This is a genomic window from Streptomyces sp. MRC013, from assembly GCF_023614235.1.
In the GTDB taxonomy this organism is placed as follows: domain Bacteria; phylum Actinomycetota; class Actinomycetes; order Streptomycetales; family Streptomycetaceae; genus Streptomyces.
In genome coordinates, this window is sequence record NZ_CP094264.1 from 3,137,180 (window position 1) to 3,194,850 (window position 57,671).

At 75.0% G+C, this 57,671-nt stretch carries 43 protein-coding genes, 1 tRNA gene and 5 pseudogenes (1 of these 49 cut by a window edge); 23 read left to right on the plus strand and 26 right to left on the minus strand.

Going from position 1 to position 57,671, the window contains the following annotated elements:
* Positions 1-184: 184 nt before the first annotated feature.
* Entirely contained in the window at positions 185-766 is a 582-nt protein-coding gene (locus LUW75_RS14455; RefSeq protein ID WP_250335979.1) for a hypothetical protein, read from the plus strand.
* A 127-nt stretch (positions 767-893) separates the two neighbouring features.
* Here the strand turns inward: LUW75_RS14455 and LUW75_RS14460 are convergent, their stop codons facing one another.
* A complete protein-coding gene (locus tag LUW75_RS14460) occupies positions 894-1,121 on the minus strand; it encodes a sigma-like protein (protein ID WP_250335980.1) in 228 nt (75 codons plus the stop codon).
* 199 nt (positions 1,122-1,320) lie between these two features.
* A pseudogene (locus tag LUW75_RS14465) lies at positions 1,321-4,347 on the minus strand (AfsR/SARP family transcriptional regulator).
* A 645-nt stretch (positions 4,348-4,992) separates the two neighbouring features.
* Here LUW75_RS14465 and LUW75_RS14470 point away from each other — a divergent pair.
* Together LUW75_RS14470 and LUW75_RS14475 are read left to right on the plus strand one after the other, a co-directional pair.
* Positions 4,993-6,246: a sensor histidine kinase gene (locus LUW75_RS14470; RefSeq protein WP_250335981.1), complete on the plus strand. Its 1,254-nt coding sequence runs from the start codon at positions 4,993-4,995 to the stop codon at positions 6,244-6,246.
* A 65-nt stretch (positions 6,247-6,311) separates the two neighbouring features.
* Positions 6,312-6,956 carry a response regulator gene (locus LUW75_RS14475; protein WP_250337673.1) on the plus strand — a complete coding sequence of 215 codons (645 nt, stop codon included), beginning with the start codon at positions 6,312-6,314 and terminating at the stop codon, positions 6,954-6,956.
* 7 nt (positions 6,957-6,963) lie between these two features.
* Here LUW75_RS14475 and LUW75_RS14480 read toward each other — a convergent pair whose 3' ends face one another.
* Complete coding sequence (locus tag LUW75_RS14480) at positions 6,964-7,845, minus strand: hypothetical protein (RefSeq protein ID WP_250335982.1); 882 nt, start codon at positions 7,843-7,845, stop codon at positions 6,964-6,966.
* Between the two features lie 279 nt (positions 7,846-8,124).
* Between LUW75_RS14480 and LUW75_RS14485 the strand changes: the two genes are divergently transcribed.
* From LUW75_RS14485 to LUW75_RS14505, 5 genes are all read left to right on the plus strand, one after another.
* Complete coding sequence (locus LUW75_RS14485) at positions 8,125-8,943, plus strand: 2OG-Fe(II) oxygenase family protein (RefSeq protein ID WP_250335983.1); 819 nt, start codon at positions 8,125-8,127, stop codon at positions 8,941-8,943.
* A 1-nt stretch (position 8,944) separates the two neighbouring features.
* Complete coding sequence (locus LUW75_RS14490; RefSeq protein WP_250335984.1) at positions 8,945-9,877, plus strand: serine/threonine dehydratase; 933 nt, start codon at positions 8,945-8,947, stop codon at positions 9,875-9,877.
* Between the two features lie 82 nt (positions 9,878-9,959).
* Positions 9,960-10,277 carry a cupin domain-containing protein gene (locus LUW75_RS14495; protein ID WP_250335985.1) on the plus strand — a complete coding sequence of 106 codons (318 nt, stop codon included), beginning with the start codon at positions 9,960-9,962 and terminating at the stop codon, positions 10,275-10,277.
* A 55-nt stretch (positions 10,278-10,332) separates the two neighbouring features.
* A complete protein-coding gene (locus tag LUW75_RS14500; protein WP_250335986.1) occupies positions 10,333-10,836 on the plus strand; it encodes a DinB family protein in 504 nt (167 codons plus the stop codon).
* A 150-nt stretch (positions 10,837-10,986) separates the two neighbouring features.
* Positions 10,987-13,572 carry a bifunctional FO biosynthesis protein CofGH gene (locus LUW75_RS14505; RefSeq protein ID WP_250335987.1) on the plus strand — a complete coding sequence of 862 codons (2,586 nt, stop codon included), beginning with the start codon at positions 10,987-10,989 and terminating at the stop codon, positions 13,570-13,572.
* A 54-nt stretch (positions 13,573-13,626) separates the two neighbouring features.
* Here the strand turns inward: LUW75_RS14505 and LUW75_RS14510 are convergent, their stop codons facing one another.
* The 4 genes and pseudogenes from LUW75_RS14510 to LUW75_RS14525 all read right to left on the minus strand — a co-directional run bounded on the left by LUW75_RS14510 (position 13,627) and on the right by LUW75_RS14525 (position 16,397).
* Positions 13,627-14,220: a sigma-70 family RNA polymerase sigma factor gene (locus LUW75_RS14510; RefSeq protein ID WP_250335988.1), complete on the minus strand. Its 594-nt coding sequence runs from the start codon at positions 14,218-14,220 to the stop codon at positions 13,627-13,629.
* A gap of 273 nt (positions 14,221-14,493) precedes the next feature.
* Complete coding sequence (locus LUW75_RS14515; RefSeq protein ID WP_250335989.1) at positions 14,494-15,213, minus strand: hypothetical protein; 720 nt, start codon at positions 15,211-15,213, stop codon at positions 14,494-14,496.
* A gap of 128 nt (positions 15,214-15,341) precedes the next feature.
* Positions 15,342-16,055 carry a permease prefix domain 1-containing protein gene (locus tag LUW75_RS14520; RefSeq protein ID WP_250335990.1) on the minus strand — a complete coding sequence of 238 codons (714 nt, stop codon included), beginning with the start codon at positions 16,053-16,055 and terminating at the stop codon, positions 15,342-15,344.
* Positions 16,052-16,397 (minus strand): annotated as a pseudogene (locus LUW75_RS14525) (PadR family transcriptional regulator). The gene LUW75_RS14520 and the pseudogene LUW75_RS14525 overlap by 4 nt, the downstream one beginning before the upstream one ends.
* Positions 16,398-16,489: 92 nt before the next feature.
* On the opposite strand from LUW75_RS14525, the pseudogene LUW75_RS14530 reads away from it, so the two are divergent.
* From LUW75_RS14530 to LUW75_RS14555, 6 genes and pseudogenes are all read left to right on the plus strand, one after another.
* A pseudogene (locus tag LUW75_RS14530) lies at positions 16,490-16,976 on the plus strand (hypothetical protein).
* 5 nt (positions 16,977-16,981) lie between these two features.
* The gene (locus LUW75_RS14535; RefSeq protein WP_250337674.1) at positions 16,982-17,290 is read left to right on the plus strand and encodes a hypothetical protein; all 309 of its coding nucleotides are present in this window, start codon (positions 16,982-16,984) and stop codon (positions 17,288-17,290) included.
* The gene (locus LUW75_RS14540) at positions 17,283-18,311 is read left to right on the plus strand and encodes an ATP-binding cassette domain-containing protein (RefSeq protein WP_250335991.1); all 1,029 of its coding nucleotides are present in this window, start codon (positions 17,283-17,285) and stop codon (positions 18,309-18,311) included. The genes LUW75_RS14535 and LUW75_RS14540 overlap by 8 nt, the downstream gene beginning before the upstream one ends.
* Positions 18,308-19,162, plus strand: coding sequence for an ABC transporter permease (locus tag LUW75_RS14545; protein ID WP_250335992.1), 855 nt, complete (start codon positions 18,308-18,310; stop codon positions 19,160-19,162). Before LUW75_RS14540 ends, LUW75_RS14545 begins: the two co-directional genes overlap by 4 nt.
* 1,260 nt (positions 19,163-20,422) lie before the next feature.
* Positions 20,423-21,722 (plus strand): annotated as a pseudogene (locus LUW75_RS14550) (cytochrome P450 family protein).
* 571 nt (positions 21,723-22,293) lie between these two features.
* A complete protein-coding gene (locus tag LUW75_RS14555; protein ID WP_349816469.1) occupies positions 22,294-23,214 on the plus strand; it encodes an isocyanide synthase family protein in 921 nt (306 codons plus the stop codon).
* A 312-nt stretch (positions 23,215-23,526) separates the two neighbouring features.
* Here the strand turns inward: LUW75_RS14555 and LUW75_RS14560 are convergent, their stop codons facing one another.
* The 3 genes from LUW75_RS14560 to LUW75_RS14570 are packed head-to-tail and all read right to left on the minus strand — an operon-like array spanning position 23,527 to position 26,611.
* Positions 23,527-24,027: a copper chaperone PCu(A)C gene (locus tag LUW75_RS14560; protein WP_250335994.1), complete on the minus strand. Its 501-nt coding sequence runs from the start codon at positions 24,025-24,027 to the stop codon at positions 23,527-23,529.
* Positions 24,024-26,357: a heavy metal translocating P-type ATPase gene (locus LUW75_RS14565; RefSeq protein ID WP_250335995.1), complete on the minus strand. Its 2,334-nt coding sequence runs from the start codon at positions 26,355-26,357 to the stop codon at positions 24,024-24,026. Before LUW75_RS14565 ends, LUW75_RS14560 begins: the two co-directional genes overlap by 4 nt.
* A complete protein-coding gene (locus LUW75_RS14570; protein WP_250335996.1) occupies positions 26,354-26,611 on the minus strand; it encodes a hypothetical protein in 258 nt (85 codons plus the stop codon). The genes LUW75_RS14565 and LUW75_RS14570 overlap by 4 nt, the downstream gene beginning before the upstream one ends.
* Before the next feature lie 387 nt (positions 26,612-26,998).
* On the opposite strand from LUW75_RS14570, the gene LUW75_RS14575 reads away from it, so the two are divergent.
* Positions 26,999-28,441, plus strand: a complete 1,443-nt coding sequence (locus tag LUW75_RS14575) for an MFS transporter (protein WP_250335997.1) — start codon at positions 26,999-27,001, stop codon at positions 28,439-28,441.
* A gap of 78 nt (positions 28,442-28,519) precedes the next feature.
* On the opposite strand, the gene LUW75_RS14580 is transcribed toward LUW75_RS14575, so the two are convergent.
* The 5 genes from LUW75_RS14580 to LUW75_RS14600 all read right to left on the minus strand — a co-directional run bounded on the left by LUW75_RS14580 (position 28,520) and on the right by LUW75_RS14600 (position 33,564).
* Entirely contained in the window at positions 28,520-29,059 is a 540-nt protein-coding gene (locus LUW75_RS14580; RefSeq protein ID WP_250335998.1) for an isocyanide synthase family protein, read from the minus strand.
* A 271-nt stretch (positions 29,060-29,330) separates the two neighbouring features.
* A complete protein-coding gene (locus LUW75_RS14585; protein WP_250335999.1) occupies positions 29,331-30,002 on the minus strand; it encodes an HAD family hydrolase in 672 nt (223 codons plus the stop codon).
* 576 nt (positions 30,003-30,578) lie between these two features.
* Positions 30,579-31,385, minus strand: a complete 807-nt coding sequence (locus LUW75_RS14590; RefSeq protein ID WP_250336000.1) for an ABC transporter ATP-binding protein — start codon at positions 31,383-31,385, stop codon at positions 30,579-30,581.
* Entirely contained in the window at positions 31,382-32,407 is a 1,026-nt protein-coding gene (locus LUW75_RS14595) for a FecCD family ABC transporter permease (protein ID WP_250336001.1), read from the minus strand. The genes LUW75_RS14590 and LUW75_RS14595 overlap by 4 nt, the downstream gene beginning before the upstream one ends.
* A gap of 74 nt (positions 32,408-32,481) precedes the next feature.
* Positions 32,482-33,564: an ABC transporter substrate-binding protein gene (locus tag LUW75_RS14600; RefSeq protein WP_250336002.1), complete on the minus strand. Its 1,083-nt coding sequence runs from the start codon at positions 33,562-33,564 to the stop codon at positions 32,482-32,484.
* A 181-nt stretch (positions 33,565-33,745) separates the two neighbouring features.
* On the opposite strand from LUW75_RS14600, the gene LUW75_RS14605 reads away from it, so the two are divergent.
* The gene (locus tag LUW75_RS14605; protein ID WP_250336003.1) at positions 33,746-34,867 is read left to right on the plus strand and encodes an ADP-ribosylglycohydrolase family protein; all 1,122 of its coding nucleotides are present in this window, start codon (positions 33,746-33,748) and stop codon (positions 34,865-34,867) included.
* Positions 34,868-35,091: 224 nt separating this feature from the next.
* Here the strand turns inward: LUW75_RS14605 and LUW75_RS14610 are convergent, their stop codons facing one another.
* The 3 genes from LUW75_RS14610 to LUW75_RS14620 form a co-directional block, all read right to left on the minus strand.
* Entirely contained in the window at positions 35,092-35,292 is a 201-nt protein-coding gene (locus tag LUW75_RS14610) for a DUF397 domain-containing protein (protein ID WP_250336004.1), read from the minus strand.
* Positions 35,293-35,487: 195 nt separating this feature from the next.
* Complete coding sequence (locus LUW75_RS14615) at positions 35,488-36,381, minus strand: helix-turn-helix domain-containing protein (protein ID WP_250336005.1); 894 nt, start codon at positions 36,379-36,381, stop codon at positions 35,488-35,490.
* A 287-nt stretch (positions 36,382-36,668) separates the two neighbouring features.
* Positions 36,669-37,409, minus strand: a complete 741-nt coding sequence (locus LUW75_RS14620) for a GOLPH3/VPS74 family protein (RefSeq protein ID WP_250336006.1) — start codon at positions 37,407-37,409, stop codon at positions 36,669-36,671.
* 1,490 nt (positions 37,410-38,899) lie between these two features.
* Between LUW75_RS14620 and LUW75_RS14625 the strand changes: the two genes are divergently transcribed.
* Positions 38,900-40,612: a D-alanyl-D-alanine carboxypeptidase family protein gene (locus LUW75_RS14625; RefSeq protein WP_250336007.1), complete on the plus strand. Its 1,713-nt coding sequence runs from the start codon at positions 38,900-38,902 to the stop codon at positions 40,610-40,612.
* A 250-nt stretch (positions 40,613-40,862) separates the two neighbouring features.
* Positions 40,863-42,480, plus strand: a pseudogene (locus tag LUW75_RS14630) (MFS transporter).
* Between the two features lie 142 nt (positions 42,481-42,622).
* Here LUW75_RS14630 and LUW75_RS14635 read toward each other — a convergent pair.
* The 6 genes from LUW75_RS14635 to LUW75_RS14660 all read right to left on the minus strand — a co-directional run bounded on the left by LUW75_RS14635 (position 42,623) and on the right by LUW75_RS14660 (position 48,149).
* The gene (locus LUW75_RS14635) at positions 42,623-43,189 is read right to left on the minus strand and encodes a methylated-DNA--[protein]-cysteine S-methyltransferase (RefSeq protein WP_250336008.1); all 567 of its coding nucleotides are present in this window, start codon (positions 43,187-43,189) and stop codon (positions 42,623-42,625) included.
* A 36-nt stretch (positions 43,190-43,225) separates the two neighbouring features.
* A complete protein-coding gene (locus LUW75_RS14640) occupies positions 43,226-44,044 on the minus strand; it encodes an MGMT family protein (RefSeq protein ID WP_250336009.1) in 819 nt (272 codons plus the stop codon).
* Positions 44,041-44,634, minus strand: a complete 594-nt coding sequence (locus tag LUW75_RS14645; protein ID WP_250336010.1) for an RNA polymerase sigma factor — start codon at positions 44,632-44,634, stop codon at positions 44,041-44,043. Before LUW75_RS14645 ends, LUW75_RS14640 begins: the two co-directional genes overlap by 4 nt.
* Before the next feature lie 968 nt (positions 44,635-45,602).
* Complete coding sequence (locus LUW75_RS14650; protein WP_250336011.1) at positions 45,603-45,863, minus strand: hypothetical protein; 261 nt, start codon at positions 45,861-45,863, stop codon at positions 45,603-45,605.
* The gene (locus tag LUW75_RS14655; protein WP_250336012.1) at positions 45,860-47,239 is read right to left on the minus strand and encodes a type I restriction-modification system subunit M/S; all 1,380 of its coding nucleotides are present in this window, start codon (positions 47,237-47,239) and stop codon (positions 45,860-45,862) included. Before LUW75_RS14655 ends, LUW75_RS14650 begins: the two co-directional genes overlap by 4 nt.
* On the minus strand, positions 47,145-48,149 hold the full coding sequence (locus LUW75_RS14660; RefSeq protein ID WP_250336013.1) for an N-6 DNA methylase: 1,005 nt from the start codon (positions 48,147-48,149) through the stop codon (positions 47,145-47,147). The genes LUW75_RS14655 and LUW75_RS14660 overlap by 95 nt, the downstream gene beginning before the upstream one ends.
* 1,107 nt (positions 48,150-49,256) lie before the next feature.
* Here LUW75_RS14660 and LUW75_RS14665 point away from each other — a divergent pair.
* The gene (locus LUW75_RS14665) at positions 49,257-49,526 is read left to right on the plus strand and encodes a type II toxin-antitoxin system Phd/YefM family antitoxin (RefSeq protein WP_250336014.1); all 270 of its coding nucleotides are present in this window, start codon (positions 49,257-49,259) and stop codon (positions 49,524-49,526) included.
* The gene (locus LUW75_RS14670) at positions 49,516-49,983 is read left to right on the plus strand and encodes a type II toxin-antitoxin system VapC family toxin (protein WP_250336015.1); all 468 of its coding nucleotides are present in this window, start codon (positions 49,516-49,518) and stop codon (positions 49,981-49,983) included. The genes LUW75_RS14665 and LUW75_RS14670 overlap by 11 nt, the downstream gene beginning before the upstream one ends.
* Positions 49,984-50,102: 119 nt before the next feature.
* Here the strand turns inward: LUW75_RS14670 and LUW75_RS14675 are convergent.
* Both LUW75_RS14675 and LUW75_RS14680 read right to left on the minus strand, forming a co-directional pair.
* Positions 50,103-50,175: transfer RNA gene (locus LUW75_RS14675), tRNA-Arg, on the minus strand.
* Between the two features lie 188 nt (positions 50,176-50,363).
* Entirely contained in the window at positions 50,364-50,735 is a 372-nt protein-coding gene (locus tag LUW75_RS14680; RefSeq protein ID WP_250336016.1) for a hypothetical protein, read from the minus strand.
* A 1,041-nt stretch (positions 50,736-51,776) separates the two neighbouring features.
* Between LUW75_RS14680 and LUW75_RS14690 the strand changes: the two genes are divergently transcribed.
* The 3 genes from LUW75_RS14690 to LUW75_RS14700 form a co-directional block, all read left to right on the plus strand.
* Complete coding sequence (locus LUW75_RS14690; protein WP_250336017.1) at positions 51,777-55,223, plus strand: AAA family ATPase; 3,447 nt, start codon at positions 51,777-51,779, stop codon at positions 55,221-55,223.
* A gap of 1,344 nt (positions 55,224-56,567) precedes the next feature.
* Complete coding sequence (locus tag LUW75_RS14695; protein ID WP_250336018.1) at positions 56,568-57,026, plus strand: hypothetical protein; 459 nt, start codon at positions 56,568-56,570, stop codon at positions 57,024-57,026.
* Between the two features lie 7 nt (positions 57,027-57,033).
* Positions 57,034-57,671: the start of a hypothetical protein gene (locus LUW75_RS14700; RefSeq protein WP_250336019.1), read on the plus strand. The gene runs 700 nt beyond the window's last position; only the first 638 of its 1,338 coding nucleotides appear in the window; the start codon lies at positions 57,034-57,036; its stop codon lies beyond the right edge, outside the window.

The window sequence follows — 57,671 nt, forward strand, 5'->3', positions numbered from 1 at the left end:
GGGTCCACGGGGCGGACCGAATCGTCATCGGCGCCGACGAGGGCTGGCCGCGGACCGGGCGCCCGCCTCCGCGCGGGAGGCCGCTGCGGGGGCGGCCGGGGGTCCGGCCACTGCTAGGGTGACGTGTGCTCGTCAGAAGCGAGCCATCTATCATTCCACTTTCAACGGGGGTTGAAACATGAGAATGCGTCATGTTCGCGCGGTCGCCGTCTTCGGTGTCGTCCTGATCGCCCTGACCGGCGCGCGAGGCTCGGGCGGTGGCAGCTGCGGCGGCTCCAGCTCCGGTTCGGGCTCCGGCTCCAGCTCCGGCTCCGGCGGCGGTTCCGGCAGCGGCGGCTACGGCGACACGGACGGCAGCGGCGGCTACAGCTCCGGTGGCAGCGGTTACAGCTCCGGTGGCTCCGGCTCCAGCTCCGGCGGCGGTTCCGGCAGCGGCGGCTCCGTGCCGAGCGGCTCGGGCTCCAACTCCTCGGCGATGCGCGACATCCGCATCGACGAGTGCAAGCTCGACGCGTCCGGCAGGAACCTCGTCGCGCGTCTGACGGTCACCAACAGCGGCTCGCTCGACTACGAGTACGAGGCGACGATCCAGTTCAAGGGCGCCACCGGTGCGAGCGCCCCGTACGCCGCCGCCCGGGTGGACGACCTGCTCGTCCCGGCGAACGGCTCGAGGACCACCGAGGCCACCACGGTCTACACGGGCACGCAGAACGGCTCCGAGTACACCCAGTGCGTCGTCACCCGGGCCCACCGCACGATGAGCTGACGCGGCGCCCGCGGCCGTGGGGCCGGCGTCCACGGCCGCGTCCACTTCCGGCCCGCGGCCCCGGACGTGCAGCGGCCGCGGCGGCCTCCCCTCCGCGCCGCCGCGGCCGCACCCCGTTCGGGCGGGTCTACCTGACCGGCGGCGCCGGTGCGTGACTGTCCATGGCGGCGATGTCCGGTCCCAGGGCCGGCGGCGCGGGCGCGTGGCTGTCCATGGTGGTGACCTCGGGGCCGCCGGCCGGCTGCACGTCTGCGTGGCTGTCCTGCGCAGTGAGGTCGAAACCCCTGCCCGTCGGCGGCGCAGGGGCGTGGCTGTCCATGGTGGTGATTTCTTCGTTCTTCAGGATGTCGCTCATGACAGGCTCCCCCTTGGCGGACGTGTTGTCTGGCAATGCCCGTTCGGCAACTCCCCCGAGGGTCGCCGAACGGGCATTCCGATGGACGCTCACCTTAGTGGTGAGGACCTGTCGACTCACCTGCCCCCCGACGTGACGAGTCGATGTCGTCGAGGATGGCAGCCGCTCATAAACGTTCGATGAACGCACTCGGCGACAGTCAGGCCGCGCGGAGCGGCAACAGGAGCTGCCGTACCTCCACTGCCTCGGGGGCCCCGGATTCCTCGTAGATGGACAGGGCCTCCCGCCAGCAGACCTGTGCCCGGTCGATCTGGCCGAGCTGTTGCAGGGCCTTGCCCAGGAGGGTCTGCGCATGGGCCTGCATCCACGCACCGCCGATGCAACCGAGTGCGAGTGCCTGTTCGGCGTGCCGGGCGGCGTTGGCGGGGCGGGCGGAGGACAGATGGACCTGGGCGATGCGGAAGTGCGTGGTGCCCTCCCAGAGTCGCTGCCGGCTCTCCCTGAAGATGGACAGCGCGCCGGACAGCTCGTCCAGCGCCTCCGGCAGCCGCCCGGCCTGCGTGAGGACGGTCCCCAGCGCGTACCGGGCGTTGGCGAGCCGCAGGGTGAATCCGAGTTCGTCGTAGACGGCCACGCCCTGCCGGGCCAGTTCGACGGCCTCGTCGGTACGGCCGGCGGAGGCGACGACGCGGGACAGATTGCATAGGGCGCTGGCCTCACCCGCCCGGTTGGAGTCCGCACGGAACGCCTCGACGGCGCGGAGCAGATGGGCCTCGCCCTCCGCGTGCTCGTTGGTGCAGATCGCGATGATGCCCAGTTCGTTGGGCGCGTTGCCGCAGGTCCACGGGTCGTCCGTGGCCTCACCCAGCTCGACGGCCCGCGACGCCTCCCTGGCGGCCTGCTCGAAGCGTCCCGCCGTGCTGTGCACCTGCGCCAGCGTGACGCGGGCGCGCGCCTCGGCGTGGACGTCGGCGGTTGCGGTGGCGGCCTCCCCGGCGGCGGTGGTCGCCGCCTCGTACCGCAGGGCGCTGGCGCCCGACTCCCGCAGGTCCTTGGAGCACAGCAGCAGGTCGAGGGCGCGGCGCAGCGTCGACGGCCCGAGCGACTGCTGCACGCAGGCCAGGATGCAGCCGGCTTCCGTGTGGAGCCAGTCCTGCGCCTCGTGGCGGTCGGTGAAGGCCAGGCCCTCGTACGCGGTCGGCTCCAGGTGGTCGACGAGGCGGTCGCCGGGGCGCTCGATGGCGTACACGCGGGCCGCCGTCGCCAGGTAGAAGTCCAGGAGGCGGGAGATCGCCGCCTCGCGCTGCGTCCGGACCCGCTCGTCGCGTTCGGCGCACGCACGCGCGTAGAGGCGGACCAGGTCGTGGAAGCGGTAGCGTCCCGGGGCGGCGGACTCCAGGAGGGACGCGTCGACCAGGCTCTCCAGGAGGTCCTCGGCCTCCCGCGGCGGCAGGCCCAGGACGGCCGCGGCGGCCGCCAGGGAGATGTCCGGGCCGTCGGCGAGGCCCAGCAGGCAGAACGCCCGGGCCTGCGCGGGCTCCAGCTGCCCGTAGCCCAGTTCGAACGTGGCCTTCACCGCGAGGTCGCCCGCCTGGAGCTCGTCCAGCCGGCGCCGTTCGTCGGCGAGCTTGGCCGCCAGCACGGACACCGTCCAGGTGCGCCGGGCGGCCAGCCGGGACGCGGCGATGCGGATGGCCAGCGGCAGGAACCCGCAGGCCTCGACCACGTCCAGCGCCGCCTCCCGCTCCGCCCGCACCCGCTCGGCGCCCACGATCCGGGTGAACAGCTGCAGCGCCTCGTCCGGGGACATCACGTCCAGGTCGACGAGGTGCGCGCCCGCCAGGTCGAGCATCCGGATGCGGCTAGTGATCAGCGCCGCGCAGCCCTCCGTGCCCGGCAGCAGCGGCCGGACCTGGGCGGCGTCGCGGGCGTTGTCCAGCAGGACCAGGACGCGCCGGCCGGCGAGCGCCGACCGGTACAGCGCGGCCCGTTCGTCGAGGGTCTCGGGGATCTGCGCGTCCGGGGTGCCGAGGGCGCGCAGGAAGGAGCCGAGGACGGTCTCCGGCTCGGCGGCCCGCTGGCCGGTGCCCATCAGGTCCACGTACAGCTGGCCGTCCGGGAAGTGCGGCCGGACCTGGTGCGCCACGTGGACGGCGAGGGTCGTCTTGCCGACGCCGCCGATGCCGGCGAGCGCCGACACGGCCATGACGGAGCCCTCGGTCGTCACGAGGAGGCCGCCCAGCTCCCGTACGAAGGAGGTGCGGCCGGTGAAGTCGGGGACCGTGGCGGGGAGCTGGGCGGGCCGGGCGACGGGCGCGCCGCAGGGAGCGGGAGCCTCGACGGGCCGGGCCAGTTCGCTGTCGGCCCGGAGGATGCGCTGCTGGAGCCGGGAGAGTTCGGGGCGCGGGTCCACGCCGAGCTCGTCGGCGAGGAGGCGGCGGGTGTCGGCGTACACGGCGAGGGCCTCGGCCTGGCGGCCGCCGCGGTACAGGGCGAGCATCAGCAGCTCCCGCAGCCGCTCGCGCAGCGGGTGGGCGGCGGTCAGCGCGGTCAGCTCCGACACGGCCTCCGCGTGGTGGCCGCACTCCAGGTCCAGGTCGAGGCGGGTCTCGACGAGCTGGAGCCGCCACTCCTCCAGCCGGGCGCGCTGCGTCTCCGCGTACGGCCCCGGCACGGAGGCGAGGGGCTCGCCGTCCCACAGGGAGAGCGCCTCGCCGATCAGGGCCACGGCCCGGACGCGGTCCCCGGCCAGGCGGGCCTTCTCCGCCTCCGCGGCCAGCTCCTGGGCCGCGCTCAGGTCCAGGGCGTCCGGGGCGCTGCGGATCGCGTACCCGCCCGACTCGCTGACCAGGACGTCCGGCGGGAGGACCTTGCGGAGGCGGGAGGCGTAGGTGCGCAGCGCGGCGAGGGCCTGGGACGGGGGCTCCTCGCCCCAGATGGCGTCGATCAGTTCGGCGGCCGTCGCCGTGCGCCCCTCGCGCAGCAGCAGTGCGGCGAGCAGGGCGCGCTGCTGGGGGAGCCGGACGGGAGGGGTTCGCCGTCCCGCCATGCCCGCACCGGGCCGAGCACCGCGAAGCGCAGGCCGGCGCGGCCGTCCGGCCCGCCCGCCGCGGCCGCGCGCGGCGCGCCGGGGGGCCGGGGCGCCGCCCGCCGCCTGGCCGCCCGGTACCCGCGCCTGCCGTGGAACACGCTGCTCCGGCACTCGCGGCCCGTCGTCACGGCCCATAGCTCCCCCTGCCCGTACCGCTGGTATCGCCGTCCACAGTCTGCCCTGTCGGCGGCGGGCACGTCAGCACCGGGTGACACTCCACACGAGATCGTGACAGATCCGACCTGGGGAACATCGGTACGGCCGTTGACGCCGGGACCGGTCGCGGTCCGGTCGATCGCGGGTGTGCCGACCCGCTTCCCGTACCCGCGGCGGGCCCTGCGCCGCCCCCGGGGCCGCCGGGGCGCCCCGGGGGCGGCGCCGACGCGCGGGATGCGGCCCTGGCCGCGCCGCACGGTCGCCCCCGCGTCGGGCGCGGCGCGCTCGGCGGGGTCCGGCGCGGTGGCGCGGAGGAAGCCGGCGGCCCCGCCCGCCGCGCCGGCGCGGTCCGCCCGCCGCGCAGGTGGCCGAGGGGGTTCCGGGCGGGACCGGTGCGGCTCCGGTACGGCCCTTGGATCCCCGCGCCCGACGCCGGCGGGTACCGGCGGGTGCCGACGGACGCCGACGGACGCCGACGGGCGTCAGGGAGGCCGGCGGGCGTCAGGGAGGCCCGGGCCGGAGCGACATTATGCTGGGGGAGCGGTTGAGTCGTTGCCTTTCGCGGTGGCGAGTCGGCGGCGGCCAAGCGCCGGGTTCGTCGTTCGCGCCGGGCGTCGCACGCTCGTGGAGTCGCTGTACCTCCTCACCGCGCCGTTGAGCGCGGCTGCCGGTCCGCTGCTGGTGGCCGGCGGCCTGTGCGTGGGAGCGGTCGGTTCGCTGTCGCCGGGCGGGTCGCCCGTCGCGGCCCTGGCCCTGGCGCTGGCGCGGTGGCCGGCCGGTCTGGAGCGGTGGCGGATCGACGAGGTGCGTTCCCGGGCCGGCGGGGCACCGGACACCGTCCTGCGGACGGGGCCGAAGGGGACGGCCGGCGCGGCCGGTCCCGCGCCGTGGCGCGACCCGGCGCACGCGGTGGTGGTGCTCCCCGTCGTCCTGGTCACCTCGGTGGTGACCGCGCTGTGGTGGTTCGTGGGAGTCGCGACCGCCACGTACCCGCTGCGCAACCACGTCGTGCCCGGGTCGCTGCGGCCCATGACCCTGCACGCGGGCAGCGGCCGGTCCCACATCGCCCTGAGCCTGGGCCTGACGTCGCCGGCCGGGCAGCTCGCCTTCGCGATCGCGCTCGCCGTGCTGGTGTGGTGCACCCTGCCGCTGGTGACCCGGGCGTGCGTCGCGGTCCAGGCCGGTCTCGGAAGCGCGCTGCTGTCCGGCCCGTCCGTGCCGCGTCGCGGGATCGGCGGGCCGGAGCGGGAGCGCGACACCGCCCGCGCGCAGGCCGTCGCAGCGGTGACGACCGAGGCGGCCGCCCTGCGCCGGCTCGAACGCGACATCCACGACGGTCCCCAGCAGCAGTTGGTCCGCCTGGCGATGGAACTGGGCCGCGCCCAGCACCACTTCGACCGCGATCCGGAGCTCGTCCGGGCCGCACTCGCCGACGCGGTCACCCAGACCAGGCAGGCGCTGGACGAGTTGCGGGCCCTCTCCCGGGGCATCGCCCCGCCGATCCTCACCGACCGGGGGTTGCGGAAGGCGCTCTCCGCCCTGGCCGAACGCTGCGTCGTCCCCACCGGAGTCGACGCCGGTCCTCTCGGCCGCCGGCTGGACGCCGCCGTCGAGACGGCCGCGTACTTCGTGGTCGCCGAGGCACTGGCGAACGTGGCCAAGCACAGCCACGCCAGCCGGTGCACGGTCGGAGCGCGCCGCGCCGAGGGGGTCCTGCGGGTCTGGGTGACGGACGACGGGGTGGGCGGGGCGGCCTGCGCCGAAGGGCACGGACTGCGGGGGCTGGCCGACCGGGTGCGGGCGGTCGGCGGCCGCCTGCGGGTCAGCAGCCCCGAGGGCGGCCCGACGACGGTCACCGCGGAGCTGCCGTGCCGCTGACCCCGGACGGGACGACGCCCGGGCCGCCCCCCGGAGCGCGGCCGGCCCCCGCTGCCCGGGGCCCGCTGCGGATCGTCGTCGCCGATGACGCGGTACTGCTGCGCGAGGGCCTGGTCCGCCTGCTCACCGAGGACGGCCACGAGGTGGTCGCGGCGGTCGGCGACGGCCCCGCCCTGGTCGAGGTGGTGCTCGCGCACCGCCCGGACGTGTCGGTCGTCGACGTGCGGATGCCGCCGACGCACACGGACGAGGGCCTGCGGGCGGCGGTCACCGTCCGCGGACGGCTGCCCGGCTCTCCGGTCCTGGTGCTCAGCCAGTACGTGGAGGTGTCCTACGCCGCCGACCTGCTCGCGGACGGTTCCGGCGCCGTCGGCTACCTGCTGAAGGACCGGGTCGCCAGGGTCGAGGAGTTCCTGGACGCCCTGGACCGCGTCGCCCGTGGTGCGACGGTGCTCGACCCGCAGGTCGTCGCCCGGCTGCTGGCCGAACGGCGCCGGGGCGACCCGCTGGGCGCGCTGACCGCGCGGGAACGGCAGTTGCTGGCGCTGATGGCCGAAGGCCACTCCAACTCGGCCATCGCCCGGAGGCTGGCGCTCTCCCACAGCACGGTGGAGAAGCACATCGGCAACGTCTTCGCCAAGCTCGGCCTCCCGCCCGACGAGGCTCGGCACCGCCGGGTGCTCGCCGTCCTCACCCACCTCAACGCCTGACCGCCCGTCACCACCCGCCCTCGAAGAAGGCGAGGAGCGCCGGTGCCGGGTCGGCCGCGACGGACGCGTTCGCCGCGGCGACGAGGAGGAAGGCCGACGACGACAGGGCCCAGAGGAGACCGAACGACCCGGACACGCGCCTGGTCCGCCGGTCGGAGGTCTCCGTCCCGGCGAACCGCCTCCACGACGCCGCGCTCAGGCCGATGAGGACGACCGCCGCCGTCAGGGCGGTCACGGCCGCCACCAGGTGGTACCGGGCGAAGTCGCCGACCATCACCTCGACGGCGGGCGGGGTGCGACCGCCGGCGTCCGGACGGCCGGCCAGATGCCGCCTCACCTGGTCGAGCGTGTCGGCGAGTTCCCCGTGCGGGGGGTGCGCCGGCAGCGTCGACAGCAGTGAGGAGAGCGGCGCCACCGCACCCTGGACGTTGGCCAGGGCCGCCGCCGACGAGGCCAGTCCGAGCACCGTGACGACGACCCCGGCCGTCGCGAGGGCCGCCCCGCGTCCCGCCCCGAGCCCGCCGGCCCGCAGGAAGGCCCTCCGGAGCCGGACGCCGAGCGCTGCCAGCACGGCCAGCAGGGCCGCGGTGATCACGGCCTTCACCACGTGGTAGTGGAGCCAGTAGCCGACGACCTCCTCCAGGCCCGGGGAGAGGTCCCGGTCGTCGGAACGCCAGTAGTCGGCGAACGACGCGGAGAGGCCGTCGACGAGGCGGCCCCGGTCGTCGAAGCCGCCACCGGACGTGCTCGCCGCCAGTGGGCCGGGGACGAGGACGAAAGCCGGGACGAGGGCCGCGGCGAGAGCGGCGAGCACGGCGAACGCGCGGCCGCCGATCCCCGCGGACCGGGACCGTCCGTGCGCGCCGGCGGGGCGTGGGGTGGTCGTCATGCGGACGACCCTTCCGCACCGGCACCCACCCGGTCGTCGCGGTCCGCCGTCCGCTCGGGGCGGGGCCTGCCCCACCCCGAGCGGACGGCGGGCCCCGCCCCTCCCGCGCTCCGGTGCCCCGCGGCGCTTCGAGCCGCCGGATCCGGGGGGCCGGGCGCGGGCCGGCGGGCCGTTCCCGGCACCCCGCATGCCCGGCCCCGGCGGCGGCCGGGCATGCGGGGTGCCGAAACCGGCCGTATGGTCGAAACATGCCGTACGTCCTCCGCCCGGGGAGGTGACATGGCCTCCGCGCCGTCCGCGCTCGTCGCCCGCGACCCCCTGTTCACCGCCGTGGACGCCCCCGCGTTCACCGCCCGGCACCTCGCCCGGCTGGTGGGCGGGACCCTCGCCGCCGTACGCGTCCCCGGCTTCCTCGGCCCCGCCGAGTGCCGGGCCGTGACCGGGGCGCTGGACCGGCTGCCGACCGCGCCCTACGACCCCGGCCGGGTGCCGACGCCGGTCCTGCGGTTCGGGCCCGCGCTCAACGACTACCGGCTGCCCGGCGGCGTCCTCGACGCCGACCGCTACCGGGCCGACGCCGACGCGGCCCGCGCCGCGTGGGACCGGGCCGCGATCCGCCCCGACCCGGTCGCGCGGGCGCTGGACCGGATCGGCGCCGCGTGGGGCTCCGCCGTCGTGCCCGCCGCCATCGGCGGACGCCCGGCCTTCGGCGGCACCCTGCGCGAGATCAACGCCGGGCTGCTGACGCACTACGACGACATCAACCGGGAGTTCCCCGACGGGCTCTTCGACCAGGACGTCATCGCCCAGCTCGCGTTCAACCTGTACGTGAGCGTCGCCTCCGGCGGCGGGGCGACCACCGTGTGGCGGCACCGCTGGGAGCCCGCCGACGAGGGGCGCCGGGAGGCGTACGGCTACCGGCCGGGCGCCGTGGAGGGGTACCAGCGCGTGGACCTGCCGCCGCACCTCGGCGACGCCCTGCTGTTCGACCCGGCCCACTTCCACGCCGTGGAACCCAACCGGGGCGCCGGGCGTCGCGTCGCGTTCGCCTTCTTCCTCGGCGTCACGACCCGCGGCCGCCTCGTCGTATGGTCCTGACATGGATCACCTCACGTACGCGGACGTGACGGCGGCGGCCGGGCGGGTCGCGGGGCGGGTGCGGCCGCTGGCGGTGGCGCCGGGCGACGACGACCGGACCTGGTTCGCCCTGGAGTTCCTCCAGCACACCGGCACGTTCAAGGCGCGCGGCGCCCTCAACTTCGTCCGCGCCCACCGGGAGTCCGGCACCCTCCCCGAGGCCGGCGTCACCATCGCGTCGGGCGGCAACGCCGGACTCGCCTGCGCGTGGGCGGCGCACGCCCAGGGCGTACGGGCGACGGTGTTCCTGCCGGAGACCGCGCCCCCGGTGAAGGTGGCCCGGCTGCGCTCCTACGACGCCGACGTGCGGCTCTCCGGCACGGAGTACGCCGAGGCGCTGGAGGCCTGCCGCGCGTACGCCGCCGAGAGCGGGGCGCTGGCCTCGCACGCCTACGACCACCCCCTCATCGCCGCCGGGGCGGGCACGCTCATGGAGGAGCTGCACGCGCGCCTGCCCGGCCTGGACACGGTCGTCGTCTCCGTCGGCGGCGGCGGGCTGTTCGCCGGGGTCGCCGCGTCGGCGCACGAGCACGGCGTGCGGGTCGTCGCCGTCGAGCCGGAGGACTGCCGGGCGCTGAACGCGGCCCTCGCGGCGGGCGAGGTCGTGGACGTGCCGGTCAGGTCCGTCGCCGCCGACGCGCTCGGCGCCCGCCGGGTCACGCCCATGGCGCTGGACGCGGCGCAGCGGTACGACGTGTGCTCCGTCCTCGTCCCGGACGGGGAGATCGTGCGGGCCCGGCGGGACCTGTGGAACGGATACCGCCTCGCCGTCGAGCACGCCGCCGCCGCCGCGCTGGCCGGACTGCGCGCCTACCGCCCCGCGGAGGGCGAGCGGACCGCGGTGGTGCTGTGCGGGGCCAACACGGACCCGGGGGACCTGTCCCGCCCCGCCTGAGCCGCACCGCGCCGGGCGGCCGGTTCGCCGGTCCGTACGCGCTTCCCGTGCGGCCCCGGCGCCGGGGGTGCAGGGTGGACCCATGTACGACCTCTACGCCATCGCCGAGGAACACCTGGTCGCCGCCCACCGCTCCGAGCACGGGCGCAGCGCCAACCTGCTGCTGCGGGAGCGGCCGCTGCGGCAGACCGTCATCGCGCTCACGACCGGCACCAGGCTCGACGAGCACAACGCGCCGCCCGCGGCGTCCCTGCAGGTGCTGCGCGGGGTCGTCAAGCTGAAGACCGCGTCGGACGAGGTCGAGCTCACCATGGGCGACCTCTTCCTCATCCCGCCGGAGCGGCACAGCCTGACGGCGGTGACGGACACGGCGTTCCTGCTGACCGCGGTGAACGACTGACGCCCCGTCCCCAATTCGTTCGACACGGGCGCGCAGCGGCAGCGAGCATGCGGGCATGACACGCACGGACATGCCCACGGCGCCCGACGAACGGACGCACCTGACCACCTTCCTCGACTACGTCCGCGCCACCGCCGCCGCCAAGTGCGAGGGCCTCTCCGCCGAGGACGCGCGCCGGGCGCCGCTGCCGCACTCCCCGCTGATGACGGCCGCCGGGGTCGTCAGCCACCTGCGCTGGGTGGAGCACCACTGGCTGGACGTCGTCTTCCTCGGCGGCGAGAGCCGCGCGCCCTGGACCGACGAGGACCCCGACCGGGAGATGCGGATCGCCGTCGACGTCCCGCTGCCGCAACTCCTCGCCGACTACGCCGAGCAGGCCGACCGCCTGCGCCGACTGGTCGCCGGGCACGACCTCGACGCCGAGGCCGTGCGGCCCGTCCGGGGCGGCGCCCGCGTCACGCTGCGGTGGATCCTGCTGCACCTGATCGAGGAGACCGCCCGCCACAACGGCCACCTCGACGCGATCCGCGAACTCACCGACGGGCGCACCGGGTACTGACCCCGTGCACGGCCCCGGGCGCCCGCCGCCGGCCGGCCGCCGGAGCGGGGCGGGGTCCGCAAGCGGGTACGGGGGCCGGTCCGCGACCTGGGCCGGCCCGCGTTCCCGCGGGCGCGGACGGTGCCGGGAAACCGCTCGTATCCTCGGGGGATGACCTCCACGGGAACCGGAAGCCGGCCGACCGGCAACGCCATGCGCCGTGCCCTGAAGCGGGCGGAGGACGGGGTCGCGCTCGACACCGCCGAGGCCGCCGTCCTGCTCCGGGCGCGCGGCGCCGACCTCGACCGGCTGGCGGCGTCGGCCGCCCGGGTCCGCGACGCGGGGCTCGCCGCGGCGGGGCGGCCGGGCGTCGTCACGTACTCCCGCAGCGTCTTCGTCCCCCTCACCCGGCTGTGCCGCGACACCTGCCGCTACTGCACGTTCGCGACCGTGCCGGGCAGGCTGCGCCGCGCCGGGCACGGGATGTTCATGTCGATGGACGAGGTCCTCGACGTCGCCCGCCGGGGCGCCGCGCTCGGCTGCAAGGAAGCCCTGATCACGCTCGGCGACAAGCCCGAGGCCCGCTGGCCCCAGGCGCGGGAGTGGCTGGACGCGCACGGCTACGACGACACCCTCGCGTACGTGCGGGCCGTCTCCGTCCGCATCCTGGAGGAGACCGGGCTGCTGCCCCACCTCAACCCGGGCGTCGTGTCGTGGGCGGACTTCCAGCGGCTCAAGCCGGTCGCCCCGTCCATGGGGATGATGCTGGAGACCACCGCCGAGCGGCTGTGGTCCGAGCCCGGCGGCCCCCACCACGGCTCGCCCGACAAGGAGCCCGCGGTGCGGCTGCGGGTGCTGGAGGACGCCGGGCGGTCCTCCGTGCCGTTCACCAGCGGGCTGCTCGTCGGCATCGGCGAGACGCCCGAGGAGCGCGCCGAGTCGCTGTTCGCGCTGCGCCGCGTGGCCCGCGCCCACCGCGGCCTCCAGGAGGTGATCGTCCAGAACTTCCGCGCCAAGCCGGACACGGCGATGCGCGCCGCGCCCGACGCGGACCTGGACGACCTGGTGGCGACGGTCGCCGTGGCCCGGCTGGTGCTGGGCCCGTCCGCCTGCCTCCAGGCCCCGCCCAACCTCGTCGACGACGCGTACGGGCGGCTCCTCGGCGCGGGCGTCGACGACTGGGGCGGGGTGTCGCCGGTCACCGTCGACCACGTCAACCCGGAACGGCCCTGGCCGCAGATCGAGGTGCTGGCCGAGCGGTCCGCGGCGGCCGGGTTCGAACTGCGCGAACGGCTCTGCGTGTATCCGGAGTTCGTGCTGCGCGGCGAGCCGTGGCTGGACCCGCGGCTGCTCCCGCACGTCACCGCGCTCGCCGACCCGGAGACCGGTCTGGCCCGGCCGGACGCGGTGCCGAGGGGGCTGCCCTGGCAGGAGCCCGACGAGGCGTTCGCCGCGGGCGGCCGCACCGACCTGCACCGCGCCGTCGACACCGAGGGCCGCACCGGCGACCGGCGCGGCGACTTCGACTCCGTGTACGGCGACTGGGACGCCCTGCGGGAGGCCGCCGCGCCCGGCCTGGTACCGCAGCGCCTCGACGGCGACGCGCGCGAGGCGCTCGGCGTCGCGGCGGACGACCCGACGCGGCTGACCGACGCGCAGGCGCTGGTCCTGCTGCACGCCGACGGCCCGGCGCTGGACGCGCTGTGCCGGATCGCGGACGACGTGCGGAGGTCGGCGGTCGGTGACGACGTCACGTACGTCGTCACCCGCAACATCAACTTCACCAACGTCTGCTACACCGGCTGCCGCTTCTGCGCCTTCGCCCAGCGGCGCACCGACGCCGACGCGTACACGCTCTCCCTGGAGCAGGTCGCCGACCGGGCCGCGCAGGCGTGGGACGTGGGCGCGGTCGAGGTGTGCCTGCAGGGCGGCATCCACCCGGACCTGCCGGGCACGGCCTACTTCGACATCGTGCGGGCCGTGAAGGAGCGCGTCCCCGGCGTCCACGTGCACGCCTTCTCGCCGATGGAGATCGTCAACGGCGCGTCCCGGACGGGCATGCCGGTCCGGGAGTGGCTGGCCGCCGCGAAGGAGGCCGGGCTCGACTCGATCCCCGGGACGGCCGCGGAGATCCTCGACGACGAGGTGCGCTGGGTGCTCACCAGGGGCAAGCTGCCCGCCGCCACCTGGATCGAGGTCGTCCGCACGGCGCACGAGCTGGGCCTGAGGTCCTCCTCGACGATGATGTACGGGCACGTGGACCAGCCGCGGCACTGGCTCGGCCACCTGCGGACGCTGGCCCGGCTCCAGCGGGAGACCGGCGGGTTCACCGAGTTCGTGACGCTGCCGTTCGTCCACACCAACGCGCCCGTCTACCTCGCGGGGATCGCCCGGCCCGGCCCGACCGTCCGCGACAACCGGGCGGTCACGGCGGCGGCGCGGCTGCTGCTCCACCCCTGCGTCCCGAACGTCCAGACCAGCTGGGTGAAGCTCGGGGCGGACGGCGCGGCGGAGATGCTGCGGTCGGGGGCGAACGACCTGGGCGGCACGCTCATGGAGGAGACGATCTCCCGGATGGCCGGGTCCGGTTGGGGCTCGTACAAGTCGGTGCGGGACCTCGTCGCCGTCGCCGGGGCGGCGGGCCGCCCGGCGCGGCCCCGGACGACGCTGTACGGGGAGGTGCCCGCGGAGCGGCGCGCGGCGGCCGAGGCGTCCGGCGGGCGCCTGCCCGAGCCGCTGCCCCTCCTGACGGAGTGAGGGCGCGGGGGAGAGGGGCGGCCGGGGCCCGTCGGGACCCCGGCCGCCCTCCGCTCAGGCGGCGGACTCCGCCGACCTCAGCAGGTGCGTGAGGTTCTGCCGGGCCCGGTTGACCCGGGAGCGCACCGTGCCGATCGGGCAGCCCGCGACCGAGGCGGCCTCCTCGTACGACAGGCCCTTGACCTGGGTGAGGATGAACGACTCGCGGCGCGTCCGGTCGAGCGACTCCAGCAGGTCGAGCAGGGCCACGCCCTCGTCGAAGCCGGGCAGCCCGGTCTGCTGGGTGCGCTCGGCGGCCGTCTGCCAGTCGGCCGTGTCGGCGAGGCGGGGGCGGGCGGCGTTCGACCGGTAGCGGTCGACGACGACCCGGCGGGCGATCGACAGCAGCCAGACGCGGGCGTGGCAGCGCGCCGCGAAGCGGGGGAGGCTGCGCAGGGCCCGCAGGTAGGTTTCCTGGGTGAGGTCGTCGGTGCTGTGGGCGTCGCCGCAGGCGCGGGCTATGAACCGCCAGACGTGCGGGCGGGTCGCGGAGACGAAGTCCTCCGCCGCCGAGGTGTCGCCGCGGGCGGCGGCCAGGGCCCATTCGGTGATCTGGTCGTCGCCGGGAACGGCGGCGCGGTCGCGTACGCCACTGGGGTGGGTGGGCATGGAGACGTCCTTCGTTTGGCTCGTTCGGCCTCCGGGGCGTCGCGGACGGGCGCCGGGAGGGGCGAGCGCGCTCGGCGCTCCGCGCCTGTACGCGATCACTTCCGGCGGACGCGCGCCCCTTCGGCCGTGGCTGCCCGCCGCGGCCGGACACCAACCAGGGCGTCCGGCCACGTGTGCCCGCCGCGCGGCGGGGCCGGCGCGGCGGCGCACGTGCGGGGGTGGGGGCGGGAGACGCTCGCACCGGTCCTCCGCCGGGCCGCCGCGGGGGACGGGTCAGCGGGGGACCGGGCACCCCCGCGGCGGCCCGCGCCGGGACATGGCGTACCGCAGCGGCAGGTCGCGCGGCCGGTGCGGGCGCAGGGCGACGGGCGCCGCGCGCGGGACGGCCAGGAGCCGGGCCGGGGCGAATCCGGTGAGGACGAGCCGCAGCGGCTCGAAGAAGGCGCAGTGCAGGGAGCGGGCGATCGCGAAGAACCCGGCCTCGCCGCGCCACATCCACAGTCCGCACGCGAGGGCGGCCAGCACGTGCGCGAGGAACATGGTCCAGGAGCCGTGGGTGAGGAGCTCCACCAGGGACGCGACGGACGACCCGGGTCCGGCCGCCTCCGGGTGCGCCGTACCGGTGTGGGCCTGCCAGACGGCCCGGGCGACGGGGTCGGTGGCACCGCCCATGCACACGCTCTGCGGGAGGGCGGCGGCCCGGTGGGCGTGGTGGCCTCCGCCGGGGACCGGCGCGAGCGAGAAGGCGGCGTGCAGCGACAACTGGGCGCCGACCGTCGTCGCCGTGATCTGGAGGGCGCCGCGCTCGACGCGGGCCGGCCACCAGGCGGCCGCGGTGGTGGCGATCGCGGCGCCGGTGAGGAAGCCGGCGGACAACGGGCGGTCGGAGGCGAGGGAGTGCCCCAGCGCGGCCGTCAGGACGCACACGGCGGCGAAGACCGCGGCGCGTGTCAGCCTCAGTGCGGGCCCGGTGCCCGCGGGTGTCACCGGCACGGGCCGCCCCGTCCCGGGCACCGGGGCCCGGCTCTCCGCGCGGCCCCGGGCGCGGTGGGGCGTCCCCGGCCGCCGCCCCCCGCCGCCGGGGGGCGGTCCGCTCCAACGGATCGGCGCGACACGCGTCTTCAGTTCACCGGCAGGCGGGCGCACCGCCGGCACGTGCGGGCCGAGGAGGCCACCACGGCGTGCGCCGCCGCGGCGAGCGCGCCGGCGGCCACCGCCAGCGGCCAGTCGGTGACGACGGCGGAGAGGGTGACCAGGACGAGCGCGGTGACGGCCATGGTGACGCTCGCCGCCGTGCCCGTCCAGGCGACCGCGAGGGGCAGCCGGTGCGGGACGGGCAGCCAGCGGGCGAGCCGCCCGGTCGCGGCGAGCGTCGTCGCGGAGAGGACCGACGCCACGGCGGCCACGACGACCAGGTGCGCCGTCAGCGCCGAGGTGCCCTGGGGAAGCCGCCAGGCGGCGCCGTCGTGGCCGGCCGTCCGCAGCAGCAGCCAGCAGGCGACGGCGAGCGGCACGGTGAACGCGGCGGCGCGGGCGGTGTGCCGGGCCTGGGCGATGGACAGTTCGTGCTGGAACGCGGGCGCCAGGCGGTCGGGCGAGCCGAAGTCGCGCACCGCCAGCTCCGCGGCGCGCTCGTAGGGGACGCCCGCGCGGGTGTGCGCCGAGACCGCGTCGTCCAGGCCGTCCCGTACCTCGGCGACGAGGCGGGACTTGGCCCGGCCCGGCCCCTGCAGGGAGTCCGAGAGGGCCGCCACGTACGCGTCGAGGGGGTCGGGGCGCCGCCCGCCGGACGCCGCGGTGCCGGTGCTCGTCCCGGCGTCCGCACCGGCGCTCACGTGGCCAGTCCCGTCGAGGGGGCCGGCGGGTTCAGGACCGAGCCGATGGCCGTCGTGAACTCCCGCCAGGCGTTGCGCTCCTGGTCCAGGCTGCGCCGGCCGGCCTCGGTCAGCTCGTAGCGGCGGCGGCGCCGCTCGCCGACCGGGTCCCAGCTGCTCTTGAGCAGGCCGAGCCGCTCCAGGCGCTGGAGCGCCGGATAGATGGTGCCCGTGCGCAGTTCGAGCGCGCCCCCCGCTGCGCTGCTGGACGGCCGCGATGATCGCGTACCCGTGCAGCGGGCCCGGTTCGAGCACGGCCAGGAGGAGTCCGTCCAGATGGCCGCGGACCGCGTCTGTCCTCATGAGGGGGAGTCTACCCAACCCTGCTGTAGGCATGCTATCTATTGGTAGCCAATGTATCGAGGGTCAGTCCGGTCCCGCTTGGAGGCACCACCGTGACCAAACTCCTCCTGTCCGTGCACGTGCTCGCCGCCATCCTCGCGGTCGGGTCGATCGCAGTCGCGGCCTCGCTCTTCCCGCGCTTCGCCAGGCAGGCGGCACAGGGACCGGAAGACGGGGAGGGGAGGGGGCTCCGCCGCCGGCGTCGCCGCCTTCCTGCACCGCGTCTGCCGGGTCTACGCCGTCGCCGGCCTGGTCGTACCGGTCTTCGGCCTGGCCACGGGCGCGCAGCTCGGCGCCCTGGGCGACACCTGGCTGATCTCGTCGATGGTCCTCACCGCCGTCGCCGCGTTCCTGCTCGCCATGGCGATCATCCCCGGCCAGGAGCGCCTCCTGACCATGGCCCGGGAGGGTGGCGGAGCCGCCGAGGGGCTGGGCGCCGCGGCGGCGCGGCTGGGCATGCTCACCGGGGTCTTCAACCTGCTGTGGGCGGTCGTCGTCGTCCTGATGATCGTCCGCCCCGGCTCCACGACGGGCGTGTGACCGCCATGGGCCCGAAGGCACTGCGCGCGGCGGCGGCGGTGGAGGCCGCCTCCCTCCTCGTCCTGCTCGTCAACCTCCTCACGGTCCACGCCGGTCCGGTCGCCTCCCTCGGCGGACCCGTGCACGGCTCGGCGTACCTGATCACCATCGTGGCGACGTTCTCGCTGACGGCCGCGGGCCCGTCGGGTGCGGCGCGGGCGCTGTCGTTCGTCCCCGGTGTCGGCGGGATGCTCGTCCTGCGGTGGCTGCGGCTGCACCCCGAGGCGGTCGGGGCGCCGTCCGCGGGGCCGGACGGGGGGACCGGCCGTGGCTGACCGCCCGGACGCCGGCGCCGTGCCGGCCGGTCCGGCCGTCGAGGCCGAGGGGCTGGTGAAGGCGTTCGGCGCCCACCGCGCCGTGGACGGCCTGGACCTGACTGTCCCGGCGGGGACCGTCTACGGGCTCCTCGGCCCGAACGGCGCGGGGAAGACGACGACCGTGAGGACGCTGGCGACGCTGGTGCGCCCGGACGGCGGCCGGGCCCGGGTCTTCGGCCGCGACGTCGTGCGGGAGGCCGGCGCGGTCCGCGGCCTGATCGGCCTCACCGGCCAGTACGCGTCGCTCGACGAGGACCTGACGGGCGCGGAGAACCTGGTCCTGCTGGGCCGGCTGGCCGGGCTGCCGAAGCGGTCGGCGCGGGACCGGGCCGACCGGGTGCTGGAGGCGTTCGCCCTGGCCGGCGCCGCTGGCCGGCGGGTGGGGGGCTACTCGGGCGGCATGCGCCGGAGGCTCGACATCGCCGCGTCGCTCCTCGCCGCGCCCGCCCTGCTGTTCCTCGACGAGCCGACGACGGGCCTGGACCCGCGCTCCCGCGGCCAGGTGTGGGACGTCGTCCGCGCGATCGTCGACCTCGGGACGACGGTCCTGCTGACCACGCAGTACCTGGACGAGGCCGACCGCCTGGCGTCCCGGATCGCCGTCGTCGACCGGGGCCGGGTCGTCGCCGAGGGCACCCAGGGCGAGCTGAAGGCGTCGGTCGGCGCGGGCTCCGTCCACCTCCGGCTGGCCGACCCCGGGCAGCGGGCGGAGGCCGAGCGGGTCCTCGCCCTCCACCTGGCCGCCGAGGTGCGGCGGGAGGCCGACCCGGCGGCGCTCACCGCCCGCGTCGGCGGCGCCGGCGGGGGCCGGGACGCGGCCGAGCGGGCCTCCCGGGTGCTCGCCGAGCTGGCCCGGCGGGGGATCGCGGTCGACGCGTTCTCGCTCGGCCGGCCCAGCCTGGACGAGGTGTTCCTCGCCCTGACCGGCCGGGAGGCGGACGCCGGCGCCGCGCCCGCGGACGCGGGGGCCGCGGCATGAGCGCCCCGGTGCCCGGCGGGGCCGTCCCGCGCGGCGACGCGCCCGTCCCGGCCCGTGCCCTCGCCGACCTGCTCTCCGCCGGGGAGCGGCCCCCCGCCCCCGGTCCGCTCGCCGCCTCCGCGGTGTTCGGCTGGCGGGCCGTGCTGAAGATCAGGCACCTGCCGGAGCAGCTCTTCGACGTGACCGCGCTGCCGGTGGTGCTGGTGGTGATGTTCACGTACCTCTTCGGCGGGGCGCTGGCCGGATCGCCCCGCGAGTACGTCCAGTACCTGCTGCCCGGCGTGATGGTGATGTCGGTGGTGATGACCACCGCGTACACCGGCATCGCGCTCAACAACGACATCGGCGGGGGTGTCTCCGACCGGTTCCGCGCGCTGCCGGTGTGGCGGCCGGCGACGGTCGTCGGCTACCTGCTGGGCGACGTGCTGCGCTACTCGATCGCCTCGGCGGTGATGCTCGCCGCCGGCCTGGTCCTCGGCTTCCGGCCGGCCGGGGGCGCCTCCGGCGTGGCCGCCGGCGTTCTCCTGCTCCTCGTCTTCGCCTTCTCCTTCTCGTGGATCGGGACGACGCTCGGCCTGCTCGTACGGGACGAGAAGACGGTGACGGGCGCCTCGATGGCGGTGATCCTGCCGCTGAACTTCCTCAGCGACGTGTTCGTCGACCCCGGCACCATGCCGGGCTGGCTGCGGACCGCGGTCGGCCACAATCCCGTCACCCACGCCGCCTCGGCGGTGCGCGGTCTCATGGACGGCCGATGGCCGGGCGCCGAAGTGGCGTGGACGCTGGGGTGGTCGGCGGTGCTGGTCGCCGTCTTCGGATCCCTGACGGCCCGGCTCCACGACCGCGGGTGACCCCGGCGGGGCCGGCCCCCGAGGCCCGCCCGTACGGGTGACCCCGGCGGGGGCGCGTCCCGGGGCGGGCGCCGGCCGGGGCGTCCCGCGGTCTGCGGCCCCGGTGCGGCGCGGCGCCGCACCGGGGCCGCACCGCTCGCGGCGCCCGGGAGGCGGACGACACCCGGGGAGTCCGGCGCGGGGCACGTGCTCCTTCGCGCCCCCGCGAGGGACCTCGCCACGGGTGGGGCGCGGGCGACGCCGTCGGCGGTGGGGGCGGGGGCGGCGGCGGGGGGAGCGCCGCCGTGCCGTCCGGTCCGGCCGGGCGCGGGCGGCCCGTGACCCGGACCAGGCGGCCCGGCCCGGAGGGGCGGGCGCACCCGGCCCGAGGAGGCGGCGTCGTCGAGCGGGGCGGCGGCCGCGGAGGCGAGGGCGGGGCCGCGGCTGGCGGCGGAGGACCCGGCCGCGGCACGGGCCGGGGGCGGTCTCCAGGGCGGCGGTCTCGCCGTCGGCCGCGGCGCTGCGGCGGGACTCGCCGAGGGCCTCGTCGAAGCGGGTGAGGTCGGGTCGGTCCCCGCCGACGGGGATCCGGTACCCCGGTGTGTCGGTGACGACCGTTTCCCGTGTGTGGGGAATGCGTGAGCGCGGATCGGCGGCGATCTCCCGAATCCGGTGTTCTGCCGTGGCGGGCGGTACGCGTTCCCACACCGCTTCCGCCGGACGGGAAATCGGCGCCTCCCGACCGGCCTTCGGCAGCAGCGCGGCGAGCAATCGCGCGGGTGCGCGGACCGCCGGGGTGGAGCCGCTGTTCCCCGCCGAAACCCTCAACGCGCCCGGAATGCCGAACCGGACGGCGCTCTCCGGGAGACCGCCGTGGACACTTACCCCAGGGGACGGGCCCCACGGCAATACCAAGTGTTCGCGTCGGTTGTTTGGGGAATTCCGGTCAGCGCTTCACGAGTTGATTGTTGAACGGGTTTAACTTGACACACCGGCCCGCGCCCGGGAACATTCCCCCCGTTGCCTGTGACCTGTACGCGTCAATAGTTCGCGGCCGTCCCGGCCACCGGGCGGCGGCCCCCGCGAAGGCGCCACCGCCCGCCCGAAGGCCGGCCGTCCGCGCTCCGTGCACCACCGCCCCCTCCCGCACCGATCCGCGCCCCACCGCCCGGGCCCGATGCACCGGGCGCGCCCGCACCCGTCCGGACCGCCGGACGGCACCGCGCGGACCGCCGCTCCCGTCCCCGAAGCGGACCGCCCCCAGGAAGGAAGCACCACGCCATGTCGCGTCCCGAACGGCTGCCTCTCCACGGCGAGGAGTACAAGACCGACCCGTACCCGCTGTACCGGAAGCTCCGCGAGGAGGGACCCGTCCACGCGGTCACCTTCCCCAGCGGGGTCGACGCGTGGCTGGTCACGGGATACGAGGCGGCGCAGAGCGCCCTCACCGACGACCGCCTCGGCAAGAACCACGACCTCGGCAACAGCGCCTGGCGCGCGCGTGCGGCGATCATGCCCGAACCGCAGCACTCCCGGCTCCAGGTCCACCTGCTGCACCAGGACCCGCCCAGGCACACCGTGCTGCGGAAGCTGGTCACCGAGGCGTTCGCCCCCCGCAACGTCGAGCGGAAGCGCGCCCGTTTCGAGGAACTCGCCGCCGGGCTCCTCGACGACGCCCTCGCCGCGGCCGGCGGGAGCGGCGTGGTCGACGTGGTCGGCGCCTTCGCCGCGCACTTCCCGTTTCGCGTCCTCGCCGAGGTCATCGGCCTGCCCGACGCGATCGCCGCCCGCTTCGACCGCGACTGGGGCAAGGTCGTCCAGCCCGTCGGCCCCACCGACCCGCAGCGGCCGGTGTACGAGGGGCGCCTGCGCGGCCTGGAGGACTACATCGCCGAGGTCGTCGGGCACAAGCGCGCCCACCCCGCCGACGACCTGCTCACCGGCCTGGTCCACGCCTGTGAGGCCGGAGAGATCACCGGGGAGGAACGCGACTCCATGGTCTTCCAGCTCCTCGTCGCGGGCCAGGAACCGGTCACCAACCAGATCACCACCGCCCTCGTGGCCCTTCTGCGCCACCCCGCCGAGCTGCGCCGGCTCCAGGAGGCCGTCGGCGGCGGGACGAGCGCGGCCGGCGAGGCGCTGCTCACCCGGGCCGTCGAGGAACTCCTGCGCTACGACAGCGCCTTCGAGCTCACCACGTGGCGGTTCTTCGCCGAGGACTCCGACCTCTTCGGCACCGCCGTCCCCGCCGGGGACTCGGTCATCGTGTCGCTGTGCGCCGCCAACCGCGACCCCGAGCGGTTCCCCGACGCCGACACCCTCGACCTCGACCGCTCGCCCAACCCCCCACCTGGCGTTCGGCCACGGCATCCACTTCTGTCCCGGGGCCGCCCTCGCCCGCCTCGAACTCCGCATCGCCCTGCGGGAACTGCTCACCCGGCTGCCCCGGATCCGCCTCGCCGTCCGGGACGAGGACCTGGTCTGGGTGCGCGCCGTCCTCGCGCGCGGCGTCGACGCGCTGCCCGTCTCCTACGGCCCGCCGGACGCCGCCCCGCAGGGCGGCTGCCCCGTACGGCACTGACCCCCCAGACCCGTACGGCACTGACCCCCGAGACCCCTACGGCACTACCCCCGGACCCGGCCCCGCCCGAACCCGGCCCCCGGTCACCGGGATCCCCCGCGCGGACCGGTCGCGCGCGTCCCCCTCGCCGGGGCCGTGTGCGACCCCCCGGCACGGAAGCGCCTTCGCCGCCCCGCCGGACCGGGGGTGGGGCGGCCGCATGCCACCGGACCCGGGCGGGGGCCCCGCGGTCGGACTCGGCCGGGGAGGTCCCGCAGCCGGATCCGGGCGGAAGGCCCCTGGCCGGGCCCCGGTGGAGAGTTCCCGCCCGGGGTCGGTCAGGGAGGCCCCCGACCGACCCCGGACGGGAAGGCCCCCGACCGACCCCGGGTGGGGAGGCCGTCCGCCGGCGGCCGCGCGCCGCACCCCGCCCGCCCTCGACCGCGCCGCACGCACCGCGCCCGACGGAACCCCCGGACCGCCCGGACCACCCGTCCCAGCACCGCGACTCACGGAAGCGAGCCGATCGTCCATGTCCGAACCCCCCACCACCGTCCCGGCGCCCGAAGCCGGGTGCATCAGCCGGGAGATCGTGCGGCTCCTCATCCCGCACCGGCGCACCGTGGAGCCCGACCCCCACCTCGACACCCCCGACGACTTCCCCGAGCAGCTCGGCCAGATAGCCGACTTCGTCGCCCGCGGCGAGCGGATCGTCTTCAGCCTGCCGGGCTTCCCCTGCAAGTCGCCCAACCCGGACAAGGTCCTGGGCCGTTTACCGGACCACGGCGAGCGGCTCGCCCTGCGCTTCCTCGACTCGCTGTGCGCCGAGATCGAGAAGGTCCACCCGCCCGGCGCGAAGGTCCTGATCTGCTCCGACGGCCACATCTTCGGCGACGTCGTCCGCGTCCCGGACGAGCACGTCGACGCCTACAACGACGCGCTGCTCGACATGATCCGCGCCGAGGGGCTCGCCGGCCGCCTCGACACGTTCGACCTGCGCGACTGCTACGGCCCCGACCTGTCGTACGACGAGAAGCGCGAGCTGGCCGCCAGGACGCTGGGCCCGACCCTGGAGGAGCTGCGCGCCGAGGTCCGCGAGGACGAGCCGTCCCGCCGCATGTACCTCGGCATCACCCGGTTCCTCGTCGAGGACACCGCCGGCTGGGAGGGCTCCCGCTCCGCCCTGCAGCGCGACTGCCGCCGCCGCGCGTACGAGGTCATCCTGCGCAGCCGCGCCTGGAGCGAGCTGATCTCCGAGCGGTACCCGCACCACGTGCGGCTCTCCATCCACCCGCAGAACCGCGGTGCGGCCAAGTTCGGCATCCGCCTCCTCGGCGCCGCCGACGCGTGGACCACGCCGTGGCACTCCGCCCCGCTGCGCCGTGCGGACGGCACGTGGGAGCTGATGCACCGCCGCGACGCCGCGAGGCTCGGCCGCGAGGTCCGCCGCGACGGCCGGCCGAGCCACTTCGAGGAGACCGGCGGCGCCGCGGACGCCACCGCGGCGGTCTGAAGCACCGCCGCGGCCGGGCCGGCACCGGCCGCGGGCCCGGGAGCGACGGAGCGGCCGTCGGCGCCGAGACGCGCCGTGAGCGCACGCCCCCTCACGCGGTGGTTCCCGGGCCCCGCCGCGTGAGGGGGCGGCCGCCCGACGCTCGGCCCCGCCCCGACCCGTACGGGACCTTCCCACCGGTACGGGACCCTGCCTCCGTACGGGATCCTCGCCTCCGTACGGGATCCTCGCCTCCGTACGGGATCCTCGCCCCCGTACGGGGCCCCCACCCCACCCCGCCCCCGTACGGGACCGGGGACCGTCGCGGGGAGGTCAGCGGGGGGACCACTCCGAGTGGCGGACCACCAGGGCCTCGACGGTGACGGGGCCGCTCCGCGCGAAGTGCAGGGTGAACGGGACGCGCTGCCCGGGCCGCACCGGTCCCCGCAGTCCGACCATCACGTCCGTGCCGTACGGCGTCATCTCCAGCGCGCCCCGCGCCGGCACCGTCACCGAGGAGAGCATCCGCATCCGGGCCGCCGCCTCGCCCGCGTCCGCGTCCTGGGACAGCATCGCCTCGCCGGCCGCCGGGGACGTCACGGACGTCAGCCGGTCGTCGGAACCGCCGGAGTTGACCACCGTGAAGACGGCCGCCGTCGTCCCCCGCCCCGGGAAGGGCTGGAGGAGCCGCGCGTGGGTGACCTCCAGCTCCGCCGGGGTGCCCGCCGCGCCCGCCGCCGTCCAGGCGGTGAGCCCGCCCAGCGCGAGCGCGCTCGCCGCGACGGCGGACAGCGCGGGCACGAACGGCTCGGCCCGCTTCCGCAGGGTCCTCATGCGCGCGCTCCCGGAGTGCGGCGGCGCGCGGCCGGTGCCGGGCGCCGGGGCTGCCAGCCGCGCAGCCGCAGGCTGTTGGTGACGACGACGACGGAGCTCACCGACATGGCGGCCGACGCCACCATCGGGTTGAGCCAGCCGGTCGCCGCCAGCGGCAGGGTGACGGCGTTGTACCCGAAGGCCCACACCAGGTTCGTCCGGATCGTGCCGAGCGTGCGGCGGGCCAGCAGCACGGAGTCCGCGACGGCCTCGACGTCCTCCCGGACCAGCGTCACGTCGGCCGCGCCGATCGCCGCGTCCGTACCGCCGCCCATGGCGATGCCCAGGTCCGCGCCGGCCAGGGCGACCGTGTCGTTGACGCCGTCGCCGATGACGGCGACCCGGTGGCCCTCCGACCTCAACCCGGCGACCAGCGACGCCTTGTCCTCGGGCGTGCAGCGGGCGTGGACGTCCGCCTCCGGGATGCCGAGCTCCGCCGCGACGGCGCGGGCGGTGGCGTCCCGGTCGCCGGTCGCCAGGACGGGCCGCAGGCCGAGCCTGCGCAGCCGCTCCACCGCCCGGTACGCGCCCGGCCGCAGCGTGTCGCCCAGCGCGATCACGGCCCGCGCCGTGCCGTCGACCTTGACGAGGACGGGGGTGTGCGCGGCCTCCTCGGCGGCGGCGAGCGCCCCGGCCAGCGACTCGGGCAGCACCTCGTCGCCGGGCGCGCGGACCTCGACGTGCCGCCCGTCGACCCGGCCGGCGACGCCGACCCCGGTCGTGGAAGCGAAGTCGGCGACCCGCGGCAGCGCGTCCCCGCCGAGCGTGCGGCGCGCGTACGCGACGACGGCCCGGCCCAGCGGATGGTCGGAGCCCTGCTCCACGGCGCCGGCGAGCCGCAGCACCTCGCGCCGGTCGTCGTCGCGGTGCGCACCGCTCAGCGGGGTGACGCCGGTGACCTTCAGCCGGCCCGTCGTGAGCGTGCCGGTCTTGTCGAGGACGACCGTGTCGACGCTGCGCAGGGTCTCCAGGGCGCGCGGCCCCTTGACGAGGATGCCCAGCTGGGCGCCGCGCCCGGTGGCGGCCAGCAGCGCCGTCGGCGTGGCGAGGCCCAACGCGCACGGGCAGGCGACGACCAGCACGGACACGGCGACCGTCACGGCGACCTGCGCGTCGGCCCCGGCACCCAGCCAGAAGCCCAGCACGGTCACCGCCAGCGCCAGCACGGCCGGTACGAACACCCCGGCGACCCGGTCCGCGACGCGCTGCGCCCTGGCCTTGCCGGCGAGCGCGTCGGTCACCAGCCTGGTGATGCGGGCCAGCCGCGTGTCCTCGCCGACCGCCGTGGCCCGGACCAGCAGCAGCCCGCCCGCGTTGACGGCGGCGCCGACGGCGGACGAGCCGGGACCCACCTCGACGGGGTCGCTCTCCCCGGTCACCAGCGACAGGTCGAGCGCCGAACTGCCCTCCACGACCACGCCGTCCGTGGCGACCTTCTCCCCGGGCCGTACGACGAAGACCTGGCCGACGCGCAACTGCTCGATCGGGACGCGCCGTTCGCGCCCCGACTGCCCGCAGCGCACCGCCACGTCCTTCGCGGCGAGCTCGGCCAGCGACCGCAGCGCGGCGCCCGTGCCGCGCTTGGCGCGCGCCTCCAGGTACCGCCCGGTCAGCACGAACATCGGTACGGCGACGGCCGCTTCCAGGTAGACGTGCGCGACGTCCGTCGACGGGGACGGCAGCAGGCTGAACGGCATCGTCATGCCCGGCGTGCCGGCTCCGCCGAGGAACAGCGCGTACGTCGACCAGGCGAACGCCGCGATCGTGCCGAGGGAGACCAGCGTGTCCATCGTGGACGCCGCGTGCCGCAGGCCCCGCACCGCCTTCACGTGGCACGGCCAGGTGCTCCAGAAGACGACGGGACCGGTCAGCGCGAAGCAGAGCCACTGCCAGTTGTCGAACTGCAGGGCGGGGACCATCGACAGGACGAGGACGGGCGCGGAGAGGGCGACGGTGACCCACAGCCGCCGCCGCTGCGCCGCCTCCTCGGCGGCCTCCTCCCGGTCGCGGCGCTCCCGCCGGGCGGCCTCCGGCTCCTCCGCGGCCCTGGGCGGGGCCGGGGGTTCGGCGGTGAAGCCGGACCGCTCGACGGCGGCGATCAGGTCGGGGACCGTGTACGTCGGCGGGTGCGTGACCCGGGCCGTGCCGGTGGCGAGGTTCACGACCGCGGTCACGCCCTTCAGCCCGGCGAGGCCCTTCTCGACCCGGTTGACGCAGGCCGCGCAGGTCATGCCGCCGATGACGAGGTCGGTGGTGGTCGTGGCGGCGGCCACGGGGCCCGGCGCGGTCATCGGCCCGCCCCTTCCATGCCCATGCCGCCCATGTCCATGCCGCCCATGTCCGTGCCGTCGCCGGCCGTCCCGGCGGGGGCGCCGTCGCCGGGGTGGAGGCCGGGCGCCACGGGCCCGGCGAGCGTCCCGACGGCGTACGACGCCGCGAGCAGGACCACGAGCAGCGCCAGGAACCCGATCAGGCCCGCCAGCGGCCCGCGCGTCGTGGCGGCCGTACGTCCGGGCGCGGCCCGTCCGGGCCGGGCGTCCTTCATGGTGTTCCGCTCCTGGGATGAGCGCCCGCCAGCCACGACTCCCGGTACGGGGGTGGCCCGGACACGTGGCTGACGGGCAGACAGAGGACGGGCCCCTGAAGGGCGGTGGCTCCCTCGGCCCGGTCACTCATGCTGGCACGGAAGTCCGCGGAATCCACCCGGCGCGCGGTGATATCCCACGTGAGCATTCTCCCGTTCCACGCCGGGAACCCGTGCGCGCCACCGGCCGACTTCCTGGGGAAAACGTTCGCGCGTTTTCCGTCCGAATACGGCCACCGCCATTTGTTTCCGGCCGCCGTGTCCCGAAGAAGCCGGGAACCCGCCGCCCGCCGCCCGCGACTTACGAGGAGGGAGCCCGCCGTACGGCGGACACGGGAGGGACGAGCGATGCCGCACGCCGAACGGGACGCCGCAGCGGGCCCGGGGAGACCGGACGAGCCGGACGACGCGCCGACGGGTGGGCGCAGTCCGTGGATCCTGGTCGCCATAGCCGGCGCCCTGTCGTTCACGGCGCTGCTCGACATGAACATCGTCAACATGGCGCTGGCCACCATAGCCACCGACCTGGACGTCTCCCCGTCGATGGCGCAGTGGGCGGTCCTCGGCTACCAGCTCGCCGTCGTGTCCCTGCTGCTGCCCGCCGGCCGCTGGCTGGACGGCGGGCGCGGCACGGGCGGCGTGGGGCTGCGCCCGGCGCTGCTGCTGGCGGTGTCCGGCTTCGCGGTGTGCGGGATGCTCGCCGCGCTCGCCCCCTGGATGGCCTGGCTGGCCGTCGCCCGGATCGCCCAGGGCACCTTCGGCGCCCTCCTGTTCGTCCTCATGCCCGTCCTGGTGGTGCGCGCCGTGCCGGCGTCGCTGCGCGGGCGGGCGATGAGCGTACCCGCGACGCTCGGCCCCCTGGGCGCCGTCACCGGGCCCGCCGTCGGAGGCGTCCTGCTGGACGCGTTCGGCTGGCGGGCGGTCCTGCTCGTCAAGCTCCCCGTCTGCCTGGCCGCCCTGCTCGTCGTGGCCCGCGTCCTGCCGCGGCGCGGCGGCCTGGTCGCCCCCGGCCGGCAGCCCCTGACGGACGCGGCGCTCGTCGGCGGCGCCGTCGCCGCGCTGCTCCTCGGCCTCACCCTGGCACCCGGGGCACCCGCCTGGCTGCTGCTGGGCCTCGCCGCCGTACCGCCCCTCGTGTGGTGGACGCGCCGGCCCGCCACCCGCCCGGTCCTCGACGTGGTCCGCGCGTCGGGGGTGGCCGGCGTGTACGGGGCGGTGTTCTCGCTGGCCGCCGGCTTCGCCGCCATGCACTACGTGGTCGCCCTGCGGCTGCAGAGCGGCAGCGGCCTCTCCGCGACCGCCACCGGACTCACCGTCCTCGCGTTCCCGCTGGCCATGGGTGTGATGGGACCGCTCGGCGGGCGGCTCGCCGACCGGTGCGGGCCGCGCCCCACCGCCATCGCCGGTGCCTGTGTGACCGCGTTCGGCCTCACCCTGCTCGCCCTGCACGGCGACCACTGGACGCAGGCCGACATCACCTGGCGGCTCGCCCTCGCCGGCGCCGGCATGGGTCTGTACGGCGGGCCGACGCAGACGCTCGTGATGACCGCCGCGCCGCCCCGGGCGCTGGGGGTCGCCGGGTCGCTGGTGCAGCTCTCCCGGAGCCTCGGCTTCGCCGTCGGGCCCGCGCTGGCCGGCGCCGCGTGGGGGCTGGCGGGCCGGGCGGACGGCGCCCGGTACGGGCTGGTGATCTCCGCGGTCGCGGCGTGGCTGTGCGTACTGCTCCTCGCCACCAGGCGCCGCACCCCGTCCGGGAAGCCGGCCCCGGCACCGGAGCCTGCGGCACGCTGAGGAACCGGGCACCCGCGCCCCGCCCGCGGAGCCGGCGGCGGGCCCGCGGTGCCCCGGCGGCGCGGCGGGCCGCGGTGGTCACGGCACGCGCACGCGCCGCGGGTGGCGCGGCGGGCCGCGGGTGAACGCGGTGCGGCCGTGCAGCAGGGCGTGGTCGTCGGTGACGGCGGGGCCGCTCCGCGCGCCGCGCCGGATCACCCGGTGGGCCGGGAGCCCGGCCTCCTCGCGGACGCCGTCGCGGCCGCGGCCGGCGCCCGGGGCCGTCCGGTCCGCGGGCGGGAACCGGTGGACGCCGCCGGAGACGCTCCGTGCGGCCGGGTCCGCGGGGGTGCGGGCGCGCACGCCCCCGACCGGGGCGGCGCACCGGCCGGGGAGCGCGGTTCGCCGCTCGCCGTAGGGCAGGCCGGGCAACGCGCCGTCCAGCCCGTACGTGTTGACCGCGTCCGCCCCGATCGCCCCCGGCGGCGCGTCCGGTTCGGTGCCGCGGGCGCGGACGGTCCGGTCCGGGACGCCGACGGGGCCGCCGGGGACGTGTCCGTCGGAGCGGAGGGTGATGCGCGCACCCGGCTCGCGGCGGCGGGTGTGGTCGCACAGCTCCCGGGGGAACCCCGGCGGCACCGGCTCCGCCGTGGCCGGGAGCGTACCGAGCGCCTCCCCCGGATCGGGCGGCCCGGCGGGAGGGCCGGGATGACGAAGCGGAGCGGGAGGCCCCGCCCGACGAAGCGCTCGCCCGTCGGCCGGTGCGGCGCGAAGCACTCCTCGCACGTCCCGGCGGCGCAGCCGCCGACCGGTTCGCGGGCGAGGCGGCGGTACGGGAAGACCGGACGGAGAACGTCGCCCGCGGGCGGACCGGGCGACGCTCCCTCCCAGCGTGACGGGCGGGGTTCGGTCATCGGATCCCGCGGAACCGGATGCGCGCGGCGCGTGCGGTGGTCTCCAGCGCGTCGAGGCGGGCCACCTCCACGTCGGGGAACTGGGCGGGTCCCGGACGGCCGTACCCGAAACTCACCCACGCCGCGGGCATGCCGGCGGCGCGGGCGGCGGCGAGGTCGTGGCGGCTGTCGCCGACCATGAGCCCGGCCGTGCCGCCCGCCAGGGCCAGCGCGTGGCGCAGGGGTCCGGGCGACGGCTTGCGCCCGGCCGGGCCGTCCCCGGTGACGACCGCGTCGAAGCAGCCGTCGAGGCGCAGGGCCCGGAGCAGCGCGCCGGTGACGCCGCCGGCCTTGTTGGTGCACAGCGCCGTGCGGACGCCCGCCGCGCGCAACCGCTCCAGCAGCGCCTCGGCGCCCGGGTACGGCCGGGACCCCTCGGCGGGCGAGGCGGCGTAACCGGTCAGGTACGCCTCCTGCACGCGGGCCACGACACCGGGGTCCACGGGGCGCCCGCGCTTCCCCACGGACGCCTCGACCAGCGCCGTACCGCCCTCGCCCACCCGGTCCCCGACCTCCGCGGGGGAGAGGACCGGCAGGCCGTGGGCGCGCAGCGCCGCGTTCACCGTGCGGACGATGTCGTCCAGGGTGTCGACCAGGGTGCCGTCGAGATCGAAGAGGACTGTGTCCACGGTCCGGAATCCGGCTTCCGCGGTCTCTGCGCGCGTGCTGATGTCGGCCTCGATTCTTCGGTGCGGGTGCGGGTGCGGGTGCGGGTGCGGGTGCGGGTGGAAGCGCCGGCGCGTGTCCGGGGGGCCGTTCCCGGCCGCCGTCGGGAGGCGGTCCGGGGTCGTGCGCCGGAAGGGCGCGCCGGACGCGCCGGCGGCGGGTGCGGGGGCGGTCCGGTGGCGGGGAGGGGCACCTCGGGGTGCGGCCGGGCACCGCCGCCGCGCGCGGGGCGCGGCGCGGCCGGACTGACCGCGCGGGACGCCGCCACCGGCCGGTGCGTCACCTCCGGCACGGTGTACCGGCAGGCCGGCACGCGCCGGTGGCGGCGCCGCGCGAACGGCCGCCGGGTCCACTGCGACCGCGACGACGTCCTCGCCACCACGCGCGCCCGGGCCGCCGCCCCCGCGCGGGCGGCTCTCCGAGGCCCGGCCCCGGCCGGCCGCGGGCCGCCCCCCGCCCGCGGACCCCGCCCCGGGCGGGACCCCGGGCCGGCCGGGCCGGCACCGCGGCGGCGGGGACGGGGGCGGCCGGGGCGGCCGTCACGGAGCCGCCTCCGCGGGGAGGCCGGGAACCGCCGCGGGGGAGTGGTGGTCGAAGGCGATCAGCGGACCGCCCGTCAGCGGGTGCTCCAGCACCGCCGCCCGCACCCCGAACACCTCCGCCAGCAGCTTCGGCGTCAGCACCTCCCGCGGAGTTCCCGACGCCACCACCCGCCCCCGGTGCAGCACGTGCAACCGGTCGCACACCGACGCCGCCGCGTTCAGGTCGTGCAGCGACACCAGCGTCGTACGCCGCTGCTCCCGCAACAGCGCCAGCAGCTCCACCTGGTGCAGGACGTCCAGGTGGTTCGTCGGCTCGTCCAGCACCAGCACGTCCGGGTCCTGCGCCAGCGCCCGCGCCAGCAGCACCCGCTGCCGCTCGCCCCCGGACAGCGCCGAGAACGACCGGTCGTGCGCCGCGCCCATCCCGACCCGCTCCAGCGCCCGCGCCACCACGGCCCGGTCGGTCGCGTCCTCACCGGAGAACGGCCCCTTGTACGGCGTGCGCCCCATCACGACGATGTCGCCGACGGTCAGCTCGAAGTCGACGGCCCGCTCCTGCGGCAGCGCCGCCACGCACCGCGCCGCCCGGGAGGGCGTCAGGTCCCGCACGTCGACACCGCCTACTAGGACCCGGCCGGCCGCCGGGCGCAGGTGCCGGTACACGGTGCGCAGCACGCTCGACTTGCCGCTGCCGTTCGGCCCGACGAGCCCCGCGATCTCGCCGTCCGCGGCGATCAGGTGGACGCCCGACACGACGGCCCGGCCCGCGTAGGCGACGCTCAGCTCCTCCAGGGCGACGTTCACGCGCCTCCTCCGAGCCGCCGGTCGAGCAGGTACAGCAGCGCGGGCGCGCCGATCAGGGAGGTGACGACGCTGACCGGCAGCTCCTGCGCGTCCAGCGCCGTACGGCACACCAGGTCCACCACGACGAGCAGCACCGCCCCGAACAGCGCCGACACCGGCAGGAGCCGCCGGTGGTCCGAGCCGACGAGGAGCCGGCAGGCGTGCGGGACCATCAGGCCGACGAAGGCGATCGCCCCGGACACGGACACGAGCACCGCGGTCAGGAAGCTGGTCGTGGCGAACAGTTCGCGCCGCAGCCGCACCGGGTCCACGCCGAGCCCCGCCGCCGTCTCGTCGCCCATCATCATCGTGTTCAGCGCCCGGGCCCGCGCCATGAGCGCCAGCAGCACCGCCGGCACGGCCGCGGCCGGCCCGGAGAGGGTCTCCCAGGTGGCCCCGCCGAGGCTGCCCATCAGCCAGAACAGCACGCCCTGCGTCTGCTGCTCGTCCCCGGCCTGCAGGACGAGGTAACTGGTGAACCCGCTCAGGAACTGCCCGATGCCCACCCCCGCCAGCACCAGCCGCAGCGGCGAGAAACCGCCCCCGCGCCGCGCGATCAGCCACACCAGCGCGAACGTGGCCAACGCCCCGGCGAAAGCGGCGCCCGTCATGCCGAGCCCGGCCCCGAACACCCCGCCCGCGCCCAGCCCGAGCACCAGCGCGCCCACCGCGCCGAGCGAGGCGCCGGAGGAGATGCCGAGCAGGTACGGGTCGGCGAGCGGGTTGCGCACGAGCGCCTGCACCGCCGTGCCGACGAGGCCGAGCCCCGCGCCGACGAAGGCGGCCAGCAGGGCGCGCGGGAGGCGCAGCTGCCAGACGATCAGGTCCGACGTGCCCGGCCGGGGCTCCTCCCCGGACAGCCGCCACAGCACCACCGACCACACCTCGCGCGCGGGCACGTCCGTCGACCCCCGCGCCACGGCGAAGGTGAGCGCGACGAGCAGCGCCGCGCCCAGCACGGCGGCGAGGAGGCCCGCCCGCACGTGCCGGACCCCGGGCGGCCGGCCCGGTTCCGCGGGGGCGCGGGGGGCCCGCGGGTTCGCGTCCGTCGTCGGCACTACCGGCCGGCCTTCACCCTGCTCGGGTACAGCGTCGCCGCGATCCTCTCCACGGCGTCGGCGTTGCGCACTCCGGCGATGGTCGTCGCCTCGGAACCGAGCCGCACGTACCGGTCCTCCTTGACGGCCTTGAGACCGCGCGTCGCCGCGTTGCCCTCCAGCCAGGCGCGGGCCTCGTCGAACGCCTTCTCGGTGGCGGCGGCGCTGCCCCGGTTGCGGACGGCCAGCTGGATCCAGTCCGGATCGGCGGAGACCACCTCCTCCCACCCGACCTGCTTGAACGTGTCGTCGCAGTCGGCGAAGACGTTCCGGGCACCGGCCAGTGTGATCACCGCGTTCGCGACCTGCCGGTTGCAGACCGCGACGGGCTGGCTGGTACCGGCGTCGTAGTCGAAGAGGAAGTACGTGGGCCGGTCCTCCTCCGGCACCGGGCCGACGGCCTTCCGGACGGCCCCGACCCTCCGGTCCACCTCCGCGGCGAGCTCCGCCGCCCTGTCGGCCGTGCCCGTCACGGCACCGAGGTCCCTGATGTCCCCGGTGACCGCGGTGAGGTCGGTCGCGGGTCCCTTCGCCGCGGCGGCGCACGCCGTCGACTTCAGGTACACGTGGGTGATGCCGGCCGCCCGGAACTCCTCACCGGTCGGCTTGTCGCCCATGGCGTGCCCGCCGCGGTTCGCCGTCGCGAACGTGTCGACGTACAGGTCGGCGCCGGAGCCGAGCAGCTTCTCCTTCGGGATGACGGTCCGGCTCAGCACCGGGACCCTCCGCGCCTGCTCGCCCAGCTTCCCGGGGAGGGCGCCCTCCCCGGGCGGGAAGCCCGTGCCGACGACCCTGTCGCCCGCGCCGAGCCGCAGCAGCAGCTCCAGGGCCGAGGCGTTGCTGGTGACGATCGCGCGGGGTGCCGAGGCGACCGTCGTACGGCGGCCCTCGCAGTCCGTCACCTCCACGGGGAAGCCCGCGCCGGCCCGTTTGCCGCCGGTCGGCCCGGCGGACGGGGCGGAACCGCCGCCCGCCCCGCACCCGACCGCGGCGAACGCCAGAGCGGCCGCGACACCACACCACACGCGAGATTGCCCCACCATCGCCGACCCTTCCTCACCGTCCGGACCCGAGAGCGGTCCCGGACAAGTAGTCGCAGCGGCCTCCCGCCGAGTTCCCGGGGGTTCGCCCGTTCGCGACGGCTCTCCCCGCACGGCACCCTGCGCGAGGCGGCTGTTCGATTACAGTGCTGCGCCGGAGCCATGTCGTGGGGAGGGCCTCTCGGTGAGTACCACAGCGGCAGCCGTCTGGGGCCGGGCCGAACAGCAGGACTACCGCGCCCGCGTACGGGGCTGCCTGCTCGGCGGGGCCGTCGGCGACGCCCTCGGCGCCGGCGCGGCCCGCCTGTCCGTCGAGGCCGTCCGCGCCGCCCACGGCGCCGACGGGCTCACCGAACCGGTGCCGGTCTACGGGCGGCGCGGCGCGGTCACGTACGCGACGCAGCTCAGCCTGTTCACCGTGGACGGGTTGATCCGCGCCCAGGTGCGCCGTGACACGGGCGCCTGGCACCCGCCCACCGACCTGCACCGCGCGTACCTGCGCTGGGCGGCGACCCAGCGGGACTGGGGGCCCGACGAGCGGCGCAAGGACAACGGCTGGCTCGCGGCCCAGGAGTGGCTGTACGCCCGCCGGGACCCGGCCCGTGCCTGTCTGACGGGCCTCGCCGACGAGGTCCTCGGCACGCCGGCCGAGCCGAAGAACCCCGGCGCGCGGGACGCGGGCGCGCTCGTCCGGTCCGCGCCGTTCGGACTGCTGGTCGGATGGGAGCCGCACCTGGTGTGCCAGCTCGCCGTGGAGTGCGCCGCGCAGACGCACGGCCACCCCGTCGCGTACCTGGCGGCCGGCGCGTACGCGGTGGCGGTCCACGGGGTGGCGCGCGGCCGGGACATCGAGTCGGCGGTGCGGGACGCGACGGCGCAGCTGGCGTCCAGGCCGGGCCACGAACCGGTCACCGGCGCCCTGGAGCGGGCCGCGGCCGCCGTGCGCGAGGGGGCGCCGTCCCCGGACCGGATCGCGTCGCTGGGCGAGACGGACGGGGAGTCGGCGGAGGACGCCCTGGCGATCGCCGTGTACTGCGCGCTCGTCGGCGAGGACGTGCGGCACGGGCTGCGGCTGGCCGTGAACCACGACGGCCCGTCGGAGGTGACGGGCGCGCTGACGGGCGCCCTGCTGGGGGTCCTGCACGGCGAGACCGCCCTGCCGCCGGCCTGGGTGGCCGAGTTGGAGGGGCGGTCCACCCTGCTGGAGCTGGCCGACGACTTCGCGATGGAGATGACGCAGGGCCCGGCGCTGCACGGCCCGTCGAAGGCCTCACCGGGGTGGCTGGCCCGCTATCCGCGTGGCTGAGCGCCGCGGTCCGGAGCGGGGAGGCTGGACCGGCGGCGCCACCCACGGGCCACCCTGCCGGGTACTCGCCGGTATGTCGACCGCCCGTGCGGAAACGTCCGGAGGAGTCCGCGGGGAGGCGGGAGCGCGGGCCCCGGGCGGGCCCGGTCGTGACCGAGCCCCCTCGGCCGGGACGGCGGACCAGTCGAGAGGGCTCACGCGTGGTGCGGGGAAGGGCGCGGGACTCAGAGGGAGCGGGTGCCCACCTCGCGGACGAACGCGTTCCACGCGTCCGGCACGAACGTGATCGACGGGCCCGCGGGGACCTTCGAGTCGCGGACCGCGATCGAGGCGGCGACGGGGGACTTGACCTCGACGCACGCGCCGTTCCCGCCGGAGTACGAGGACTTCGTCCAGGTGTCCGTGGCGCCCTGAATAATGGCCATGATCTAGCTCCGGTTCTGGCTGGTGGTGGCTGGTCGACAGCCACGCCGGCCCCTCAGGCCGACGCGATCGACGCTACCGGCCCGATCTCGGCGCCCGGCAGCGTCGTTCACTCGACCGGATGGCATGTACCGGAACGGCCTTCCACGGAAAGCCGGCCGCGGTGTACCGTGCCGGCTCCCTGGGCGGCGTACCCGTCAGTGCCGGTGCGGCCCCGGGAGGGCGGGCGGCTCGCTCTCCGCGTGGTCCTTCGCGATCCGCGCCATGAACCGCCGGCTCTGCTCCACCCCCAGCGCCTGGGCGCGCAGGTGCTCGTACATCACCGTGTACCGCTGCACGTCGTTCGGCTTCTCCAGGTACAGGTCGCTGGTCACGCCCTCGATGTAGACGACGGACGAGTCGGCCGCCTCGGGAAACTCCAGGATCGCGTAGTGCCCGCTGATCCCCGTGTGCGCGCCCATCTCGAACGGCAGCACCTGCACGGTGACGTGGGGCAGGTGCGACTGCTCGATCAGCGTCTCCAGCTGCGCCACCATCAACTCGCGGCTGCCGACCACCCGGCGCAGCGCGCCCTCGTCGATCACCGCCCAGAGCCGCAGCGGCTTCTCCTCGTCGTTGATCCGGTCCTGACGGCGCGTGCGGACGTTCACCCGCTTGTCGATCTCCGCGGCGGGCGCCTCCGGGAGCGCGCCGGTGATGACGGCCTGCGCGTACGGCCGGGTCTGCAGCAGCCCGGGCACGATCTGCGGCTCGTACACGCGCAGCGACGCGGCGTCCGTCTCCAGACCGATGTACACGCTGTACGGGATGTCGCCGAAGGCGTGCCACCAGCCCTGCTGCCGCGAGTCCTTCGCCATCTGCATGAGCGAGTCGACGATCCGCCGGTCCTCGACCTCGTACACCCCGCACAGGTCGCGCACGTCGCGCTGGCTGATCGAACGGCGGCCGTTCTCCAGGCGGCTGATCTTCGACTGCGAGACCAGCAGGCGCTCCGCCACCTCCTCCGCCGTCATGCCCCTCTGTTCGCGCAGCCTGCGGAGCTCCATGCCCAGTCTGCGTCGCCTGACGGTGGGATTGACATTGGACGCCACGGGAACTGCACCTCCGGCTGCCTGACTGTCGCTGGTGTCGCGCTGCGTGTCTACCGCTCTGCAGACTGCCACCAAAGGACGTGCCGCGCTGGAGAATTGCCACACGGGTGAGCGACCGCGGACACGCGGGACGGCCGACGACCGCCCCGCGCACCCGGGGTGACGCCCCACCCGGTCCGCGGGAGGACCCGGTGGGGCGGAAGTGCCGTGCGTGTGCGTGGTGACGTGCGCGCGGTGCCCCGCGGCGCGGTGCCGCCGCGGTCCCGCCGGGATGCCCGGGCGCGGGCTCAGCCGGCGGCGACGCGGTCCATGGAACCCGGGCCGGACCGCGAGGGGGACCGCATCGGGGCCGCGACGGCCTGGCGGCCGGTGCCCCCCGGTGTGGCGGTGCGGCGGGGCTGCGCGCCCACGCCGTTCTGGACGTCCATCACGGCGTGCGCCACGAGACCGCCCATGGGGTCGTGCCGGATCAGGTCACGGAGCCGGGAACGCGACGAGCGCCCCTCGTTCCCCGGGTACAGGTGCTTGCCGAGCCCCACCGCGTGGGCGAGCGCGGCCAGCGCGGCGGTCCGCGGGTCCGGCGGCACACCGGTGCGGATCGCCCGGTCCAGCCGGGCCCTGATCTCCCGGCTGATGGCGGTGTCCGTCGCCTGGTAGCGGGTCGTCGGCAGTACTCCGCACATCTGGCTCTCGACGGCATGGACCATGCCGCACCGCTCCAGGTGCGAGAGGTAGGTCTGACGCAGCCCCAGCCGGGGCCCGCCTATCCAGTGGACGGCCCGTACCGGACTGCCGCGCCTGCGCAGCAGCTTCAGTGCGGAGTCCAGCGTCGGATCTCCTGTCGGCCGTGGCATCACCACGGCGATACGATCCCCGTCAGGGGCTATCCGTCCTGCCAGAGCCAGCTCCACTAGCTGTGCTCCGGCCAGGCCGAGGTCGAGCGACTGCGGCTGCGCTGTGGTACCCGTGGCCGGGTCCAGAGCGAGCAGCAGAAGCTCTTCCGGAAGTGTTCTGCGGCTCTTGCCCATCCATGCCTCCCCGCGTGGATGAATGACAGGGTGACCCCTCTCACATTCATCTGTCGAGAGTGCCTGGGTGCTTCGTACGGGAACCGGTAGGTATGTCGTTCTCGTCTCGCACGGGGGCCGGGTGCTCACACAGGACACTGGTACATGGTTCGGACAACGCGTTGGTTGAGGAGGCACGGTGGCGGGCGAGTCCCCCGACAAGTCGGAGCAGCGTAGGTCTCCGGGGGAGGCGGCTGCGAACGGCCGCGATCCGCGGCTCGCCGCCTTCGGCGACGCGGCCCCGACGGGGGTGGACCAGCCGACGGCGGTCTTCAGGGCCCCGGAACCGGTCGCGGAGACGGCGGAGTCACAGCCCCCGAAGCCTTCGCTGGTCGCCCAGCGCCGGGAGACCGCGACGGCCGAGCCGGATGAGACGGCTGAGGCGGGGGGAGGCGGCCGAGCCGGATGAGACGGCCGAGCCGGATGAGACGGCTGAGACGGATGAGACGGCTGAGGCGGGGGAGGCGGCCGAGCCGGGGGAGGTGGAGGAGGGACCGGCCGGCGAGTCCGCTGCCTCGGATAGCGCTGCCGTTGTTCCCGGTGGGTCCGTTGTTCCCGGTGGGTCCGGCACCGCCTCAGGCGAACCCGGGACGCGCCGCGCGCCGCGCGCGGTGGGCGGTGCCGGCGCGACGGCGACCCCCGAACCGCCCCGTACCCCCGACGCGCCGGTCGCGGACGAGGGTGCCGCAGGCGGGAGCGCCGGCTCCGACGAGGCCTCCGCGGACGGCTCCGACGCCGTGCGGACGCCCGGCGAACGCGGGGCGGACGCCGCGCCCGAGGCAGGGCGGGACGGAGCGGCCTTCACCACCTCCGGAGCGCCCGCCGGTGCATCGGCCCCTGCGACGGCCGGCGCGGGGACGGACGCCGGCGCGGGGACGGACGCCGGGGCGGAGACGGACGCCGGCGCGGGGGCGGACGCCGGGGAACCGCGTACCGCGGACGACGCTGCGGCCGGCCCGCGAACGCCCGAGGCGCCCGAGGCGCCCGAAGCGCCCGAAGCACCCGAAGCACCCGAAGCGCCCGACGAGGGGACTTCCGGTGCGTCCGAGACGGTCCGCGCTTCCGCGTCGGGTGCGGGCGCGGACTCCGGGACGGATGCGGGCGCAGGCTCCGCACCGGACGAGGACGAGCCCGGGGCGCGCGTGACGCACGGCTCCGGGGCGGGTGGAGCCGAGGGTTCTGAAACGGATGCGGACGGGACGTCCGGGGCGGACGCCGACCGTGTCCCCGGAAACGACGCGGACGGGGACTCCGGGGCGGGTACCGGCCGTACTTCCGGGGCGGTCGCGGACGAGGACTCCGGAGGCGAGGCCGACCGCAGGCCCGGGACCGGTGCCGACCGCGTCCCCGAAGCCGAAACCGGAGCTAGAGCCGAAGCCGAAGCGGAAGCTAGGGTCGAAACCGAAACCGAAACCGAAGCGGAAGCGGACGAGGACTCCGAGACGCCCCGGGTGTCCGACGACTCCTCCGCCTCCGATCCCGAGCCCGGCTCCGGAGCGGGCTCCGACGCCGTGGACCAGCCCACCGCCGTGTTCAAGGCGCCCTCGCTCGGCACCCCGGCGAAGTCGGCCGACGGGAAGCCCGCGCCCAAGTGGGCGGCCGCGGTGGACGGCGACGGCGAGCACCCCGGCGAGTCCGCGCGGCCCCGTTCCGACGAGGCCCGTTCCGACGAGGCCCGCCCCGCCGCGCGAGCCACCGCCGCCGCGAAGGCCCCCGCCGCCGCGAAGGCCGCCGCCCCGGCGGCCGGCACCCGGCCCCGTACCGCGGCCGCCGGGACGGCCGCCACCACCCTCGACGGTGACGCCGAGGCGACCGCGGCCGTCACCCCGCCCCCCCTCACCGAGACGGAGCGGACCAAGCAGCAGCCTCTGCCGCCGCGCCCGCCCCTCGACCTGCTGGCCGAGCTGACGAACACGCCACCTCCGCCGGACACCCCGATCCGCAAGCTGGTCCGCCGCGTCAAGATCTGGACGCCGCTGGTCGTTCTCCTGCTGATCATCTTTGCGACCGTACAGTTGCTCCGCCCGCTGCCCGCTCCCTCGCTGGCGCTCACGGCCGACGCCACGTACACCTTCGAGGGCGGCCGGTTGAAGATGCCGTGGCCCGCCGAGGGCCAGGGCGCCGTCGAGGTCGAGGGCGTCGGGGTGGTCGGCACGTACGGGCCGCAGACCCCCGCGCCGACCGCGAGCGTGGCCAAGGTGATGACCGCGTACGTGATCCTCCGCGACCACCCGATCAAGGACAAGGACTCCGGTCCGAAGATCAGGATCGACCAGAAGACGGAGGACCAGGCGAGCAACCCCGACTGGTCGACCGCGCCGGTCGAGGCCGGCCAGCAGTACACGCAGGGCGAGCTACTCCAGCTGCTGATGGTCCGGTCCGCCAACAACGTCGCCCACCTGCTGGCACGTTGGGACGCGGACACGGAGGCGGCCTTCATCAAGAAGATGAACGCCGCCGCCGAGGACCTCGGCATGACCGACACGGTGTACACGGACGCGAGCGGTTTCGACAAGGGGACCGTCTCGACGCCGAAGGACCAGCTGAAGCTGGCGAAGGCGGCGATGAGGTCCGACGTGTTCCGCCGGATCGTCGACATGCCGAACGTGAACCTGCCGCAGATCGGCCGGCAGTTGGAGAACGGCAACACCATCCTCCTCAAGAACGGCGTCAACGGCATCAAGACCGGCACGTCCACCCCGGCGGGCGGCAACCTCCTGTGGTCCGCGAACACGGTGGTCGACGGCGAGGTGCGGCGCGTCCTCGGCGTCGTGATGAACGTCAAGTCCGGCGCGACGCTCTCCGAGAGGACGAAGCTCGCCGTCGAGACGTACAGCTACGACCTCATCCAGACCGCGCAGGACGGCGTGGTCTCGGCGACGGCCGTCAAGAAGGGCGACGTCGTCGGGTACGTCGACGACGGCCTCGGCGGCCGCACCCCGGTCGTCGCGGCGAAGGACCTGAAGCCGGTCGGCTGGGCCGGCCTGAAGGTCGAGCTGAGGCTCACCGCCGGCAAGGGCGGGGTGCCGGGTACGGCCGCCGAGGGCACCGTCGTCGGCGAGCTGGCCGTCGGCTCCGGCGAGGGCCGGGTGGGCGTGCCCGTCGCCCTTCAGCGGGATTTGGAGGAGCCGGGCTTCGGCGCCAGGCTGACACGCGTCGGCTGACGCACACCACACGGCGCGGTGGTGCCCCGGCCACCGGGGCACCACCGCGTACGGTCGGACAGGGGAGTGACGAGTGACGACCACGCGACCGCCCGCCACGTGCGCGTGGCGCCGCCGCGCCGGGCTCCGGTCCGCACCTCGCGCCGGACGCCCGGCAGCCGGTTCGGCCGGTTCGGGCGGCCGGTTCCGCCCGGTCGGTCCGGCTGGTCCGGTCGGCGTCGTCGTCACGGCAACGGTCCTCGCGGCGGCCCTGCACGCCGGATGGTTCCTGTTCGTCGCGAACAGCGGCGGCGACCTGGCGGCGCAGGACGCGTGGGCGGGCTTCGCCGCCCGGCACCCCGACTCGGCGTACAACCTTTCCTGGTACGGCGGGATGCACACCATGTCGTACAGCGTGTTCTCGCCGTACGTGATGGCGCTGGCGGGTGTGCGGACGACGATGATGGCCGCCGGGACGGCCTCCGCCGCGCTCACCGCGCTGCTCCTGGTGCGGACACGGGCCGTCCGCAACCCGCTCGCCTGTTCGCTCGCCGCGGTCGTCGCCCTGCTGTGCAACGCCCTGTCCGGACGGGTGACGTTCGGCCTGGGTCTGGTCTTCGCGCTGGGCGCGGTGGCCGTCGTGTTCTGCGGCCGGTGGCCCCGGCCGCGCGCCCCCGCCAGAACCGCGCGGTGCGGGGCGCGGTCACGGCGCTCCTGGCGGGTGCGGCGACGGCGGCGAGCCCGGTCGCGGGGCTGTTCCTGGGCGTCGTGGCGGCGGCGCTGTTCCTGAACGGGCGACGGCCCGCCGCGTACGCGCTGGGAGTGCCGCCGGTCCTGGTGGTCGCCGGAACCGCCCTGCTGTTCCCCTTCTCCGGCACGCAGCCGATGGCGCTGGGGACGGTGCTGCTGCCGTTGCTGTTCGGCGCGGTGTGCCTGCTGGCGGCGGACCGGACGTGGCGCACGGTCCGTACGGCGTCCGCCGTGTACGTGGCCGGCGCGCTCCTCACCTGGCTGGTCGACTCGCAGATCGGCTCGAACGTGACGCGGCTGCCGATGCTCTTCGCGGGCGTGGTGCTGCTGGCCGCCGTGCCGTACGCGGCGTCGCGGCGGGTCCGGTACGGGCTGCTCGCCGCGCTGGTGGTGTTCCACGGGTGGATCGGGTTCAAGAGCGTCGACGACGTGCTGGTGACCACGCCCCACGCGTCGTGGTCCCGGAACGCGACGCGTCCGCTCCTCGACGAACTGGAGCGGCGCGGCGCCGAACGGGCCCGCGTGGAGGTCGTACCGGCCCGCAGCCACCGCGAGTCCAGCGCGCTCGCCCCGTACGTCGCGCTGGCGCGCGGCTGGAACCGCCAGGCCGACCTGGAACGCAACCCGATCTTCTACGACGGCTCCCTGACCGCCGCGAACTACCGCGCCTGGCTCGACCGGTGGGCCGTCCGGTACGTCGTCCTGCCCACCGGCACACCCGACACGGGCGCCCGCGAGGAGACCGCCCTGATCGAGGGCGGACTGCCGTACCTGGAGCCGGTGTGGTCCGACGCCCACTGGCGTCTCTTCTCCGTCCGCGACGCGACGCCCCTGGCCGGCCCGGGGGCGACGGTCGCCACGGCGGCGGCGGACCGCATCACGCTGCGCGTGGAGAGGCCGGGCAGGATCCTCGTCAGGGTTCCGCACTCGCCCTGGCTGTCCCTGGTGGACGAGCGGGGCGAACGTCTGGCGCCGCCGGGGGGCGGCGAAACCGGACCCTGCCTCCGCGGGGCCGCCCGCACGGCGGACGGCGACCAGTGGACGGAACTCCTGGCGCCCTCGGCGGGGACGTACCACCTGGCCTCGCCCTACACCCTCCCCCGCGGGGCACGCCCTGCCCCCCTCACCGGACGTCGTGACGGCGCCGGACGGACCGCGCGCCTCCGCCGCGAAGCGGGCGGGTGTGGTGTCTCGTAGGCGTTCACGTATCCCACTTCTTCGGATCGGAAGACGGTGACGGGCTTCGACAGCGGGGCGCGCACGCGCACCGGTACTCGTCGATCACAGGCGTGGGTAGGCTGCCGGGAGGGTCGTCGCTTCGAGGTCGAGGAGGAAACGCTTTGCCTCCGGACCGCCCGCGTATCCGCTGAGGCGACCGGCGGACCCGACGATCCGGTGACACGGGAGCACCAGACACAGCGGGTTGGCACCCAGCGCCGTCCCGACCGCCCGGGCGGCCCGCGGCCGGTCGAGGGCCTCGGCGAGCCGCGCGTACGTCGTGGTCCGCCCGTACGGCACGAATTCCCCGAGTATCGACACGGTCCGGCGACTGAACGGCGTCGCGAGGCGCAGATCCACCGGCACGGTGAAGTCACGGCGCTTGCCGTGCAGGTAGGCGCCGAGTTGTGTCCGCGCTTCGTCCAGCACCCGCCGCTGCGCCGCTGTGGCCTCCGCCTCCTCCACCGGATGCAGACCGGCCCTGCGTGCGCGTCCGGCCCCGGCCTCGGGCGGGTCGAAGGCGCACAGCACGAGCGCCTCGTCCGTGGCCGCCAGCACGAGCGGCCCGAGGACCGTGGCGTGTACCGCCACAGCGGCGGTGGGGGCGGCGGGGTGACCGTCGGTTCGCACGAGGACTCCTGGGGTGGTCGTTGTCGCCGGGTGCCGTCACACGGCGGCGGGTCGGCAGCTCTTGCAGGGGCGGTACCCGGCTCGGCCGGCCTCGCGGACCGTGCGGAACGGGACCTGGTGGCGCGGGGCGATGCGGCGGGCGTGGGCACAGGTCGGATGGCAGTAGACGCGTGTGGTGTCGCTTCCGAGGAACACCACCCCGTCGTGGTGGAGCTCGGCCATCCTCTCCATGTCGATGCCCTCCGCCGTACGCAGTGCGTCACCCGCACCGGACAGGGGACCGGCGTCACAGGGGACGCCGTCGTCGCGGGTCACACGGTGGGAGGGGACCAGCACGGCCACCGGGTTCCTCGCCAGGGCGCCGGTCACCGCGGCCTCCGGGGCTCCGGCCTCCCGCGCGACCCAGCCGACGGGCCGCAACTGCCCCGGCGGGATGGTCCGCACGGTCTCCAGCACCGCCCGCTCGGTCACGGTGAGGCCGGAGAGGTCGACGGGCAACCTCCGCGCTCGCCCGGTACGCAGGGCGGTGAGGACTCCCGGGAACGGCTTGGTCGCCCGTACGGCGGATCGGCGCGTGCGGACACGGTGCAGTTCCTCGAAGGCCGTCGCCGTGAGACCCGCCGAGTCCAGCGCGGCACCCGTCACGGCATGCGGTCCGGCCGCCACGAACAGACCACCGGCGGGCGTCCTGAGCCGGACGTACGTGTCGTACCGCTCGCACCGGATACCGACGTGCCGCAGCACACGCAGGGCGAAGTCCTCCGGAGGGTCCGCGGCGAGCCCGACCAGGTCGTCCGCCACCCGTTCGAGACGGGTCAGCGCCTCTTGATCACCTCGCCGGTCATTCCGCTTCACGTCGCCACCTCCTCCCACACCGGTATCGCCGGATCCAGCAGCCGGCGGAGACTTCTCAGTCCTCTGGACACCTGCGCCTTGACCGTGCCGACCGGGCAACCCTGCACCTCTGCCACTTCCGCGTAGCTCATCCCCATCACATGCCGGAGCACGACCGCTATGCGCTGCTGCTCCGACAACTGCAACAGTGCGGTGACCAGGCGCCCCCGATCGTCGGCCAGCTCCGCGCGCTCCTCGGGCCCGGCGCCGTGGTCGGTCCAGGAACCGGCCACGTCCTCCACGGGCATTCCCGCCAGGGCGGGCCGCCGCGTACGGGTGCGCACGTGGTTGCGCCAGACGTTCGCGGCGACGGCCAGCAACCAGGCACGGGGTTTCAGCTCCCTCCGTCGCTCGGGGGCGTACCCCCGTAGTGCCGTGTAGGCGCGCAGGAACACGTCCTGACCCAGGTCGTCGGCTTCCGTCGCGGAGCCGCAGACCCGAAACAGGAACGTGTACACCGCTCTTCCGTGCACTCGGACCAGCTCGGTGAACCCACCGTCCAGATCCGCAGCCAGGAGCTCGGTCAGCTGCTGCTCGGCCTTGTCGTCCATCAGTGAGGGGAACACCGTCCCGGACGGAAAGGTTGCACGCGTGGTCCGCCGCCCGACCGACCCGCCGGCTTGCCGATCACCCGACCGACCCACCGGCCGCCGGCCCGCCGCCTCGCAGCCCCGTCGGCTCACCGGCCGCCGGTCTGCCCCTCTCCGCCCGTCGTCCTCCGGCCGTACAGCCTCCCCGGCGTGCGGCGTGCGGCGGACGCGGTTCGGCGGGGCGGCCCTCGACCACCCCTCGGCCGGGACCGTGGTACCGGGACGGCCCGGCCCGCCGGCCCGGAGAACCCACCGTGCGCTCCCCGTACGCCCGCTCCCACCCGCCGGGAGACCCGCCGCCCGCCCCGGACGGCCCCGCGCCGTGTGGCGGACGGCCCACGAACCGGCCCCCGGGACGCCCGGACGGCCCCGCCGCGCCGCCTCCGCCGCGCCGCTCGTCGCCCCGCCGTTCGGCGCCCGGCGACTCCCGGTCGTCTTCGCCGCCGGCCCGGGGCGGCCAGGGGCGGGCGTACGTCGTGTTCCCGGCCCCGGTCTTCCGGAGCCCTGGCGTTCACGGTTGTCGGCCCGGTCGCCCGGTGGGGCGGGGTGTTCCCTCGCCGGGGCGCGCACCTGTGCGGCCGCCGGTTTCCGACGACGGCGGTGACCTTCCCGGCCGCCGTCGGCGCGGCGGCCCCACGGTGTTGTCCGCCGTGTTCGAGGGCCGGGGCGCCACGATCGGAGGCGGCCACCCGCCACCGGCTCCCCGGGCCGGGCCGGAGGCCGGAGCCGGCCGCGGACTTCGGCGACCGCCTTGAGGAGGTTTCCCTGGGCCGGGCTGTGACCTGAGGAAACGTCGACTGCGGGATGCCTGGCCCGGGGAGACGCGCTTCTGCGGCCCTCGCGTGTTCACGGGGTTCCCCTACCTCGCGTGTTCACGGGGTTCCCCGACCTCATGCGTACTGAATCCGTTCCGGTCGGCCCTTCCTCGACTAGCGCCGTTGCCGCATCTGCTGGACGACCGGCACCGCCGCCAAACAAAGCAGCGCAGCTCCTCCGAACGCTGCGCCTGCCGAAAGGACGGCATCGGCGGACGAACTGCCGTTCAGCGCCTTGAGGAACCCGACGCACGCCGCGACAAGGGCGGAGAACAGGACCATGACCAGCAGCCAGGGAACCCAGGCACTGTTCACCGGCTCGGGCGCCGACGTGGGAGGAGGCGTCGAAGCAGACGGTTGGTGCGGGGTGTTCACAACGACGCTTCCTTCTCGAACGAGGGGTGGGACGGGGTTTCAGCGGCGAACTCGGAGGACCGGCCCAGCAACGCGTCGGCAAGAGCGGTACGGGCGCGCCGCAAAGAGGCGACGACGGTCTGGTGTGCGCGCTCCAGCTTGTCCAGACCGTCCAGCGCGGTCACGATCTCGTATTGCTCGGACAGCTTCGGCAGAGGGATGCGCAGGGATCCGAGGGACTCGGTGCGGAGCGACGGGGCCGCGGTAGCCGCAGCCCGGTCCCGCATCCAGGCGACGGACTCATCCAGGCACAGGTAGTGGAACAGGTACTCCGGCAGGACTCGGTCCCGACACCCTTCGCTCACACGGATTCGGATGACGTTCGGGCTCATCAGCCAGCCGTCCTGGTGTTGCCGGACCAACGCCGGAGGGACGATCGCGCCCGAGCGGACACACACGATGTCCCTTCCCCGCAGTTCGAAGCTCCTCAGCCGACGAGCTGTTTCCTCCGAAACCCGCTCGTCCTGTGCGTCGGTGATGCACCGGTCCCTCAGATGCCGCGGGAACACAACGGGAATCGGCCCGCCGCTACTGCGTTGAGCCCTACCCAGTTTGGAATAGGACGGGCCGGCCTGAATCTGGCACAGTGAATCGAGGGTGTGTACGGAGGCCGGCCGGACCCTCCGAGGCAGCGGTCCGCGGTCCGCGACGAACGGCAGCACGGCGGCGGCGTCCTGGACCTCGCGGAGGTGTTCCTCGGCGTGGCGCAGTTGCTCCCAGACGAACCCGACCCCGGACTCGTGCTCGGTGTTGTCCGTTCCGTCCTTCCGGCGCGCGACGTGGTCGAGGGGGTTGAGCGAGTAGTCGCTCTGCCGCAGTTTTTCCCGGGACACCAGCGCACCGGGAACCTGCTGCTCTGCCGTCGTCGTTCCGAGCGGAGGAGCGGCTTCTCCCGGGCTCCTGCGAGCGCGGTAAGCGTTGAGGAGGTTTTCGGCGTCCAGGGTGCTGAGAATGCGGCGTGACCCGTCCTTCGCTCCCATGTGCCGCGCGTCGAGGAACAGAGTGCTGTCGCACGGGTCGTCGGGATGGCGCAACAACCACACGGAGACCGGTACGGCAGTGCTGGTGAACAACTGGGCCGGCAGGGCGACGACACAGTCGACTACGCCGCCTTCCACCAGGTTCCGACGGATGGCCTGCTCGGCCCTGTGCCCTGAATTACCCGCCTTGTTCGGCATGATGATGCCGGCCCGCCCTCCTTTGCGAAGCTTGGACAGGCAGTGCTGGACCCAGGCGAAGTTGTCATTGTCGAGGGGCGGAGCCCCGTACGCCCAATGTCCCTGACGACGTTGTTCGCCGCTGGAGTCGCTCATGTTGAACGGCGGGTTGGTGAGCACGATGTCGAACGACCCCGGCGGAACCCGCTCCGAGCTCTCGTTCCAGGGGGGCTGAACGCTTGAGGTCGATGGCTGGGGGGACGCCGTGGAGAAGGAGATTCATGGTCGCCAGCCGCCAGGTGTCCGCACGCCATGCCTCGCCGTATGTCCGCACGGGCTTCTCGCGCGGCAGGCCGTCGTCGTCCACGGCACACGCGGCCACAGCCTCAATGAGGAACCCACCGTCGCGGGCGTACGGGTCGTAGACGGATTCCGGCTTTCCAGGACCGAACTCCGAGCAAGCCAGCCGAGTCATCAGCCGGACCACAGAACGAGGGGTGAAGAACTCTCCGCTGCCCAACGCAGCTCGTTGTTCGTACTCGTCGAGGATCAGCCCGAACACGTCCTCGTCGAGGCGACTCATCGCGTCCACGACATTACGCAGATCACGAGCCGTCCTCGGTTCGAGCCGTCCCAGGGCCTCCTGCATGCTCGAATGGACACCGAGGTCACGCATGTCCTCGTCGGTCTCACGGCCGATGTCCCGGAGCAGTTGGGCGGCTTCGTCGAGACTGCCGACAGCGCGAGCCCTGGCGGCCAACGTCTCGAACCGGTGGGCGGCGGCACCGTGGAGATAGTGGAGGCAGAACAGCAGGCTCAGATAGTCGAGCACGCTGGCCGCCCCTCGGATCCGGTCCACGAGACCGTCCATCAGCCCGGTCACGATCCGCCGGTTCTCCGGACGGGGTTCGTCGACGGTGCCGGTCGGGGCGCGGTATGGCGATCCACCACTGTGCCGACGCCTCGCTGCCCCGCTCGGGGCCCTCCCCGCTGCTTCCCTCCTCCGCGCCCGGTCCCCGTAGGTGGTTCCGACGGCTTCGTCGGCCGCGAGCCGTTCGGGCGGGACCAGCCGGCGGTCGAGCCAGCTCATGACCTCCGACTGTCGGTAGTAGTCCTGCCCGTTCGAGCGCCGAGGCGAAGGAAAGTCGGCCGCCTGCTTCTCCCAGCCGGTTATGGTCGGTCGGCTGACCCCCGCCAGCGCGGCGATCTGCGCTCGTCCGAGCAATGGATCCTCACCCGTCGATGGATACGGCATGAACGTCGGCCCCCCTGTTGCGCCGTGAAGTAGTGGTCTACGGGGAGCAAGCCTAGGGGGAGCCGACACGGGAGGCCAGGTGCGCACCCGAAGTGCGCAAGGAAAGCACAGGTAAGAACACAGCAAGGGCGAGGGTCGCTCCACCCTTGAAATCCGGCCCATCGGCGTACTGCGAGACTTCTCCCCTCTCCCTGAGAAGTGAAGAGGGTTCTGGGTCAGCGCCTGCTGGGCAGTGCCAGCCTCGCTCGACCGGGACCCAGGTGCACCTGCACCGGCGGGTCCGCCCCCGGTACAGTCGGGCAGCCACGGCGAGGCACCTTGGCAGGCGACGGCCTCGAGCCCCGAAAGTCCGCAGCCGTCCCGGGAGAACTCCACTTCCGACGGAGCGGACGGGAACACAGCGGCTCACGTGCCGCGCTCACCCACCAGCACGAACAGCGACCGTCCCTGGGCCGTCACCGTCGGCTCGGGGCCGCGTTCCGCGGTGGCCGGTGGCCGGTGGCCGGTGGCCGGTGGCCGGTGGCCGGTAGTCGGTGGCCGGTAGTCGGTGAGCGGACTGCGGTGAGGAGACGTGGACTCCGCGCGGGTCCAACGGCACGGCCTCGAACACGACGAAGGGCCAGCTCGAAAGAAACCCCTCCTGAGCTGGTCCTCCTGCCTGTGCCCCGGCAGGATTCGAACCTGCGACATCCGCTGAGAAGTTCGATCGAACGCGGTCCGACTGCAGCCGTCAACTGGCGCGACGACCAGCGGGAGTCGCCGGCGTTCGTCCGCGCCCCATGTCGTCGATGTCAGCTGTGGACGTCAGGCGTGTTCTCATCCGTAACTCCAGTCAGACCCGTTAGCGAAAGCCATGCCCGACCGTTACGGCCGAAGGTTGGTCGGCACAAGCCTTCGGCCGTCGTGTGTCACCTGGTAGCACCCGGTGCTGCCTTGGTCGGTATGAGCGTTCAGCCCGAAATCACCCAACGGGATCTACGCAGCCGGTCTCGAGAGATCATGGATGCCGTCCAGGGCGGTCAGTCGTTCACCGTCACCCGCGACGGACATCCGATCGGCCAGCTCGTCCCGCTGCGCCGACGCCGTCGGTTCGTCTCCCGCCAGGAGTTCGCCGCGATGTCCAGGACCGCCCCCGGCATCGACCTTGACAGGTTCCGTGCCGATCAGGACGCCACGGCCGACACCTACCCGGGTGATCCCTATGACCGCTGACCGCTCGACGCATCAGCAGGGCCTCCTCGACACCAACACCATGATTCTGCGCCGCTGGGTGGCACCCGAGGAACTGCCGGACGAAATGGCGATCACCGCCATCACCCTGGCCGAGTTGTCCGTCGGTCCGCACGAGGTCCGTCGCAACGACGAACAGAGCAGTTACGACGAACACGCCGAACGCGCCCGCAGACTCGACGTCCTGCAACGCGCCGAGAACGAGTTCGACCCCATCCCCTTCGATGCCGAAGCGGCCCGCGTCTACGGCCGTATCTGTGCCGCAGTGATCAGCGCCGGCCGCAAGCCACGCCGCCGGGTGGCCGACCTGATGATCGCTGCCATCGCCGTGGCCGAGGAATTTTCCCTCTTCACCACCCACCCCGACGACTTCAAGGGGCTGGACGACCTCCTCACCGTCGTGCCGGTCACCCGCCCGAGGGCGCCCCACGAAGGTTGACGGCAGGGCACTGGTGCGGTGGTGGCAGACCGGACTTCACAGTTCGCCGGAGCACGGACGTGATCACGCAGCAGGGCCGATTCGAGGGATCAAGCCCTCCGAACCGGCCCCGTGCCGTGTGCCCCCGGCAGGATTCGAACCTGCGACACCCGCTTTAGGAGAGCGGTGCTCTATCCCCTGAGCTACGGAGGCGGGGATCTGTAGGAAAATGTGCAGGAAATTGCGACGGAAGTCGCGATCCCGGACACATCGGTCCACTGATCCAGCGATGCGCCAGCGGACTGGCGCGCCGCCGTCAGTGTAGCGGGTGGGGGTGTGCAGGCGAGGGGGTTACCCCGCCCGGTCAGGGGGGAACCGTCCAGCTGGCGGCCGGACCCGGGTCACCTGCGAAGTTCGCCTACTGTGCCGAGGGCGATGAAGGTGATCATCCAGGCGAAGCCGAGGTGGATGAGCAGGGCTCTGGGGGCGCCGTAGGTCGGCAGGCGCTTGTCCCGGTGGGAGTGGTCGAGGGTGCAGTCGGTGGGCTCGCCGTCCTGGCGGAATCCCTTGAGGCGGTCCTCGAGGTCGGTGTTCGGTGGGATCTGGTGGAGGTGTTCGCACCGGTCGAACCCCGGTCGCTCGGTTCCGGGGTCGAGTGCCCTGTCCTCCTTCGTCTCGTAGACGGTCTGAAGGGCGGGGAGAGGGCGAACGTACGCAAGGTCGTCATGGCGGCCTTGCGTCGACGGCGAGGACACCTCGGCGCTCGGTGTCATGACTCAGGGCGAACCGCACTCCCTCGCGCTCTCCCTCTTCCTGCCGAGGGTCACGGAGGGCGGAGTGAAGCACAGCTCGACTTGTGTTTTTTCGCCCGGCGGCGGATGTCGGCTCCCTGGTGGGCGGACAGGTTGTCCAGGGCCACGTGGATCGGTGCGCCGTCCGGGCGACGTGGGTCGACTTCGAAGCAGCCGGCGTGTTCACGGCTCCCTTCCGGCTCCGATTCACACTCCACAGGCGATCGTCGCCCACCGAGTGGCAACCGTGGAAGTACCGGACTCCACGGGCGCGGTGGTAGGTGGCCGGCAACCGGTCGGGACGCCGCCTTCCGGCCTGGTCTGCTTCCGACCCCCCGGCTCACCGAGGGCCTGGTCTGCTTCCGACCCGGCCCACCGCCGACCCGGGCTGCTTCCGCCTCGGGCTGCTTCCCCCCGGGCCGGCGGTGGACCGGATTCCGAGCGGGCCGAACCCGTCAAAGGCGAGAACCCGGCCCTGGGAGCGGTCCAGGACGTGCTCGATACGGTCCGGCTTCGTCTCCCGTCCGAGGTCTGGGGACTCCTTCCGGGGCTTGGTGTGCTGAAGCCGCGACGCCCGGGCCGTCCCGCACCACGGGGCGCGCCAAGCTGCTTCTCCGGCACTCCGTCGCACCCGCGGAGACGGTTCGGCGGGCGAGGGCCCTTCCGGCCCTTCCGGCCCTTCCGGCCCTTCCGGCCCTTCCGGCCCTTCCGGCCCTTCCGGCCCTTCCGGCCCTTCCGGACCCTCCGGCCTCTCTGGCCCCTTCGGCCCCTTCGGCCCCTTCGGCCCCTTCGGCCCCTCCGGCCCCTTCGGCCCCTCCGGCCCCAGCCCGGTCTGGGCGCCGCTACCGCCCGTACGGGCCCGGGCTCGCGTATGACCGGGTGCGGGGTTGGCGGGCCGAGACGATGGTCCCGTCCGGAACTGAGCCCTGACTGTTCGTCACCGTTCGGTTTCTGATAGTTGTTTGAGCGGGGTACGGGCGCATGCCCGTGGCGGTGTTCTCCGGCACCGCAGGGAGGACGCACATGAGCACCACCACTCGGGACGAGATCCTCGCCGGCGAGCAGCGGGCGGTGGACCACGCGTACGACTGCTACACCGCGAAACTGGCCGAACTGAGCGGCACCTCGGCCGCCACCGCCTCGGCGAGCGGCAAGGACGGGATCACCAACCGGGCCGAGGCGGAGGCGCGCGCGGAGGCCTACGGGGGGCTCGGCGACGAAGCCCTGGTCTTCGCCCGCGTCGACGCGCCGGAGGACCCCGGAGGAGAGCCCCGCCCCTGGTACATCGGACGCCGTGGCGTGCACGACGCCTCGCACGAGCCGGTGGTCCTGCTGTGGACTAGTCCCCTGGCGAAGAAGTGGATCGAGACCCGGCCCGAGAGTCCGGGCGAGGTGGTCCTGCGTCGGCAGCTCCGCTGCGCGCAGCGGAAAGTCGAGGGTTACTTCGACGAGATCTCCCCGCCGGCGCCCGCTTCCGCGCCGGCGCCCGCTTCCCCGCCGGTGCCCGCTTCCGCGCCCTCGGCCGTACCCGGGCCCGCCACCGTACCCGGGCCCCGTCGGGCCGCCGACGACAGCGTGGCGGAGGAGACGGAGGCGCCCCAGGGCCCGGGGCACGCGCCGGCCCCCACCCCCGGCGATGTCGTACGGCGGCAGCGGCGGAAGGCGCTCCAGCCCGACGACTTCCTGCTGCGGGAGCTCCAGCGGTCGCGCGGCGGCCGGATGCGGGACATCGTCGAGACCATCCGCCGCGACCAGATGGAGCTGGTCACCGGTTCCCCCTCGGACATCCTCGTCGTGCAGGGCGGCCCCGGCACCGGCAAGTCGGCGGTCGGTCTCCACCGAGTGACCTGGCTCGTCAACAACGAGCACTTCAAGGCCCAGGACATCCTCGTCATCGGCCCGCACCAGCGGTTCCTCGACTACGTCGGGCAGGTCCTCCCCACCCTCGGCACCCGGGGCGTCAACGCCGTCCAGCTCGACCGCCTGTGGGAGGGCGAGATCCTCGGCACCGACTCCCCGAAGGCGCGCCTGGTGAAGTCGGACGAGCGCATGGCGGCCGTGCTGCGGCGTCGCGTCGAGAGCGACTACCGCCCCGAGGCCCTCGACGCCCTCACCGTCGACCCCTCTTTCGAGGGCGACGAGCCCGCGATCGTCGTCACCGCCGGCAGTACGACCCTCCGCGTGCCGAAGTCCGAGGTCCTCGCCCTCCTCGACCAGGCTCACGCCGGCGACGGGCCCTTCCGGGAGCGGCGCGACCGCTTCCGCGGCCTCTTCGTCGACCGGCTCCTCCAGGAGCTCGCCGACATCGCGCCGCGCCGCGGGCAGGCCGGCACGATCCGCCGCGACCTGGAACGCAACCGTCGGGTCGAGCGCCTCATCGAACGCGTCTGGCCGTCCCCCGGCCCCCGGGAGGCCCTGCGCAGCCTCTACGACTCGGCCGACCTCCTGCGGGACTGCGCCGACGGCATCCTCGACGAGGACGAGCGGACGGTCCTGCTGCGGCCCCGCGCCGCCAGCGCCGACGCCGACCCGTGGACTCTCGACGACCACGTCTGCCTCGAAGAGCTCCGCGTGCTGATCAGCGGCGACACCCCGCCACGCTACGGCCACATCGTCGTCGACGAGGCCCAGGACCTCACGCCCATGCAGGCCCGCTCGCTGCGGCGACGCTGTGCCGTGGGCGGTTCCATGACCGTCCTGGGCGACCTCGCGCAGGCGACGGGCGCCCACGTCCCGGCGAGCTGGGACCTGCTCGGGGCGCTCCTCTCCGACCACGGCGACTGGAGCGTCGCCCAGCTCACCACCAGCTATCGCGTCCCCGCCGAGATCATGGAGTTCGTCGCCCCTCTCGCGCGGACGATCGCCCCGTCCCTGCCGTACCCGCGGGCCGTCCGCGAGGCGGGAGCGGACGCCGTACGGACCGTGGCGACCGAACCGTGGAAGCTGCTCGACGACACCGTCGCCCACGTGGCACGGCTCGTGCGCACCAGTGACGGCAGCACCCCCCGCTCCGTCGCCGTCGTCGTCCCCGACGACTCGGACTGGCTGGAGGCCATCAGCCGCCGGATCCACGAGGGCAGTGACATCGCCGAGCAGGACCGCGAGGCCGTGTCCGTACTGGCCGCCACCCAGGCCAAGGGAATGGAGTACGACCACGTCCTGGTCGTCGAGCCGGCGACGATCGCCGACCGCGGTCCCGCCGGGCTGCGCCAGTTGTACGTGGCCCTCACCCGCAGCACCCAGAGCCTGACCGTCCTGCACACCGCCTCGTTGCCGGAGGCGCTGACGGGTTCCGGGAACGCCCAGGCACCGTCGGTGCCCGAGGCCCGGCCGGAGGACGACGGGACCGGGGGGCTTCCCCGGGTCGGCACCGATGTTCGGGTCGAGGTCGTGGACCGGGCTCCGGGCGGCCGCTACAAGGTCAAGCCCCTGTCGCCGGTGATCGACCGGCCGCTCGTCCTCACCGTCCGCCACGGATCGGTGCCCCCGCGGCGGGGCGAGAGGCTGGACTGCTGGGTGTTCGTGAACGAGACGACCCAGACCGTGCTCACCGCCGACCAGCGCGGCCGGTCGCCCGTTTCGGAGCGGATGGCGGGGCGCTACCTCGCGGCCCTGGACGTTCTCGCAGAACTGACCGAGAACGAGGGCGACGTCCCCGACGCCCGCAGCCGTCTCTCCGAGCTCCAGGGTATGGCCAACCGCGTCCTCCGACGGGACCAGGCCGACTGGGTCGACGTGCTTCACCTGCTCGGCGATCCGGACAGGGAACGACTCGGAGCCCTTCGCGACCTCGCCGCGGCCACCAACCGCGCCCTCAAGGAGGGCACCTTCGACGCGGGCCGACTCGCGGAGAGACTGGTTGCTTCCGGCTGGGCCGAACCTCTCGCCGAAGCGCGGCGAGGCCTCCGGAAGCGCTTCGGCGCGGTGACGGAGCCGAACTCCGACGATGTGGCCCCCACCACCCCGACGCCGCCCGACCAGAAGGAAGAAGTGCGGATGACCACCGCAAACACCACCGCAGACACGACCGCCGCAACACCGGACGCGACCACGAAGGACAGCCTCCTTCGGACGTTGGAGGCTGCCGCCGGCACCGACCGCACGTGCAAGAGGCACGAAGCGGTTCGCCATGCGTTGAAGGCTTCACTCCTCTGGGCGGACCTTCAGCCGACCGACTCGGCGATCGTCGACGTCGGCTGTGTCACCCAGCACGGTCTCTTCCTCTACGAGGCCTTGGGCGCGGGCCGCTCCACCTACGCAGACCTGCGATCGGGTGCGACCCGCCTACTCGAGATCAACCACACGCTCCCCGCACCGGCTGACGGCCTCTACCTCGTTCTGGCCGAACCGCCTGCCGAGAACTGGTCCGCGGACACGATCCGCGACGTCTTCCGGGTCAACGTCATCTGGCGCAGTCCGACCGGCTGGGGCGGCGAGAACGTGGAGACCGCCTTCGGCTCCTCGCAATGAACGACGACCGATCGCGAAGGCATTCGGCTTTCGCCTCACAAGAAGGGGCCCGGTAAGGCCGTACCCGCGTTCGGAACCGCCGTCGGAGGCGCCCTCGACCGGACTGCCTTGGAGGCGATCGTCGACGCCGCTGAGACGGCGTACCGGCGGCGGTTCCTCCTTGCGGAGCCCCACACCTCGGTGGAGGGGAGGAACCCCGTCCTCCCCTGGTGCGGCCGCTGATGCAGCCGCACGATGTGCGCGCGGGCCACCGTCGGCGGCCCCGTCGACTTCGCCGGCCGCCCGAACGGCGTCCTCCGCGCCCCGAGCGCGGAGAGCACCCGGTCCCGTACGCCGGGCAGGTCCCGCGCGGGCTGACGGCGGGACGGCAGGTGGTCCAGCACGCCGAAGACGCGCCGGCGCCAGCCGGTCACCACCGAATAGCGCCATCCGCACGCAACCGCCATCCGTACGCAACCACCGTCTCGCGGGCCGCCGCGAACTTCAGCGCACCGCTCGCCTTGACCCGACGGGCCGGGCAAACGCCGAGCAGCTACTCCCGGCCATCGGCCACAGTCAGGAAATCCGGGATATTCCGTGACTTTCCTTCGACGTGCTCGAAGTGGAGGCGAAGGGCCGGGACAACACCTCTGACGCCTCGGGGAAGTCGAGCGCGTCCGGTGGGCGGGGCCCCTCGATCGGCTCGCACCCGTGAACCCGGCCGGTCGTGACCGTGTACCGCGGTCCCGGGCGGTGTCACCGGGCCCGTCGCCGGGTGAGGCCGCGGACCGGCCGCGTCGACAGCACCGGAGCGTGCGCCGTGTCCCGTGCGGGCCGGGAGACCTCGCCGCCGATCCTCCACGTCGGCCGAGAGCGCGTATCAGCAGTGACCGCTGGACGCGGGCGCGAGGCGTCCCCGGCCGTCGGGGCCAGGCGGCCGGCGGGGCTTGGTCCAGTTGCTCCGGTGGGTAGAGGCGGTGGCCGGTCACCGGGTCGACGCGGGCGGGAGCCGGCAGACCGCCGGGCCCGTCGTCGAGGCACCCGGCCGTACGTGCCCGGAGGGAGGAGAGGGAGGAGAGGAGGGAGAGGAGGAGGGAGAGGAGGAGGGAGAGGAGGGAGAGAAGGAAGAGGAGGGGAGGCGAGAAGTCGATCTGGGGGAAGGCGGGGCGAGCGGGGGGAGGCAGGGGCCGGAGGGGCGGGTGGTGCATCCTCCGGCACACCAGACGCTTTGCTTTCAGATCGCGGTCGTTGTCCTGTTCGAAAGGGTGATGTCGTTTTCGGGTGCCCTTGCCGCATTCCGGGTGACTGGTCATGATGAGGGCGCACGCCACAGGCGCATCCGACGGTCGGACGGGGGACGGACACGTGTCGTGGGAAGAGGAGTGGGCCGAGCTCAAAGCGGAGGCCCTGGTACGTCTGCAGGACCCGGCGCGCATGCGGCTGAACCAGGTCGCGGCCGATCCGGGCGGTGGCGCCGCCGGCCCGGACGGGCGCGGTGGGGGGTACGCCGTGAGCGCGGACTCCATCGACGGCAGTTCCCACGTGCTGCTGGAGATCGCCGGGGTGCTGTACGAAGGGCGCATGGACGGTGAGAACGCGACGATGTGCCGTGCCCCCCGGTCCCACCAGGAGGTCTCCGCGCAGCTCGTGACGTTCGCCCGGTACGCCCAGGACCAGTACAACGACGCGGTCGTGCTGCTGACCGCGCTGTCCGGCAAGCTGACGTCCGCGGGCAACGCGTACACGCAGTACGACGAAGCGGTCCGCGGGCAGCTGGACGCCGTGCTCGTCTCGGGGCGGTACACCGCCCCCGGGGACCGGTGACGGGCCCATGACCTACCGTGCCGACGTACGCTTCCTCGAGGACGCCAACCCGGCGCTGATCGGGCGCAGCGCCGCGGAGTTCACCCGGCTGCACCGGCTGATCGACACCACCGACGACGCCTTCGCCAAGGCGGCCGCGGTGCGGTGGCGCAGCGAGGCCGCCGACCTGTACGCCCGGCGGCTGCGCGAGGCGCGGGACATCACCGACGCCCTGTCGCGCGCCTTCCGGGCGGTGGCGGGCGCCCTCACCTCGTACGCCGAGGCCGTCACCACGGCCAGGAGCCACTACAAGAGCGGCAGGGCGTCCGAGGGACGGCTGGCGGAGGTGATCGGGCGGGAGGCCGTCGCCGTCACGAGGACCGCGCGGGCGGCGGAGCCCCTGCGGCAGTGGGAGGACCTGCGCTCCACGACGGGCTTCCTGGACTGGATCGCCGAGCTCGGTGTCGACCTCGACGCCATCCGGGGCGAGGCCGAGCGCCTCTACCAGCAGACCCGCGGCCACTACGACGACGCCCTGCGCGTGGAGTCCGGGGCGCGCGAGAAGTGCGTCGGCGACCTGAGGGCGGCGTACCGGTCCCTGCCCGACTTCACCGGCCCCGTCTCCGATCCGGCGCGGTTCCTCAGGAGCCTCGGGCCGCTGGGGGC

Bases quoted from the DNA above. Each gene is read 5' to 3' on its own strand.
- LUW75_RS14455 (WP_250335979.1), top strand. From the start codon at position 185: ATGCGTCATGTTCGCGCGGTCGCCGTCTTCGGTGTCGTCCTGATCGCC.
- LUW75_RS14460 (WP_250335980.1), bottom strand. From the start codon at position 1,121: ATGAGCGACATCCTGAAGAACGAAGAAATCACCACCATGGACAGCCAC.
- LUW75_RS14480 (WP_250335982.1), bottom strand. From the start codon at position 7,845: ATGACGACCACCCCACGCCCCGCCGGCGCGCACGGACGGTCCCGGTCC.
- LUW75_RS14485 (WP_250335983.1), top strand. From the start codon at position 8,125: ATGGCCTCCGCGCCGTCCGCGCTCGTCGCCCGCGACCCCCTGTTCACC.
- LUW75_RS14490 (WP_250335984.1), top strand. From the start codon at position 8,945: ATGGATCACCTCACGTACGCGGACGTGACGGCGGCGGCCGGGCGGGTC.
- LUW75_RS14495 (WP_250335985.1), top strand. From the start codon at position 9,960: ATGTACGACCTCTACGCCATCGCCGAGGAACACCTGGTCGCCGCCCAC.
- LUW75_RS14500 (WP_250335986.1), top strand. From the start codon at position 10,333: ATGACACGCACGGACATGCCCACGGCGCCCGACGAACGGACGCACCTG.
- LUW75_RS14505 (WP_250335987.1), top strand. From the start codon at position 10,987: ATGACCTCCACGGGAACCGGAAGCCGGCCGACCGGCAACGCCATGCGC.
- LUW75_RS14510 (WP_250335988.1), bottom strand. From the start codon at position 14,220: ATGCCCACCCACCCCAGTGGCGTACGCGACCGCGCCGCCGTTCCCGGC.
- LUW75_RS14535 (WP_250337674.1), top strand. From the start codon at position 16,982: ATGGGCCCGAAGGCACTGCGCGCGGCGGCGGCGGTGGAGGCCGCCTCC.
- LUW75_RS14545 (WP_250335992.1), top strand. From the start codon at position 18,308: ATGAGCGCCCCGGTGCCCGGCGGGGCCGTCCCGCGCGGCGACGCGCCC.
- LUW75_RS14560 (WP_250335994.1), bottom strand. From the start codon at position 24,027: ATGAGGACCCTGCGGAAGCGGGCCGAGCCGTTCGTGCCCGCGCTGTCC.
- LUW75_RS14565 (WP_250335995.1), bottom strand. From the start codon at position 26,357: ATGACCGCGCCGGGCCCCGTGGCCGCCGCCACGACCACCACCGACCTC.
- LUW75_RS14570 (WP_250335996.1), bottom strand. From the start codon at position 26,611: ATGAAGGACGCCCGGCCCGGACGGGCCGCGCCCGGACGTACGGCCGCC.
- LUW75_RS14575 (WP_250335997.1), top strand. From the start codon at position 26,999: ATGCCGCACGCCGAACGGGACGCCGCAGCGGGCCCGGGGAGACCGGAC.
- LUW75_RS14600 (WP_250336002.1), bottom strand. From the start codon at position 33,564: ATGGTGGGGCAATCTCGCGTGTGGTGTGGTGTCGCGGCCGCTCTGGCG.
- LUW75_RS14610 (WP_250336004.1), bottom strand. From the start codon at position 35,292: ATGGCCATTATTCAGGGCGCCACGGACACCTGGACGAAGTCCTCGTAC.
- LUW75_RS14620 (WP_250336006.1), bottom strand. From the start codon at position 37,409: ATGGGCAAGAGCCGCAGAACACTTCCGGAAGAGCTTCTGCTGCTCGCT.
- LUW75_RS14645 (WP_250336010.1), bottom strand. From the start codon at position 44,634: ATGGACGACAAGGCCGAGCAGCAGCTGACCGAGCTCCTGGCTGCGGAT.
- LUW75_RS14660 (WP_250336013.1), bottom strand. From the start codon at position 48,149: ATGAGCTGGCTCGACCGCCGGCTGGTCCCGCCCGAACGGCTCGCGGCC.
- LUW75_RS14665 (WP_250336014.1), top strand. From the start codon at position 49,257: ATGAGCGTTCAGCCCGAAATCACCCAACGGGATCTACGCAGCCGGTCT.
- LUW75_RS14670 (WP_250336015.1), top strand. From the start codon at position 49,516: ATGACCGCTGACCGCTCGACGCATCAGCAGGGCCTCCTCGACACCAAC.
- LUW75_RS14680 (WP_250336016.1), bottom strand. From the start codon at position 50,735: ATGACACCGAGCGCCGAGGTGTCCTCGCCGTCGACGCAAGGCCGCCAT.
- LUW75_RS14690 (WP_250336017.1), top strand. From the start codon at position 51,777: ATGAGCACCACCACTCGGGACGAGATCCTCGCCGGCGAGCAGCGGGCG.